The sequence below is a fragment of the Streptomyces sp. NPDC001068 genome (genome assembly GCF_042897315.1).
Taxonomy (GTDB): domain Bacteria; phylum Actinomycetota; class Actinomycetes; order Streptomycetales; family Streptomycetaceae; genus Streptomyces.
In genome coordinates this window covers 826,466-882,702 of sequence record NZ_JBIAYD010000001.1, presented here as the reverse complement: position 1 = coordinate 882,702, position 56,237 = coordinate 826,466, and the positions used below count along the sequence as shown (strand labels likewise).

Sequence of the window (56,237 nt, the reverse complement as noted above, 5' to 3'; positions counted from 1 at the left end):
GTGGTCAGCCCGCCCGCGCACGGCCAGGAGGCGCCCACCAACAAGACCACCCGCACCGACGTCAAGAAGGAACTCGCGGGCGACTCCAAGAACATGCGCTGGTGGCGCGTGGTCAGCACGGCGGGCAAGAACAAGGACGGGCACGCCCGTTCGTACGAGATCGTCCAGGGCGCCACCAACAAGTACCCGGGTCACGGTTTCACCAAGCACGACGTCTACTTCACCCAGTACGACAAGTGCGAGCTGTTCGCGAGCAACAACCCGGGCTGCGCCAACGGGCACCCCAGGACCGTCGACCAGTGGGTCAACGGGCAGACCCTCACCAACCCCGTGGTCTGGGTGAACGTCGGTTTCCACCACATCGCGCGCGACGAGGACCAGCAGCCGATGCCGGTCCACTGGCAGGGCTTCGCCATCGCCCCGCGGGATGTCACCGCTATGAATCCGCTCACTCCGGCCGCTCTCGCCGATCAGAACGGACAGCCCGGAAACGGTAGTTGAGAAACGACCTGTCCATCCTGCTGCACCGCCCACCGCTCCCGGAGTACCCTTCCTTGATCGTTGGCACGGGGTTGGTTCGGGGGAGCGGAAGGCGGTGCACGGGTGGGCTCGGGAGGCCTGGAGCTGCCCCCTGGTGACGAGGGTCACGAGGGGAACTCCACAGACGTCCCGCCCGGCGCGGTGTCCCTGGCCCGCCCGATGGACGCCTCGGGCTCCATCGGGCCGGAGCTGGACTGGGACGCCGACGCCTGGCTGGAGGTGCGTACGCGCGCCCAGCGGGCCGGCCGTGCCTACATCTGGCTGAACCTCGTCGAGCAGCGGTTGCGGACGGTCGTGGCCGCCGTGCTGCGGCCCATCTACGAACCCGTCCACGGTGACGAGTGGGTGGTCGCCGCGGCCGGGCCGGCCGGTCAGGAGTGGGTCCAGCGGGCGGTCGCGGTCCGCGAGGTCAGCCGCCGCAAGGGCTACCTGCTGGACCCGGCCGACGACAACGTGATCAGCTTCCTGACGCTGCCTCAGCTGCGCGAGCTGATGGTGCAGCACTGGCCGTGCTTCGAGCCGTACTTCGACGAACGCCGGGACGTCGAACTCGCCCTCGACGAGCTGGAGGTGACCCGCAACGTCGTCTCCCGCAACCGGGCGCTCTCCGAGGCCGTCCTGGGCCAGGCCGAACGGGCCTCCGCCCGGCTCCTGGAGATGCTCGGCGCGGGCGGTGACGTGCCCTCCGCGCGCCGGCTGCCGGTGGACGCGGTGGAGGACCTGGTCGGCGACCGGTACGCGGACGTCGTCGCCGTCCACCCCGACCGGGTCCGTCTCATGCGCCAGTTCCCGGCCGAGGACCTCTTCGGCGGCGCCCGCCGGCTCGACGCCGTCGGCATCGGCCTCAACCTGCTCGTGCAGAACTTCTCCGGCCGCCGCCTGGTGCGGCTCGCCGAGACCGGCTGCCGGGTCCGGCTGCTCTTCCTCAACCCCGCCTCCAGCGCCATCAAGCGCCGTGAGCGCGAGCTCGGGATGAAGCGCGGCGAACTCTCCCGGTCGGTCGAGATGAACATCCTCCACATGCGCCGGGTCCGCTCCCGGCTGCGCGACCCGGGCGCCTTCGAGATCCAGGTCTACGAGGACACCCCCCGCTTCTCCGCCTACCTGGTGGACGGCGACGGAGCCGACGGCGTCGCGATCGTCCAGTCCTACCTGCGCGGGGCGCGAGGCATGGAGTCGCCGGTGCTGGTGCTGCGCAACGGCGACAAGGTGCTCAAGTCGGACGACGTCCTGGAAGCGGGACTCTTCCCGACATACCGTGAGGAGTTCGAAATGGCCTGGGCCGATTCGCGCCCGGTGTCCTGAGGCGGACGCGGCGGTAAGCGGAACGCGGTCCCCTGATTGTCAGTGGCGCATGCGAGGGTGGACACCACTGGGGGAAAGCACCACCAAGAAGGGGGACCGCCCATGGGCTGGCACCAGGAACTCCTGATCGGCTTCGATCTGGAGACGACGGGTACGGATCCGCGCGAGGCGCGCATCGTCACGGGCGCCGTGATCGAGGTCAGGGCCGGGCAGGAGCTGGGCCGCCGCGAGTGGCTGGCGGATCCGGGCGTGGAGATCCCGGCCGACGCGGTGGCCGTGCACGGCATCAGCAACGAGCGGGCGACGGCCGAGGGCCGCCCCGCCGACCAGGTCGCCGACGCCCTCGCCGACGTCCTCACCGGGTACTGGAAGACCGGCGTCCCGGTCGTCGCGTACAACGCGACCTTCGACCTCACCCTGCTCTCCGCGGAGCTGCGCCGGCACGGACTCCCGTCCCTCGCCGACCGTCTCGGCGGCCTCGACCCGGCACCGGTCATCGACCCCTACACCATCGACCGCTGGGTTGACCGGTACCGCCGCGGCAAGCGCAATCTCGAAGCGGTCTGCGCCGAGTACGGCGTCACCCTCGCCGCCGCCCACGACGCGTCCGCCGACGCCCTGGCCGCGGCCCGGCTGGCCGGCGCGATAGCCGACCGCCACCCGAAGATCGCGGCGCTCGGCCCGGCGGAGCTGCACCGGCGGCAGGTCGACTGGTACGCGCAGTGGGCGGCGGACTTCCAGCAGTTCCTGCGCCGCAAGGGGGAGACGGACGCGGTGGTGGACGGGGCGTGGCCGCTGCGGGAGCTGGTCGAGGCCGTCTAGCCGGTGCGGTCAGAAGGGATACCAGCGCACGGACCCGTCGCCCTCCCGGAGCGACGCCACCCGGCGTTCGAACTCCGCCAGCGCCTTCGGGTTGCTCGGCGCGTGCTGGGCGACCCAGGCGCAGCTCGCCGTCTCGCGGGCCCCGCGCAGCACGCCGCACCCCTCCCACTCCCGCACGTCCCACCCGTAGGCCGCCACGAACGAGTCGTAGTCCGCGGCCGGCAGTCCGTACCGGTCCCGGGAGAGCGCCATGACCACCAGGTCGTGCTCACGCAGGTCGGACGAGAAGGTCTCCAGGTCCACCAGCACCGGCCCGTCCGGACCGACGTGCACGTTGCGGGGCAGCGCGTCCCCGTGGATCGGCCCCGGCGCCAGCCGCGGCGTCAACGCGGCCGCGGCCTCGGCGAAGCCGTCCCGGCGCTCCCGCAGATAGGCCGCGTCGGCGGGGTCGACCGCCGCGCCCGCCAGCCGCAGCCAGCGCTCCACACCGCCCAGCAGCTCGCGGGGCGGCAGCGCGAACGGCGGTGCGGGCAGCGCGTGCACGATCCGCAGGAGGGCGGCCAGATCGCGCGGCTCGGCCGGCCGCACCGGATCGGCCAACCGGTGCCACACGGTCACCGGATGGCCCTCCACGAGCCGGGCCGCCGGCTCGGCGGCACGTACGGCCGGGACTCCCGCCTGGGCCAGCCATCCGGCGATCTCCAGCTCGCGCCGGGCCCGGTCCAGCAGTTCGGCGTCCCGGCCGACCTTCACCACCAGGTCCCCGGCGCCGAACACCGCGTTCTCGCCCAGGGCGAGGAGCGAGGCGTCCGCCGCCGCACCGGGCAGCACGCCCGCCGCGGCCAGTACGTCCCGCGCCCTTGCCTCGTCCATCGTCCGCCTCCGTGTCCGTTCCCGGTGCCCGGCGCCCCGCCGCTGTGCGGGTGCACACGGCACGGGCCGCCCGTCGTCCGCCGGCCAGTCTCGCATCCACGGAGGTGGCGACCTGTGCGCGGTGCCTTGACGGGACCAGCCGCCTTCACGACCATGACCAGGCCCGACCGGGCCGCGCAAAGGGGGGACGACGTGGCAGTGGCGACGAACGCGCCAGACGTACGGCGACCGGCCGCCGCCCGCCTGACCGGCCACGGCGCCTGGTTCCTGGTGCTGCCCGCGCTGATCCCGATCCTCGTCCTGAGCGTCGGCCCGCTGCTCTACGGCATCCTGCTGGCCTTCACCGACGCCCAGTCCGGCCGGACCGCGGCCACCCGCTGGATCGGCGCCCTCAACTTCCACGACCTGCTGCACGACACCCTCTTCTGGGAGTCGTTCCGGATCGGCCTGGTGTGGGCCCTCGGGGTGACCGTGCCCCAGTTCCTGCTCGCCCTCGGCCTCGCCCTCCTCCTCGACCAGGACCTGCGACTGCGCTGGCTGGCCCGCGCCCTGGCCATCGTGCCCTGGGCGATGCCCGAGGTCGTCGTCGGCATCATGTGGCGGCTGGTCTACAACCCGGACGCGGGGATCCTCAACGAGACCCTGCGCGACCTCGGTCTCGGCGACGGCCGGGACTGGCTGAGCGGCCTGGGCACCGCCCTGCCCGCCGTCATCGTCGTCGGCGTCTGGGCCGGCCTGCCGCAGACCACGGTCGCCCTGCTCGCCGGAGTGCAGAACACCCCGCGCGAACTGCACGAGGCGGCGGCCGTGGACGGCGCGGGCGCCTGGCGCCGCTTCCGCACGGTCACCTGGCCGGCCCTCAGACCCGTCGCCCTGGCCGTCACCGCGCTCAACCTGATCTGGAACTTCAACTCCTTCGCCCTGGTCTACGTCCTGACCAGCGGCGGACCCGGCGGCCGGACCCGGCTGCCGATGCTGTTCGCCTACGAAGAGGCCTTCCGCTACGGCCAGTTCGGCTACGCGGCCGCCATGGGCTGCGTGATGGTCGCGGTGATCGCGGTGCTGCTGGCCGTCTTCCTCGCGGGCCGGCTGCGGGGAGGCGAGGACGCGTGAGGACCCGCACCGGCGCCCGGGCCGCCCAGTACGCGGCCCTCCTGTGCTACCTGGCCTTCCTGGCCTTCCCGTTGCTGTGGCTGCTCTCCACGGCCTTCAAGTCCCCGGCCGAACTGGGCAGTCTGCACCCGACGTGGATCCCGCGGCATCCGACCCTCGCCAACTTCCGGCAGGCCTTCGACGAACAGCCGCTGCTGCGGGCCGGCCTCAACTCGCTGCTCGCCGCGATCGGCGCCGCGGTGATCGCCGTACTGCTGGCGACCCCGATGGCGTACGTGATGGCCCGCCGGCGCGGGGTGCTGTCCCGGGCGGCCACCGCGTGGGTGGTGGTCAGCCAGGCGTTCCCGTTCGTGCTGGTGATCATCCCGCTGTTCCTGGTGCTGAAGAACCTGCGCCTGATCGACTCCCTGCCCGGGCTGGTGATGGTGTACGTGGTGTGGGCGCTGCCGTTCGCGCTGTGGATGCTCGGCGGCTACGTCCGGGCGGTGCCCGTCGAACTGGAGGAGGCCGCCGCCGTGGACGGGGCCGGGCGGCTGCGGACGCTGGTGTCGGTGACGGCGCCGCTGCTGGCGCCCGGGATCGTGGCCACCGGGCTGTTCGCCTTCGTCACCGCGTGGAACGAGTTCTTCTTCGCGCTGGTGCTGCTGAAGACCCCGGAGAAGCAGACCCTGCCGGTCGTCCTCACCCACTTCATCGGCGCGGAGGGCGTGGCCGACCTCGGACCGCTCGCCGCGGCCGCGTTCCTGGCCACGCTGCCCTCGCTCCTCGTCTTCGCACTCGTCCAGCGGCGGATCACGGGCGGGATGCTCGCCGGGGCGGTGAAGAGCTGATGCGCACCAGGACCGTCACGGCACTCGTCGGCACCCTCCTCCTGCTGCTCGGGGGCTGCTCGGGAACCGCCCGGAAGGGCGGTCCGGTCACCCTCCGCTTCCAGTCCCTGGCCTGGCAGGAGGACTCGGTGGCCGCCAACAGGGAACTGGTCGGGGAGTGGAACGCCACCCACCCCGACGTCAAGGTCGAGTACGTGCAGGGAAGCTGGGACAGTGTCCACGACCAGCTGCTGACCTCGTGCGAGGGCGGTGAGGCCCCGGACATCATCCACGACGCCTCCGACGACCTTGCCGACTTCGCGTACGGCGGCTACCTCGCCGACCTGACCGGCCTGCTGCCCGCCCGGCTCAAGGACGCGATACCCCGGCGGAGCTGGCGGACCGCGACCTTCGGCGACGGCGTGTACGGGGTGCCGTTCCTTCAGGAGCCGCGGGTGCTGATCGCCAACACCGCCTGGCTCGCGAAGGCGGGCGTTCGTATACCGACGCCCGAACATCCCTGGAGCTGGGCCGAGTTCAGACAGATCACCAAGGAGCTCAGCGGTGACGGCCGGTACGGCGTCGCCTGGCCGCTCAAGGAGCCCGTCTCCGCCACGCTGAACCTCTCCCTGTCGGCGGGCGGACGGCTCTTCGAGCGCGGCGCGGACGGCAGGGTGACCGTGCGGTTCGGGGCCGCCGACCAGGTCGTGCCGCGCACCGTCCACGACCAGGTGAACATCGACCACAGCGCACCCGGCTCCACCCTGGGCAGCGGCGGCTCGGACACCCTGCCGGGCTTCTTCGGCGGCAGGTACGCGATGGTCCCGCTCGGCTTCTCCTACCGTCAGCAGATCGTCCAGCAGGCACCGAAGGACTTCCGGTGGGAGGTGCTGCCCGCCCCGGCCGGCGCCGACGGCCTCGACCAGGGTGTCAGCCCGCAGACGCTGTCCGTCGCCGAGGACAGTCACCACAAGAAGGAGGCGGCCGAGTTCATCGACTTCCTGCTCCGGCCGCGGAACATGGTCCGCCTCGCCCTCGGCGACTGGATGCTGCCCACCGGCACCGAGGCCCTCAAGGATCCGGCCCTGCACACCGCCAGGTACGGCTGGGCCACCGGCACCGCCCTGGCCGACCGCCTCGCACCGGCCCCCGCCCAGACGGTCCGCGGCTACCCGGAGTGGAAGGACAAGTTAGCGACCCCCGCCCTCCAGTCGTACTACAGCGGCGCCATCGGCCTCGGGGAACTCCGCCACCGCCTGGAGAAGGACGGCAACCTGGTCCTGGCCCGCTACCAGCGCTGAACGTCCGCCGACACGGCGCAGGGCCCGCCGGTCCCGTGGGAGCCGACAGGCCCTGCGCCGGGGGGTGTTCCCCCCCGTCCGCGAGTCAGACCGGAAGCCGGTCCTGCTCGTCGCGGGGCGCCGGCGCCGCCGCCTCCGGGGACTCGTCGTGGGTCAGGTCCGGCAGCCGGTGCAGCCAGCGGGGCAGGTACCAGTTGCGCTCACCGAGCAGGGCCATCACCGCCGGGAGCAGGACACCCCGGATGACCGTCGCGTCGATGAGGACCGCGGCCGCCAGGCCCACGCCCATCTGCTTCATGGACTGCATGGACAGCGTGCCGAAGATCGCGAACACGGCCACCATGATGACGGCGGCGCTGGTGACGACCCCGGCCGTGGTGACCACGCCGTGCTGGATCGCGTCCCTGGTGGACCGGCCGCGCAGCCGGGCCTCGCGGATCCGGGAGACCACGAACACGTGGTAGTCCATCGACAGGCCGAACAGGATCACGAAGAGGAACAGCGGCAGCCAGCTGACGATCGCGCCGACGCCCTCCGCGCCCACCAGGGAGGCACCCCAGCCGTGCTGGAAGACGGCGACGAGGATGCCGTAGGCGGCACCGACCGACAGCAGGTTGAGCAGGATCGAGGTGATCGCGACCGTCAGCGAGCGGAACGACAGCAGCATGAGGAGGAAGGCGAAGACGACCACGAAGGCGAAGACCGCCACGACCGAGCCCATCAGCTGGTCGTTGAAGTCCTCGTTGCCGGCGACGTTGCCGGTCACCGGGGCCTGTACCCCGTCGACCCTGCCGAGGGTGGCGGGCCGTACCTGGTCGCGCAGCTTCTCCAGGCTCTGGCCCGCCTTGTCCATGTCGGAGCCGCCGACCAGCGGTACGGAGATCAGGGCGACGTTCTGCGCGTCGTGCACCTTGATGTCGACCGGGCCGCGCGAGGCGCCCGAACTGATCGCCCGCTCACGGAAGTCGGTCAGCGCCCGCCGGACCTCGGGGGCGTTGATGTCCTTCGCCCTGACGACCACCTCGGCCGGCTCGGAGCCGCCGGGGAAGGCCTGGTTGACCCGGTCGTAGGTCTGCACGATCGGCAGCGAGCCGCCGAACTCCTGGTCCAGGGTGAGCTGGGAGGTCTTCATGCCGAGGGCGGGCGCGGCGACCGCGAGCAGCGCCCCGAGGGCGACGAGCACGGAGACCAGCGGCCTGGCGAGCACGACCCGCAGCACGGCGGTCCAGAACCGGCTCTCGGACGGCCCGTTCGTGCGCGCCCGGCGGCGCAGGAACGGGAGCCGGCCCTTCTCGACCCGCTCGCCCAGCAGCGACAGCAGCGCGGGCAGCACGGTCACCGAGCCGACCATGGCGACCGCGACGACCATCAGGGAGGCCAGGCCCATCGCCTCGAACTCGGCGAGCCCGGTGAACAGCATGCCCGCCATCGCCACGCAGACCGTGACCCCGGAGACGATGATCGCCCGGCCGCTGCTGGCGGCGGCGATCCGCAGGGCCGCGCCCGCGTCCCGGCCGGCCTGCCGTTCCTCGCGTTCCCGGCGCAGGTAGAACAGGCAGTAGTCGACGCCGACGGCCATGCCGACCAGCAGCATCACGGAGTTGGCGGTGTCGCTCATCGGCTGCAGGTGGCTGACCAGGCCCATCAGGCCCATCGTGGCCACGATCGCGGTGACCGCCAGGCCGACCGGCAGCAGCGCGGCCACCAGGGCGCCGAAGGCGATCAGCAGGATGCCGAAGGCCACCGGCACGGCGGAGTACTCGGCGCGCTGGAAGTCCTTGCCGAAGGCGTCGTCGTACTGCTTGTTCATGCTGGCGCCGCCGATCTCCGCGATCCGCAGCGTGCCGTGCGCCTTCTGTACCGCGGCCACCGCGTCCAGCACCGGCCCGACCCGGTCCGCGGCGGTCTCCGCGTCGCCCCGCATGTCGAACTGGACCAGCGCGCTGCGGCCGTCCTTCGAGATGGTTCCGGTGGTGTACGGGGAGGTGACGTCGGTGACCCTGCCGGTGGCGTCGACCGCCTTGACGACCTCGGCGACCGCCGACCTGAAACCGGCGTCCGTGGCCTTCCCCGACGGGCTGGTGGACTGGATCAGGACCGTCTCGCTCGCCGGCTCCTTGATCCCCGCGTCGTCGATGATCTTCGCCGCGGTGTGGGTCTCGCCCTTGAGCTGGTCGCTCTCGTCGACGTCGACCCGGCCGGCCGCCGACCCCAGTCCCATGGCCAGGACGACGAACAGTATCCATATGCCGACGGCGGCCCAGCGGTGCCGGGCGCTCCAGCCGCCGGCCCGGGCCGCCAGGCCCCGCACCCGCGTCTCTCCGTTTCCCCTGACGGGATCCATGACGGGACTCCCCCTCGTGTGCGGTGACGGCCCCGGCCGCCACGATCTCTTCACGACTTCCTGCGTTCGATTCGAAGGTATGGGCCGGACAAGACCGACTCCTCGTACTGTCCGGTGAAGTGCGGCGGCCGGCTCTCATCGCCTGGGAGGATGTCGGGCCCCTACATCTATCGACCCATCTCGGGGGTGATGATCAGGGCTGTCCCTTCCGACGACGGGGATCCGCTTTGTGATTACGAAACCTTGTTGAACAAGTCACAGCTGCGTGTAGGAGTTGATCCGGAGCGGTCCCATCGGCCAGAGTTTCGGGCAGTCCGGCATGCCCGGCACGGCCGTCGTGCCCGCCCCCACGGGGCACGACGGCCGTTCTAAGGTGTTCGAATGACGATGTATGCGGCACTGCTGCGCGGGATCAATGTGGGCGGCAGGAAGAAGCTCCCGATGGCCGAGCTGCGGGCGCTCATGACCGGCCTGGGGTACGAGTCCGTGCAGACCCATCTCCAGAGCGGACAGGCCGCCTTCGCCGCCGCCGGCGGGGGCACCGAGTCGCTCGCCGCGGAACTGGCCGGGGCGATCGAGGAGCGGTTCGGCTTCTCCGTGGACGTGCTCGTCCGTGACCACGCCTACCTGAAGGCGGTCGCCGAGGCCTGCCCGTTCCCGGCCGCCGAACTGGAGGCCAGGCAGCTCCACGTCACCTACTTCTCCGCGCCCGTCGCGCCGGAGCGGTTCGCCGACATGGACCCCGCGGCCCATCTGCCCGAGGAGTTCCGCCTCGGTGACCGCGCGCTGTACCTGTACGCCCCCGACGGCCTCGGCCGCTCCAAGCTGGCGGAGGCGCTGTCCCGGCCGCGGATCAACAAGGGGCTGATCGCCACCACTCGCAACTGGAACACGGTCGTCAGGCTGGTGGAGCTCACCGCGCCCCGGACGTGATCGTCATCAGCCGGGCCAACTGCCCCAAAGGCAGACGCTGTTGGCGGCCGGGGCGCGAAGTCCCAGGTGTGACACGTTCGCCGGCCGCGACGCAGAGGTAAGAGCCGCCCGCGGCCGTGGCGCTCGTCGGAGCCCCGCCACCGGACGGCCGTTCGCGGTCCGACGTCACAGGGGAGCGCCGGACCGCGAACCCGGACAGGCGCCCGCGCTCAGGCGCCCACGGCCGCCAGGGCGGGGGCGCGGGCCGCGTCGTACCGCTGCAGCAGCACCCGGGCCACCTCCGGTGCCGGGCCGAGGACCTCGGCCAGCACGTCCGCCTCCCCTGCGCCCCGCGCGATCCGGTCGGGCAGGAAGCCGGGGGCGAGGACATAGGGTGCCACCGCCACCCGGGCGCAGCCGAGATCCCGCAGTTCCCGCACCGCGTCCTCGGTGCGGGGCAGAGCCGCGGAGGCGAACGCGGGCCGCACGGCGCACCAACCGGTACGCCGCCACTCCCGCGCGATTTCTGCGATCACCGCGATCGCCTCCGGGTCGCTGGACCCCGCCGAGGCCAGTACGACCCCGGTCGAGGACTTGTCGGCGGGGGTCAGCCCCGCCTCGTACAGCCGCCGCTCCAGCGCCGTCAGGAGCAGCGGGGACGGACCGAGCACCGCCGCCTGCCGGATCCGCAGCCGGGCGGGCGCCTCCCGCAGTACGGCCGGTATGTCGGCCTTCGCGTGGAAGGCGCGGGTCAGCAGCAGCGGCAGGGCCACCACGTCACGCACGCCCTCCGCCGCCAGGGACTCCAGCACCCCCCGCACCGAGGGGACGTTGAAGTCCAGGAAACCCGTCTCCACGCGCAGCCCGGGCCGCAGCGACCGTACCCGCCGCACCAGGGCGTGCACGGTCGCCGCGTGCCGCGGATCGCGGCTGCCGTGGGCGATGACGAGGAGAACGGGTTTCGTACGCATGGACCTCAGCTCTTCACCAGCAGGCCTCGGCTGCGCAGCACCCACCGCTCCAGCGGACTGAAGATCAGCAGGTCGATCGCGATGCCGACGAACAGGATCAGGATGATGGCCTCGAAGACCATGGCCATGTCGCTGGCGGTGCGGGCGTTCTCCAGCAGTTGGCCGAGCCCCACGCCGAGGTCCGGGAAGCTCGCGATGATCTCCGCGGCCATCAGCGACCGCCAGGAGAACGCCCAGCCCTGCTTCAGGCCCGCCACGTAACCGGGCAGCGCCGCCGGCAGCACCACGTGCCAGATGCCCTTCACACCGGTCGCGCCCATGGTGCGTCCGGCGCGCAGGAACAGCGGGGGCACCTGGTCGACACCGGATACCAGCCCGTTGGCGATGGAGGGGACCGCGCCGAGCAGGATCACCGCGTACATCATCGAGTTGTTCAGGCCCAGCCAGATCACGGCCGGCGGCACCCACGCCACCGACGGCAGCGACTGCAGGCCGGACAGGATCGGGCCGATCGCGGCGCGCACGAACCTCACCCGGGCCACCAGCAGGCCCAGCGGGGTGCCGATGACCAGCGCGAAGAGGAAGCCGAGCAAGCCGCGGCTGACACTGGTCCAGATGTAGCCGAGCAGGTCGCCCTTGAGCCAGGCGTCCTTGAACGCGCCGCCCACCGCGGACGGCGAGGGCAGCTTGGACGGGTCGTCGACGACCGGGACGAGGAGCGTCCAGACCACGAGGACCACGGCGAGCGCGATGATCGGCGGCAGGATCTTCGCGGTGAAGACCTGCCGGAAGGTCGGGCGGCCGGCCGCCGACGTCTCCAGCGCGTCGAGGCCCGCCTCGACGCTTCCGGCGTCCTTGGCCGCGGTCGTCTCAGTGCTGGCCATGACGGCGGATCTCCCCACGCAGTACATCGGTGATCTCGAGGGACAGTTCGGCCACCGGCGCGTCCTCGATGCGGCGCGGCTGCGGTATGCCGACCGTCCACTCGCGCGCTATCCGGCCGGGGCGCGACGACAGCAGGACCACCCGCTGGGCGAGCCGCACCGCCTCGCGCACGTTGTGCGTGACGAACAGGACGGAGACGCCGGTCTCCTGCCAGATCCGGGTCAGCTCGTCGTGCAGCACGTCCCGGGTGATGGCGTCCAGGGCCGAGAACGGCTCGTCCATCAGCAGCAGGTTGCTCTCCTGGGCGAGCGCGCGGGCCAGTGCCGCACGCTGGCGCATGCCGCCCGACAGCTCGTGGACGCGCTTGCCGTACGCGCCCTTCAGGCGGACCAGTTCGAGCAGTTGCTCGGCGCGGTCGCGGCGGTCGTTCTTGGGAACCCCGCCGAGCTTCAGCGCGAGTTCGATGTTCTTGCCCGCGGTCAGCCACGGGAAGAGTGCGTGCTCCTGGAACATCAGGGCGGGCCGCCCGTCCGTCGTGATGGCACCCGCGGTGGGCCGGTCGAGCCCCGCCACCAGGTTCAGCAGCGTGGACTTGCCGCACCCCGACGCGCCCAGGAGGGTGACGAACTCGCCCGGCGCGACATCGAGCGTGATGTCGTCCAGGACGAGCTGCTGCCCGCCGGGAGTCGCGAAGGACTTCGAGACGTGCTCAAGGCGTGCCGCGTGCTCCACCGACTCGCCGGCCTTGGCGAGTGTCGTGGTCGTGGCCATGGTCGTCACCTCCTGGGAACGCGTCGGGACCGGGTCAGCTGCTGCCGAGACCGGCGGCGTCGACCGTGCTCGCGCCCTCGGCCTTGAGGACCTTGTTGAGGATCGACAGGTCGTAGATGTTCTTCAGGAGCGGGTCGGAGAGCAGGCCGGCCTTGACGGCGTGCTCGGCCTCGGTGTTGAGGGTGGCGGCCAGCGGGTCGTCGGTGAACTGGATCGACTTCCAGGCCGGGTCCAGGACGTCGTCCGGCAGCGCCTTGCCGGAGTCGGCCTCCAGCTGCTTGTTTGCGGCGGCCTTCGCCTGGTCCGGGTTGGCGTTGATCCACTTGTTTGTGTCGACCGAGCCCTTCAGCACGGCCTCGACGACCTTCGGGTGCGCCTTGAGGAACTTCTGCGACACGATGATGTTCGTGATCACGAACTTCTTGTCGGGCCACAGCGTGGACTCGTCGAGGAGCACCTTGCCGCCCTCGGCGACCAGCTTGGACGCGGTCGGTTCCGGCACCCAGGCGCCGTCGACGGAACCGGCCTTGAAGGCGTCCGGGGTGATCTTGTTGTCCGTGCGGACGACCGTGACGTCGCCCTTGCCGCTCTGCGCGTCGACCTTCCAGCCCTGGTCGGCGGCCCAGTTGAGGAACGCCACGTCCTGCGTGTTGCCGAGCTGCGGCGTCGCGATCTTCTTGCCCTTGACGTCCTTCAGGGACGTGATCTTCTTCGGGTTCACGACCAGCTTCACACCGCCCGACGCGGAACCGCCGATAATCCTCAGGTCGGTGCCGTCGGACTTGGTGTAGCCGTTGATGGCCGGCGAGGGGCCGATCCAGCCGATGTCGATCGAGCCGGAGTTGAGCGCCTCGATCTCCGAGGGACCCGCGTTGAAGATCGCGTACTTGGCCTGGGTGGCGCCGAGCTCCTTCTGGAAGAAGCCCTTCTGGTTGCCCACCAGCGCCGTCGCGTGGGTCAGGTTGCCGAAGTAGCCGATCTTGACGGTGTCGAGGCCGTCGATCTTCTTGGCACCCGCCGCGACCTTGGCCGTGTCGGTCTTGTCGGAGTCCGACCCGTAACCGCAGGCGGCCAGGGTGAGGAGGGGAAGCGCGGCTATCAGAGCGAGACTGCGGCGAAAGGCTTTTGTTGCAGGCACGGGAGGTGTTCCTCTCGGAGGCCCGGCGGTCACGGTCTCTCAGGTCGTGGCCGGGAGGTCGGCAGGTCTTCGTTCACGGCGGTGGGGGGTGAGGGCGCGCGGGCAGTGCGCGTACGTCAGCGCACACATCGCGCAACTCCGCCCTGCCCGCTGCCGAGGGTGCCGCTGCCGACGCGGCCGCCCTCCTTGGCGAACGTGGAGTAGTAGTCGGTGGACGTCATGTCAGAAGTCCCACCCGTCGTCCTCGGCCGCGTCCTTGACGGGCTCGGGAGAGGCGAACGACTCGCCGACCATGCCGGCGGTGAGCGTGGTGCCGTCGGCGGGGTCGATCAGGATGAAGGAGCCGGTGCGGCGCGAGTCGGCGTAGGAGTCGACCGGCAGCGGCTCGGCGGTACGGATCTTCACCCGGCCGATGTCGTTGGCGACGAGCTGACCCGGGTGCGGGTGCAGGGACAGGTCGTCGAGGGTGAGCCGGGACGGGATGTCCTTGACGATCGCCTTGACCGTGCGGGTGCCGTGCTTGAGCAGCACCCGGTGCCCGACGGTCAGCGGCTGGTCCGCGACGTGGCAGACGGTCGCCTCGACCTCCTGGGTGGTCTCCGGGGCGTCCTTGGTCGGCACGATCAGGTCGCCGCGCGAGACGTCGATGTCGTCGGCGAGCAGCAGGGTCACCGACTGGGTCGTCCAGGCCGCCTCGACCGGCTTGCCGAGCAGGTCGATGCCCGAGATCGTCGTCGTACGGCCGGACGGCAGGACCGTGACCTGCTCTCCGACGTGGAAGGTCCCGGCGGCGATCTGACCCGCGTAGCCGCGGTAGTCGGGGTGCTCGGCGGTCTGCGGGCGGATCACGTACTGCACGGGCAGCCGGGCGTGGCAGTGCGCCAGGTCGTGGCTGACCGGGACGGTCTCCAGGTGCTCCAGGACGGTCGGGCCGCCGTACCAGTCCATCGTGGCGGACGGCTCCACCACGTTGTCGCCGACCAGCGCGGAGATCGGGATCGCGGTGACCTCCGGGACGCCCAGCTCGGTCGCGTACGCCGTGAACTCCTCGGCGATCGCGGCGAAGACCCGCTCCTCGTAGCCGACGAGGTCCATCTTGTTGACGGCGAGGACGACGTGGGGGACGCGGAGGAGGGCGGCGATGGCGGCGTGTCGGCGGGTCTGTTCGACGACTCCGTTGCGGGCGTCGACGAGGACGACGGTGAGTTCGGCGGTGGAGGCGCCGGTGACCATGTTGCGGGTGTACTGCACGTGGCCGGGGGTGTCGGCGAGGATGAAGCGTCGTTTCGGGGTGGCGAAGTAGCGGTAGGCGACGTCGATGGTGATGCCCTGTTCGCGTTCGGCGCGCAGTCCGTCGGTGAGGAGGGCGAGGTCGGGGGTGTCCTGGCCGCGGGAGGCGGAGGCGCGTTCGACGGCTTCGAGTTGGTCGGTGAGGACGGACTTGGAGTCGTGCAGGAGGCGTCCGACGAGGGTGGACTTGCCGTCGTCGACCGACCCGGCGGTCGCGAACCGCAGCAGCGTGGTCTCGGTCAGGCCGAGTTCCGTGGTGGTCGTGCTCATCTCTAGAAGTACCCCTCGCGCTTGCGGTCTTCCATCGCGGCCTCGGAGAGCTTGTCGTCGGCGCGGGTGGCGCCGCGCTCGGTGAGCCGGGACGCGGCGATCTCGGCGATGACGGCGTCCAGCGTGCCGGCGTGGGAGTCGACGGCACCGGTGCAGGACATGTCACCGACGGTCCGGTAGCGCACCTGCCGCTTCTCCACCGTCTCGCCGTCCTTCGGGCCGCCCCATTCGCCGGCCGTCAGCCACATCCCGCCCCGCATGAACACCTCACGCTCGTGCGCGAAGTAGATCTGCGGCAGGTCGATGGCTTCGCGGGCGATGTACTGCCAGACGTCGAGTTCGGTCCAGTTGGAGAGGGGGAAGACGCGGACGTGTTCGCCGGGGGCGTGGCGTCCGTTGTAGAGGTTCCACAGTTCGGGGCGTTGGCGGCGGGGGTCCCACTGGGAGAACTCGTCGCGCAGGGAGAAGACGCGTTCCTTGGCGCGTGCTTTCTCCTCGTCGCGGCGGCCGCCGCCGAAGACGGCGTCGAACCTCTCGTGCTGGATCTTCTCGGTGAGAGGGAGGGTCTGCAGGGGGTTGCGGGTGCCGTCGGGGCGTTCCTTGAGCACGCCGCGGTCGATGTAGTCCTGGACGGAGGCGACGTGGAGGCGCAGTCCGTGTGCGGTGACGACGCGGTCGCGGTAGTCGAGGACTTCGGGGAAGTTGTGGCCGGTGTCCACGTGGAGGAGGGAGAAGGGGATCACCGCGGGGGCGAAGGCCTTGAGGGCGAGGTGGAGCATGACGATGGAGTCCTTGCCGCCGGAGAAGAGGATCACCGGCCGTTCGAACTCGCCCGCCACCTCGCGGAAGATGTGCACGGCCTCCGACTCCAGCGCGTCCAGATGCGACAGCGCGTACGGAGTGCCGGTGCCTTCCTCGTGGGTCGTCACGGTCGTCATGCCAGTCCCTTCTCGGCGAGCAGGGCGTGCACGGACGCCGCGGACTCCTGCACGGTCTGGTGCTGCGACTCGATCCGCAGATCGGGCGTCTCGGGTTCCTCGTACGGGTCGTCGACCCCCGTCAGCCCGGTCAGCTCGCCCGCGGCCTGCTTGGCGTACAGACCCTTCACATCGCGTACCGAGCACACCTCGACCGGGGTCGCCACGTGCACCTCGACATAGGCGGTGCCGTTCTCCTCGTGGCGCTTGCGCACCGCGTCCCGGCTGTCCGCGTAGGGCGCGATCACCGGGACCAGCGCGGTGACACCGTTGCGCGCCAGCAGTTCGGCCACGAATCCGATGCGCTGCACGTTCGTGTGCCGGTCCTCCCGGGAGAAACCGAGACCCGCCGAGATGAACTCGCGGATCTCGTCGCCGTCGAGCACCTCGACGAGGCGGCCCTCCCCGCGCAGCCGGGCGGCGAGCTCGTAGGCGATGGTGGTCTTGCCGGCGCTCGGCAGACCCGTGAGCCAGACGGTGGCTCCGGTCGTCACGGTGTTCTCCTGGTTCGTCGGAAGCGGGAAGGCCGTCCTCGTCGACGGTGTGGTGGCCGTCATCAGTGCAGACCGCACTCGGTCTTGGCGCGCCCCGCCCAGCGGCCGGCCCGCGCGTCCTCGCCCTCCAGCACCCGGCGGGTGCAGGGCGCGCAGCCGACGGAGGGGTAGCCGTCCATCAGCAGCGGGTTGGTCAGTACGCCGTGTTCGGCGACGTAGTCGTCCACGTCGTCCTGGGTCCAGCGGGCGATCGGGGAGATCTTGACCTTCTGCCGCTTCTCGTCCCAGCCGACGACCGGGGTGTTCGCCCGGGTCGGGGACTCGTCGCGGCGCAGCCCGGTCGCCCAGGCCGTGTAGTTCGCGAGGCCCCGCTCCAGCGGCTCGACCTTGCGCAGCCGGCAGCACAGGTCCGGGTCCCGGTCGTGCAGCCTGGGCCCGTACTCCGCGTCCTGTTCGGCCACCGTCCGGCGCGGGGTGAGGGTGATGACGTTGACGTCCATGACGGCCTCGACGGCGTCCCGGGTGCCGATGGTCTCCGGGAAGTGGTAGCCGGTGTCGAGGAAGACGACGTCCACGCCCTTCTGGGCGCGGGACGCCAGGTGGGCCACCACCGCGTCCTCCATCGAGGAGGTCACGCAGAAGCCCTTGCCGAAGGTGTCCACCGCCCACTGGAGGATCTCCAGGGCGGAGGCGTCTTCGAGGTCGTGGCCGGCCTGTTCGGCCAGCTCCTTCAACTCGTCGGTGGTGCGGTCTTCCTGAGCTGTGGTCATATCGGTTCCCCTCCGGCTTCGGAGTGCTTCAGCCCCCGGGCGAGCAGCCCGAGGAACTTCAGCTGGAATGCGCGGTTGCAGGCCGCGCATTCCCAGGCGCCGTGGCCCTGTTCGCTCGGACGCAGGTCCTCGTCGCCGCAGTAGGGGCAGTAGAACGGGGCGGCCCGCTCGCTCATGAGAGAGCCTCCTCGTCGGCGCGGGCCGCCCAGGCGGCGAACCGCTCGCCGTCCTCGCGTTCCGCCTGGAACCGCCTGAGCACCCGCTCGACGTAGTCCGGCAGTTCCTCGGAGGTCACCTTGAGACCGCGGACCTTGCGGCCGAACCCGGCCTCCAGGCCCAGCGCGCCGCCCAGGTGCACCTGGAAGCCCTCGACCTGCTCGCCCCGGTCGTCGAGGACCAGCTGGCCCTTGAGACCGATGTCCGCGACCTGGATGCGGGCGCAGGCGTTGGGGCAGCCGTTGAGGTTGATGGTGAGCGGCTCGTCGAAGTCGGGCAGCCGGCGCTCCAGTTCGTCGATCAGCGTGGAGCCGCGCTGCTTGGTCTCGACGATGGCGAGCTTGCAGTACTCGATGCCGGTGCAGGCCATGGTGCCGCGCCGGAAGGAGGACGGGCGGGCGGTCAGGTCCAGCGCCTCCAGCGCCGTCACCAGCGAGTCGACCTGGTCCGCGGTGACGTCCAGGACGATCATCTTCTGCTCGACGGTGGTCCGCACCCGGCCCGAGCCGTGTGCCTCGGCGAGGTCGGCGATCTTCGCCAGGGTGGCGCCGTCGACGCGGCCGACGCGCGGGGCGAACCCGACGTAGAAGTTGCCGTCCTGCTGCCGGTGCACGCCGACGTGGTCGCGCCAGCGGGACACCGGCTGGGCGGGCGCGGGGCCGTCGACGAGCGCGCGCTTGAGATACTCATCCTCCAGGACCTGCCGGAACTTCTCGGCACCCCAGTCGGCGACGAGGAACTTCAGGCGGGCGCGGGTGCGCAGCCGGCGGTAGCCGTAGTCCCGGAAGATGCCGATGACCCCGGCCCAGACGTCCGGGACCTCGTCCAGCGGCACCCAGGCACCGAGCCGGACGCCGATCTTCGGGTTGGTGGACAGGCCGCCGCCCACCCACAGGTCGAAGCCGGGGCCGTGCTCGGGGTGCTCGACCCCGACGAACGCCACGTCGTTGATCTCGTGCACCACGTCGAGCAGCGGGGAGCCGGAGATCGCCGTCTTGAACTTGCGCGGCAGGTTGGAGAACTCCTTGGAGCCGATGTACCGCTCGTGGATCTCGTCGATGGCCCAGGTGCCGTCGATGATCTCGTCCTCGGCGATGCCGGCGACCGGTGAGCCGATGACCACCCGGGGGGTGTCGCCGCACGCCTCGGTGGTCGACAGGCCGACGGCCTCCAGCCGGTTCCAGATCTCCGGAACGTCCTCGATGCGGATCCAGTGCAGCTGGATGTTCTGCCGGTCGGTGACGTCCGCGCTGCCCCGTGCGAACTCCTGCGAGATCTCGCCGATCACCCGCAGCTGCCCGGTGGTGAGGCGCCCGCCGTCGATCCGCACCCGCAGCATGAAGTACTTGTCGTCCAGCTCCTCCGGCTCCAGCACGGCCGTCTTGCCGCCGTCGATGCCGGGCTTGCGCTGCGTGTACAGGCCCCACCAGCGCATCCGTCCGCGCAGGTCGTTGGGGTCGATCGAGTCGAAGCCGCGCTTGGAGTAGATCGTCTCAATGCGTGTCCGCACATTGAGACCGTCGTCGTCCTTCTTGAACTGCTCGTTGCCGTTGAGCGGGGTGAAGTGCCCCATGGCCCACTGTCCCTCGCCACGGTGACGGCTCACCTTGCGGCGGGGCGCGGAGGCGGGGTTCTGAGGGGTGGCGGCCATGGCGATATACGTCCTTCGGACAGGTGGGAAACGGCTCTTACCTGCGCTGGGGGCGCGCGGGGGCACATCTGCGCGACACTGCGCAAGGGAGAGGTCTGGACAGCGGGGCGCGGCGGTGCTGTGCTCTCAGCCCGCCGGACAGATGGCGCTGGACATGCGGCCGAGGTCGACGTGCCGCCGACTCACCAAGGCTGTTCCAGTTCCAGACATGACGAAAGCGTGTCACGCGGATCTCGGGCCAGTCCACCATTGTCCGTGATTCGGACGGATCTATTCTGAATAATGAGACGGGTGATGCGGGGCGCGTCCGCGGACGCGCCGGACGCGCCTCGGGTCAGGGCTCGGGTCAGGCCTCGGGACGGGGCTCCGGACGCGCTCCCGGCCAGGGTCCCGGGGCCGACAGGTCCGGTTCCTCCTCGACCTTCGTGTCGAAGAGCCGGAAGCCCCGCCGCCGGTAGTTGGCCATCGCGTGCTCGCCGTCCAGGCTGCAGGTGTGCAGCCACACCCGCTTGGTCGGTGACAGTCCGGGCCACCGCTCGGCCAGGTCCCAGGCGCGTGCCGCCCCGTGGGAGAGCAGGTGACCGCCGATCCGGCGGCCCCGGAACGCCGGTATCAGGCCGAAGTAGACGATCTCCACGACGCCGTCGTCCTGGGCTTCCAGTTCGACGTAGCCCGCCGGGGTGCCGCGCTCGTAGCCGACCCAGGTCTCCACGCCCGGCCGCTCCAGGTGGTCCCGCCACCGGGCGTACGTCCAGCCCAGCCGGTCGGTCCAGCGGATGTCGCCGCCGACCGAGGCGTACAGGAAACGGCTGAACTCGGGGGAGGGGACCTCCGCGCGGACGACCTCGACCGTGCCGCCCTCCGGTGCGGCGGCCGGGAGGAGGTCGGCCGGGGAGGTCTGCTCCAGGGACCAGGTGGTCACGACGATGCTGCTCATGGGGGCCAGGCAATCATCCCGGCCCCGGTCGTGTCGACGTCCGCCGTCCCGGGCGGGGTGCCCGGGCCCGTCGTCGGGGCTGCGCGCCGGTCCCCGGGATCGGGGCCGGGCGCGTGGCGGTCATCGGAGCCGGACACCCGTGGCGGTCATCGGGACCGGGCGCCCGTGGCGGTCATCGCGGGCGGGCACCCCTGGCCGTCACCCCAGCGACGCGTCTATCGAGCGCAGCGGTACCGAGAACAGCATCCGGTCGCTGACCGACCACACCTCACCGGTGTCCGGCGAGTAGGAGAGCGAGCCGGTGCTCTCGGCCCAGCAGCGGTGCGAGGCGTCCGAGCCGCAGCGGGCGGCCTGCGCGCCCCTGGCGTTCTGCCGCCACAGGCTGCCGTGACCGTCCATGGCGCCGGGGAGGTGACCGATGTACCACTCGGAGGCGGTCGCGCCCGGCGGCCGGTACGACAGGACGCCCCGGATCTCCGAGGCCCCGGTCCGGTACGCCTCGATCGGCTCGGCGAGGCCGGCGGCGTCGGTGGCGAGCGATCCGGCGCGCTTCGGGCTCTCGTCGAACGCGTACCGCCACAGCCGGGCCCGCCGGTCGCCGCCTGCGGGCGTCCACTCGCCGAGGACCAGGCTGTCCGGTGCCGTCCCGCGGTCCACGGCGAGCGCGCTCGGACAGGGCGCGCCGGTCTCGGAGCAGGCTCCCGCGGTGAACCGGTACGAGCCCACGGCGGGCATCACGTACCGGAAGCCGTCGGCCGCCCAGCCGCCCGGCACCCGGCCGACCCTGTCGGTCAGCACCGAGGCGCGCTGGATGCGGTTCAGGTCGTACACGTAGAGCGCGTCGGCGCTGCCCGGGGTGGTGGTGACCAGCAGCTTGCTCCCGTACCAGACCATGCCGGAGATCTCCGAGGCCAGCCCCCGGTAGGTGCGGCCGTCGGCGCTGGGCACGGCCAGCAGGACCCAGGAGTAGGAGGGGTGCGCCGGGTCGTTGTCGTTGACGACCGCGACCCTGGCCAGGCCGCGGGAGGCGGCCGGCCCGCTGGAGGTGCTGTGCGTCCAGCCGGCCAGGACGACCCGGTTGGCACCCCACAGGCCGTCGTCGTCCGCGTCGGAGGACGTGGTCACCGAGGCCGGCTGCCAGGCGTCGGTGAGCGTGTCGGCGGGGTCCCAGCAGTACGCCCGGGTGACTTCCGGGTTGACCGGCAGCGAGTCCCGGTCGTCCGAGGAGCAGTCGGCCGCCCCGCGCAGGGTGTGGTCGGCGTCCGCCAGGACGTCGGCGACCCCGAGCGTGCCGCCCATCGCCGTGGCGAGCCGGTCCAGCGACCGGCGCGGCACGAGGTTCTCCCGCAGTTGGAGGCGCGCGGTGTCGGCGGTGGAGGTCAGCGGCTTCAGCGCACCCGGGTCCTCGGCGACCGTGGCCTGCGAGGCGCTGACGATCGTGGCGGTCGCGGTGAGCGCGAGCGCGGCCCCGGCCAGGGCGGCACGCAGTGCCGTGCCCCGCCTGCGCCGCCGGTGTCTGCCGCGATGCTTCATGTCTCCTCCCGAGGCGGGCCAACTGCGCCTCACGGTCCGTACGTTGACCGAGGAGCAATCGGGGGGTGCCCGTAACGGGATGCTACGGCAGTCCGGGCCGCCGTACCGCGAAGACCCGGCAAATATCCGAAAGAGCCTTCAGGAGCGCGCGCCTTCACCCGGACCGGGGAACCGGCCCCCTGTCCGCCGTCACCGCCGGGGCGTTCGAGCAGGGCAGCAGGTCGAGCGGGTCGGCGGGGAGCAGCACCTCGATCTCCGCGCCCTCCCGGAAGCGGTAGGGCCGGTGTTCGAGCAGCGCTCCGAGGTACCGCCGGATCCTGGACATCTCGGCGCGCACGGTCACCGTCCGTGAGGCGTCCCCGAAGACGTCCTCGGCCAGCCCGGCGGCGCTGCGCCCGGTGCGCCGCACCGCCAGCAGGTAGAGCAACTCGGCGTGGCGCGGGCTCAGTTCCCGCGACCACGAGCAGGCGCCGCCGCCCACCGTCACCGAGGGGCGGCGTGGCCGGGCGAGGTCGAGCACCAGCCGGTCACCGCCCGCGGGCGAGGGCTCGTCCACGCCCCGCAGCAGCCAGCCCCCGGCCAGCGGCTCCACCGAGCACAGCCCGAGCGCCGGCAGCCGGCGGCGGCCGGGCGAAAGGGACTTGGGCAGCGCGAGCCGCTGTGGGTACGGCATGCCGACGACCGCCGCCGTCCAGCCGCAGGCGTCCACCACCAGCGCCCGCCCGCCCAGCCGGGCCAGCACCGGCGCCGCGACCGCGCGCAGCCGCTCCAGCGCGTCCAGGTGCAGCTCCCGCAGCCGGGCCTCGGCGAGTTTGGCCACCGAGTCCACCCAGGCCAGGGTGGCCGGATGCACGGTCTCCAGCGGGCCGCTGACGTCGACCACGCCGAGCAGGCTGCCGTCGCGGGGGTCGGTGATGGGGGCCCCGGAGCACGTCCAGGAGGTGAGCGAGCGGGCGAAGTGCTCGGCGGCGAAGACCTGGACGGGGTGCCGTACCACCGCCGGGGTGCCCACCCCGTTGGTGCCGACGACGTCTTCGCGCCAGTCGGCGCCCGGCGCGAAGCCGAAGCGGTCCGCCTTGCGCAGCACGGGTGAGGAACCCTCGCGCCACAGCACCCGGCCGTCGGCGTCCGCCACCACCATGATGTGCTGGGCGACGTCCGCGACCGAAAGCAACCCCTCGCGCAGCACCGGCAGTACGTTCCGCAGCGGTGACTCCTCGCGTCGGCGCCGGACCTCGTCGGCGGACAGCACTCCCGTCCCGAAGTCGTGGTCGGGGTCCACGCCGCTGCGCAGCGTCCGCCCCCAGGACTGCTCGATCACCGGCCGGGGCGCGATCCGCCCACGCTGTCCGGCGAGTCGCGCCTCGCGCAGCTCGCTCAGTAAGCGAGCCGCCTGCGCCGCGTCCACCGCGGCGAGTCGCGCCACGTCCATCGGCGGGTTCCCCACTGAGGTCCTCCCGGACAGTCCTCGGATAAGGCATCGAAGTGCGTTGTCAAGCCGTCCGGGCGGCGGTTTCCGGTCCGACTGCGGGTCTCATACTGCCGTTTTCCAGCGCCGGAGGCACTCGGTCCGCCCACGAACACCGAGATGTTGCAACCCCTTGCAACCCTGGTGAACGGGCCTGGAGTGGCCGAAAATTGAGCCGACGCTTCGGCGTCGGTGGCCTGACATGGGCCGAAGAAGCGGGGGTGGTGCCGTGTCGGCGCAGCACCACCCCCGCGTCGGCCCGCGGCGCGCGGGCGTGGACGGGGTGCGGCCCGCGGTGCGCCGGCGGCTGCCGGTCGTGGGTGCCTGTCGTGGAGTTCCCCGCGGCCCCGGGACGTCGAGGCGGGGCGCTCTCAACGAGCTCGGGCCCGGCCCACCACCGCCGCCAGGTCCAGGCCCCTCGGCAGGGTGCCGAAGGTCGCCCCCCAGTCGCCGCCCAGTCGTGACGCGCAGAAGGCGTCGGCCACCTCCGGGGGCGCGAAGCGCACCAGCAGTGAGCCCTGGAGCACCGTCGCCAGGCGTTCCACCAGGCGTCTCGCCCGGGACTCCATGCCCTCCAGGTCGGCCAGTTCGGCGAAGAGGTCCTTGACCGCGCGGTCCAGCCGGTGGTCGGCACCGTGCGCGCGGCCGATCTCGTGGAGGTAGGCGTCCAGCGCCCCCGGTTCGCGTTGCAGTGCCCGCAGGACGTCCAGCGCCTGGATGTTCCCGGCGCCCTCCCAGAGAGAGTTCAGCGGTGACTCGCGCACCAGCCGGGGCAGCCCCGAGTCCTCCGCGTAGCCGTTGCCGCCCAGGCACTCGGCGGCCTCCACGACGACCGGCGCACAGCGCTTGGTGACCCAGTACTTGGCGGCCGGCAACGCGAGGCGCAGCAGCGCCCGTTCGGCCTCGCCGCCGTCGTCGTGGGCGGCGGCCAGCCGGAGCGCGAGCGCCGTCGCGGCCTCCGACTCGATCGCCAGGTCGGCCAGTACGTTGCGCATCAGCGGCTTGTCGGCGAGCTTCCCGCCGAACGCCTCGCGGTGCGTGCAGTGGTGCACGGCCTGGGCCACGGCCTGCCGCATCAGACCGGCCGAGCCCAGTACGCAGTCGAGCCGGGTGGCGGCGACCATCTCGATGATGGTCCGCACCCCGCGCCCCTCCTCGCCGACCCGGCGCGCCCAGGTGCCGTCGAACTCCACCTCGCCCGACGCGTTGGACCGGTTGCCGAGCTTGTCCTTGAGCCGCTGGAGGAGGAAGACGTTGCGGGTGCCGTCCGGCAGGACGCGCGGCACCAGGAAGCAGGTCAGTCCGGCCGGTGCCTGGGCCAGCACCAGGAAGCCGTCCGACATCGGGGCCGAGCAGAACCACTTGTGTCCGGTGAGCGTGTACGTCCCGGACTCGGCGAGCGGATGGGCGGTGGTCGTGTTCGCGCGTACGTCGCTGCCGCCCTGCTTCTCGGTCATGCCCATGCCGAAGAGGGCGCCGGCCTTCCGGTCGGCGGGCCGCAGCTCGCGGTCGTAGACCACGGACGTCAGCAGCGGCTCCCACACGGCGGCCAGCTCCGGGTCGTTGCGCAGGGCGGGCACCGCCGCGTTGGTCATCGACAGCGGGCAGCAGTTCCCGGCCTCGACCTGTGTCCAGACCAGGAAGGCCGCCGCCCGCCGGACGTGCCCGGCCGGCCGGACCCAGCCGGTGGTCAGCCCCGCCCCGACGCCCTTGCCGAGCAGCCGGTGCCAGGCCGGATGGAACTCGACCTCGTCGACGCGGTGGCCGTAGCGGTCATGGGTGCGCAGCCGCGGCGGGTGCTCGTTGGCCTGCGCCCCCCACTCCTGCACCTGCGCGGAACCCGCCGAGACGCCGATCGACGACAGCTCGGCACGCACCTCCTCCAGCAGCTCCGGAGCGGTGTGCCGGCTCACGGCCTCGACGAGGGCGTGGTCGGCGGCGAAGAGGTCGTAGCCGACCAGCGGGGGCGGCTGGTTGGTCACGGTATGGGTGGTGGTGCCTGCCATGTCTGCGAACCTAACCAGGAGCGACGGCGGTGGTCTCCAGCCTGACACAGGGGTGCCCCCGATCGCCGCGCAAGATCCCGCGGGGGCCGGAAGATCGCTCGGGGACCCCGGAAGATGAGTGATGTGCCGGACGGCGGATACCGTTAGGGCGTGCAGCCAGCAAGCGATACCCCCGAGCGGCCCTCCGGCCGGCTCCACCGGGCCAGGGCCCTCTACCGGAACGTCTCCAAGCGCAGGACGGCCTGGCTGCTGCTCAAGGACACCGTCAATTCCTGCATGGAGTACCGCATCCTCGGCCTGGCCGCCGAGGCCGCCTTCTTCACGCTGCTGTCCGTGCCGCCGCTGCTGCTCAGCCTCATCGGCCTGCTCGGCTACGTCGACGACTGGACCGGCGCCGACACCATCGCCAGCCTGGAGGCCAACCTCCTGGACGCCTCCCGGACCGTGCTGTCCGACAAGGGCGTCAGGGAGATCGCCGAGCCGATCCTGCACGACGTGATGCGGGGCGGCCGCCCCGACGTGATCTCCATCGGCTTCCTGTTCGCCCTGTGGTCGGGCTCCCGCGCGGTGAACGTCTTCATCGACACGATCACCGTGATGTACGGCCTCGACGGCGTCCGGGGCATCGTGAAGACCCGGGTGGTCTCCTTCCTGCTCTTCATCGCGGCGCTGCTGATCGGCTCGGTGGCGCTGCCGCTGATGGTGGCGGGACCGGACGCGGTGGTCCGGGTCGTGCCGTGGTCCGAGACGGTCGTACAGGTCCTGTACTGGCCGGTCGTGATCGTCCTGTCCGTCGTCTTCCTGACCACGCTGTACCACGTCTCCGTGCCGGTCCGTTCGCCGTGGATCGAGGACGTGCCGGGCGCCCTGGTGGCCCTCGCCATGTGGGTCCTCGGCAGCTTCCTGCTGCGCATCTACCTGACCAGCACCATCGAGGGCGCGACGATCTACGGCTCGCTGGCCGCTTCCGTCGCCGTGCTCCTGTGGATCGGTGTGTCCGCATTCGCCGTGCTGGTCGGCGCCGCGGTGAACGCCGCCATCGACCGGGTCTGGCCGGCCGCCGCGACGGCTGCCGCGCGCGCCGCCAACGAGCGGTTGCGGGAGGTCCAGGTCGCCGAGTACGTGGCCCGGGCCGCCGCGGCGCGGGAGGCGGACCCGGGGGACCCCGACGACCCCGACATGCCGTCGGAGTTCCCCGAGCGGTGGTCCCGGTTCCTGCCGCCCGAGGACGTCACGGCCCGGTTGCGTACGCACGTGAAGAGCAGCCACCCGCCGCGCAAGCCGCAGGCGTGAGCACCGGGCCGGAGACGCCCACGCCCCACGGCCGGGACAGCCCTTAGGCTGGCGTACGTGTACGAGGAACGGGCGTCCCGGGTCTCCGGTGCCGTCGTCTGGGTGAAGACCCCCGGCGCGGACGGGGCGGGGCGGGTGCTGCCCGACGGGTGCATGGACCTGCTGTGGCACGAGGGGCGGCTGCTGGTCGCCGGGCCCGACACCCGCGCGTACGTCACGGCGGGAGCCCGCGGGACGTGGGTGGGCCTTCGCTTCTACCCGGGTGCCGCGCCCGCCGTCCTCGGCGTCCCGGCGCACGAACTGCTCGACCGGCGCGTGGACCTGGCCGACCTCTGGCCTTCCGCGGTGGTACGACGGCTGCGCGCCCGGACCGCGGCCGCCGCCGATCCCGCCGCCGCGCTGGAGCGGATCGCCCTGGAACGGGAGGCACCGGCCGACCCGTCCCTCAGGCGGCTCGTCGAAGCCCTGGAGGCCGGGCGGCCCGTGGCCGGTGTGGCGGACGAAATCGGCCTGGGGGCACGCCAGTTGCTGCGGCGCAGCCGTGCGGCGTTCGGCTACGGGCCCAAGACGCTGGCCCGGGTGCTCCGGATGCAGCGCGCCCTCGCGCTCGCCCGGAACGGGGTACCGCTCGCCGAGACCGCCGTCCGGGCCGGCTACGCGGACCAGCCGCACCTCTCCCGTGAGGTGCGGGAGCTGGCCGGGCTGCCGCTGACCGGACTACTCGGCGGGTAGCGGCGCGAACAGGTCGACGCCGTTGCCGTCGGGGTCGTGCACGGTGGCGTACCGCTGGCCCCAGAAGGCGTCCCACGGCTTGAGTTCGCCGTGGTGGCCGGCGCCGACCAGGTCCTCGTAGACCGAGTCCACCTCGGCGGGCGAGTCGCAGCGGAAGGCGAGTCCCGTCCGGCCGCCGCCGGCCGGCGGACGCCAGGCCGGGTGGAAGGAGCGGACCGTCGCCTCGGTGTCCAGGGCGAGGACCAGCCCGCCCGGCAACTCGGCCTCGACGTGCGGCTGTTCCTCGGCACCGGGCGGGAATTCCAGGCCCAGGCGGCGGTAGAAGGCGAGGGACGCGGTCAGGTCGGAGACGACCAGGCCGATCACGGCGAATCGTGGAGTCATGGCATCACCGTAGACAGCGGGCAGGGCGCCGGTCTTGAACGAATCGGACACTCCGTGCCGCCGGAGGCGGACGAGGGCGGGACGACCGGAAAACCCCATGTCCGGGGAACACCCCTGCGGCACGATGGGCGCATGATCCGTGCCGCGCGCGTCCTGCCGCCCCTGCTCCTCGCCGCCGCCCTGCTCACCGGCTGCGGTACCGAGAAGGCGGCCCCCGGCGCCGCCGCCCGGCCCGCCGACCCGGCCGAACTCGCCTCGAAGGCCAAGGCGTTGGGCATGAACCCGGATCTGGTCTACGTGACCGAGGCGCCCGGCTTCACGCTCGCCCAGCAGTCCGTCGGCGTCCAGGGCGACGACGGTTTCTCCGCCTCGTACGCGGACGACACCGGCGCGGTCATCCACCTCTACACCGACCACCTGCGCTACGCCGGACAGCACCCGTACGAGGCGAAGGAGAAGGACTGCGTGGTGTGGCTCGAAGGTGAGGGCGGGGTCTCCGGTGCCGTGCTGGCCGAGGCCGTCCGCGCGATCCACCGGCCCACCGCCGGCGAGCTGGACACCCTGCTGCCCACGCCCGACCCGGCCTTCACCGACGATCAGCCGGTGCAGCGCGGCGACCTGTCGCCCGCCGGCGACGGCGTCCCCGACAACAGCGTGCCGACGCCCGGCCTTTGAACCGACGGCGGGCATCGGCGACCATGCGGCCATGGCCCCTCGACTGCTCCTGCACACCCGTACCACCGGCTACCGCCACGACTCCATCCCCGACGCCGTCGCCGCCGTACGGGAGTTCACCGACTTCGACGTCGACGCCACCGAGGATCCGGCCGCCCTGGAGCAGCCGCTGGACGGGTACGCGGCCGTCGTCTTCCTCTCCACCAGCGGCGCGATCCTGACCCCTCGGGGCCGCGCCCGGCTGGCCGCCCACGTCGAGGCCGGCGGCGGCTTCGCGGGCGTGCACGCGGCGGCCTGCACCGAGGAGGACTGGCCGTACTACGGCGAACTCCTAGGCGCCCGCTTCGCCCGCCACCCGGCGTACCAGCCCGGCCGGGCGGTCGTCGAGGACCACGGTCATCCGGCGACCCGGCGGCTCCCGGCCGTCTGGGACTTCACCGACGAGTGGTACGACTTCACGGACAACCCGCGAGGCCGGGTCCGGGTGCTGCTGCGCGCGGACGAGTCGTCGTACGACGGCGGCACCATGGGGGAGGACCATCCGCTGGCCTGGTGCCGCGAGCAGGGGGCCGGACGGGTGTTCTTCACGGCACTCGGTCACGCCCCCGAGGCGTACCGCGATCCCGGCTTCCTGGCGCATCTGCACGGGGGTCTCGCCTGGGCCGCTCGGCTCGCTCAGTGACGTTTCTGCGGTGAAACCGATCCGCCGTTGGGGTGAGTAAAGCTCGCGCACACAGTTGGTCACGTGCGTATCTAGAGATGCTCTTGTCTTGGCAAAGGGCTGTCGAGACGCGGAGGCCACCGAGCCGCCGCGCCACCCACCCACAGGAGGAGCCGGACCTTGACTTACGGGAAGAAGCTGCGCGAGCAGATCGCCGGGCCGGGGACCACCCCGTTGATCGGCGTGTACGACATGTACTCGGCGTCGATCGCGGCCAAGCACTACGACGGGATGTTCGTGTCGGGCTTCGGTTTCGCCGCGTCGTACTACGGGCTGCCGGACATCGGATTCATCGCCTGGCCCGACATGGTGGCCTTCGTCCAGCGGCTGCGGGGCGCGTTCCCGCACCACCACCTCCTCGTCGACATCGACGACGGGTACGTCGACCCCGAGGTCGCCTGCCACGTCGTGGAGGGGCTGGAGCGGATCGGCGCCTCGGGGGTGATCCTGGAGGACCAGAAGCGGCCGCGCCGCTGCGGGCACGCCGACGGCAAGCAGGTGCTGCCCCTGGAGGAGTACCTGGACAAGCTGGAGAAGGTGCTGGAGACCCGCCAGGACCTCCTCGTCGTGGCCCGGACGGACGCCACCGACGAGCACGACATCCTGCACCGGGCGGAGCGGCTGGCCGCCACCGACGCCGACGTGATCCTCGTCGACGGGGTCCGCAGCGAGGAGTGGATCCGCCGCATCCGCAAGGTCGTCGGCGACAAGCCGCTGCTCTTCAACCAGATCGGCGGCGGCAAGTCGCCCCGGCTCTCGCTCACCGAGCTGGACGAGCTCGGCGTCGACGTGGCCATCTACTCCACCCCCTGTCTGTTCGCCGCGCACGAGGCCATGGAGAGCGCGCTCGGCGAACTCCGGGCGGCGGACGGCCGGCTGCCCGAGGTGGACGCGGCAGGCGGCGTCGGGGTCAAGGCCTCCACCACCCTGCTGGAACGCAACATCGCCCGGGAGCGGCTCGACGTGCCGGTGCCCGAGGGCGTGGGCGTGTGACGAGGTTGCCGAAGGCACGGACCATCGCGGTCGCGGCGGCGCTGGTCGGCGCGGCCGCGGTGCCCGCGTACGCGTCCGACAGTCTGATCACGGTGATCGACAACTCCCACGCCGACTCCATCCTGGAGGTGGACCGCACGGCGAACCTCCAGGCCGGCAAGGGCACGGCGGGCAGCGACCACGACGGCAGCGCCGTGGACGCGATCCAGGCGATGCGCGGTGAGCCGGTGCGAGCCGACGACTGACGCGTCCACCGGCGGGGAACCGCGCGTCCGCCGTGGCGGCTCGCGCGGTTCCCCGACTCCGGTCCGGGCGCGTCCGGCGCCTCCGGCGAGGCGCCGCGCTCAGCCTCAGTCCTCGGACAGGTCCGGGCGGCCGTTCTCGTCCAGTTCCACGTCCTCCTTCGGGTCGTGCTCGTCGTCCGGGACGGCCACCGTGGCGTGGTGGACGGCCGGGGCGACGGTGCGGGTCGTGGCGTGGGCGGTGCCCAGCGCCGTGGTCAGGGCGGCCGCGGAGGCGGCACAGGCGGCCGCGGTGCGCAGGGTGGGTTTCACGCACTGGAAACGATCTTGATCGCCCTCCGGTCACCCGCCTGCGCCCGAACGGGCGGCCGCGGCACCCGGACGTCACCCGGACGTCATCCGGGCGGCCGCCGATATCCGGCCGGCCGTCGTGCGCGGCGGAATACTGGAAGCGGATGCGGTGCTTTTTTCCAACCGGCGTACTGGCGCGGGGCGGGAGGAGCTGGTGGGCGGATGACGGCGGACCGGACGGAGCCGAAGGAACAGGACCACCTCGAGGGCCCCGTGGCCCGCACCCCGTACGGGGCGGTCCGGGGCAGGTGGGAACACGGGATCGCGGTCTTCCGCGGGATCCCCTACGCCGCCCCGCCCGTCGGGGCACACCGGTTCCGCCCACCCGTGCCGCCCGAGCCCTGGGACGGCGTCCGGGACGCGGCCGCCTTCGGGCCGACGGCCCCCAAACCGCCCTACTCGGAGGCTTTCGCGGAGTACCTGTCCGACCCGGTGATCCCCGGCGACGACTGCCTCAACCTCAACGTGTGGACCCCGGCGCCGGGACCGGGCGCCCGGCTCCCGGTCCTGGTCTGGCTGCACGGCGGCGCCCTGACCAGGGGCTCGTCCGCCGTCCCGGTCTACGACGGCCACGCGTTCGCCCGTGACGGGGTGGTCTTCGTCTCGGTCAACTACCGGCTCGGGGTGGAGGGCTACGGCCTGTTCCCCGACGCCCCGCCCAACCCGGGTCTGCGTGACCAGTTCGCGGCCCTGCGCTGGGTCCACGACACCGTCGCCGGGTTCGGCGGCGACCCGGACCGGGTCGTCCTGTGCGGCCAGTCCGCGGGAGCCATCAGCGCGGGCGTCCTGCTCGCAGCGCCCCAGACCCGGGGTCTGATCCGCCGGGCCGTGCTGCAGAGCGGACCGCCCGAGGCCGCGGAGCGCGACAAGGTCCGGCGCGTGGTCCGCCGGATGGCCAACCGTCTGAGGATTCCCGCCACCGCGCAGGCCTTCGCCGAGGTCGACCGCGAGGTGCTGCTGCGCACCCAGGCGGAGGTGGGCCGGCTGAGCAGCCCGGTCCTGGGCGGCCCGGCCTTCGGGATCGTCGTCGACGGCGACCTCGTGCCGCGCGACCCCCTGCGGGCCCTCCTCGACGGCGAGGCCGCGCACGGTGTCGACCTCCTCATGGGCTGGACCCGCGACGAGTACCGGCTCTGGCTGGTCCCCGGCGGCCTGCTCGACCACGTCGACCGGCTCGGTCCGGTCGCCTTCGCCGGGGCCATGGCCCGCTGCCACGCCGGCCACGAGGTGCCGCGGGGCTACCGTGCCCTGCACCCCGAGGCCGGCCCCGCCGAGACCGTCGGCCAGATGGTCACCGACCACCTGCTCCGCCGTCCGCTGCACCGGCTGGCCGAGGCCCGTCCCGGCTCGTCGTACCTCTACGAGTTCGCCTGGCCCTCGGGCCGCCCCCGGCTCGGCGCCTGCCACGCCCTCGAGCTGGGCTTCGTCTTCGACACCGGGGACGGGCCCGACGCGGCCCGGCTGGCCGGCGAGGACGCCCCGCAGCGGCTGGCCGACGAGATGCACGGCGCCTGGGTCCGCTTCGCCACCACCGGCGACCCCGGCTGGCAGCCCTGGGACGACAGCCATCCGGTCCGCGTCTTCGGCGACGGCGCCCCCCACACGGTGTCCGGCCCCCGGGACCGCGAGTTCGCCCTGTGGGCACCCCCGGCCGGACCGGCACCCGAACGGACCGCCGAACGGGCCACCGCCGTACGCCGGTTGCGCCGTTCGGTGGCCGCCGTGCGCCGCCGCTGAGCCCCTGCCCGGTCGCCCGCCGCCCGGACCGTCCGCGGCGGCCGGGCGGTCCTCACACCACCGCGGCGATCCCGGCGATCGCCTCCGGTCCCACCCGGCAGCAGCCCCCGATCAACCGGGCCCCCGCGTCCCGCCAACCCGTCACCAGCCCGGCGGTGAACGTCGACTCCCCGGTCCACGCCCGTGCCCTCGCGTCCCACACCTCCCCGCTGTTGGGATAGACCACCACCGGCTTCCCGGTCACCCGCGCCGCCACCTCGACCGCCCCGGCCACGTCCTCGGGCGCGCAGCAGTTCACCCCCACCGCGATCACCTCGTCCACGTCGGCGGCCGGCGCGAACGCGTCCGCCAGCGGCTGCCCCGCCCGGGTCCGCCCGCCCACCACGCTGTACGACAGCCAGGCGGGCACCCCCAGGCCCCGCACACCCCGGAGCAGCGCCGCCGCCTCCTGGGCGTCCGGCACGGTCTCCAGCGCGAGCACGTCCGGCCCCGCCGCGGCCAGCACCTCCAGACGGGGCTGGTGGAACCGCTCCAGCTCCCCGACGCTCAGCCCGTACCGCCCCCGGTACTCCGAGCCGTCCGCGAGCATCGCCCCGTACGGCCCGACCGAGGCGGCCACCCACAACGGCCGTACGATCCCCTCCGCCCGGGCCCGCGCCACCGCGTCGCGCCCCAGCCGCACGCTCAGCGCGAGCAGCCGGGCGGCTTCCCCGTGCGTGACCCCGCGCCGGGCGAAGCCCTCGAACGTGGCCTGGTAGCTGGCGGTGATCGCGACGTCCGCGCCCGCCCGGAAGTAGGCGAGGTGGGCGTCGCGCACCGCGTCGGGCCGGTCGGCGAGCAGCCGCGCCGACCACAGCGCGTCGCTCAGATCGTGGCCGGCCGAGGCCAGCTGGTTGGACATGCCGCCGTCCAGCACGACCGTCCCGGCGGCGAGGGCCTCGGCGAGACGGGGAGAGCTGTCGCTGGTCATGCACCCGACGCTAGTCCATGGGCCACGGACCGGGTCCGTACGGGCGCCGGACGACCGTCCCGGTGACGCGCCCCGGTCCCGCTCACCACGCCCGGGCCGGACACGCCCCGGCCGGTTCGGGCGGCCGCTCCGGCCGGTCCGTGAGATGCCCGCGCGCGGGGGACGGGACGAGGTCCTGTTCGGACCAGACGACCTTGCCGCCGGGCTCCGGCCGGGAGTCCCATCTCCGCGACAGCCGGGCGACCAGGAACAGGCCGCGGCCGTTCTCGTCGGTCGTGCGCGCGTGGCGCACCCGCGGGAGGCAGCCGTTGGAGTCGAACACCTCGCAGGTCAGGGCCTGGTGCCGGATCAGCCGCAGCCGGATCGGACCGGTGCTGTGGCGGACGGCGTTGGTGACCAGCTCGCTGACGATCAGTCCGGTGGAGTCCTCCAGGCCGTCCAGGCCCCATTCGGAGAGCTGACCGGCTGTCAGGCGGCGGGCGCTGCGGACCGCCGTCAGGTCACCGGGCAGCGTCCAGGAGGCGACCCGGGAGGGGCCGAGGGAGCGGGTGCGGACGAGCAGCAGGGTGACGTCGTCGGACGGTGCCGGGCCGGGGACGGTCGCCATCGTCCGGGCGCAGAGGTCCTCCAGGGAGAGCCCCGGTTCCGACAGTGCGGCGCCCAGGCGGTGCATCCCGGCCTCGATGTCGCGGTCGCGGGTCTCGACCAGACCGTCGGTGTACAGGGCGAGGAGGCTCCCCTCGGGCAGTTCGAGCTCCAGGCTCTCGAAAGGGGTCCCGAGCCCGACGCCGAGCGGGGTTCCGGTGGGCAGGTCGGGGAAGGTGACCCGGCCCTGCGGGTCGACGACGGCGGGCGGCGGGTGTCCGGCCCCGGCCATGGTGCACTTGCGGGTGACCGGGTCGTAGACGACGTACAGGCAGGTGGCACCGGTCACCGCGGTCAACTGGTCCCGGGTGTCGAGGACTCCGTCGCCCAGCCGCACCAGCGTGTCGTCGAGGCGGGTCAGCAGCTCGTCGGGGGGCAGCTCCATCTCGGCGAGCATGTGGACGGCGGTGCGGAGCCGGCCCATGGCCGCGGTCGCGTTGATCCCGTGGCCGACCACGTCGCCGACGACGAGCGCGACCCGGGCGCCGGACAGCGGGATCACGTCGAACCAGTCGCCCCCGACGCCGATGTCCAGGTCGGCGGGCAGATAGCGGGAGGCCGCCTCGACCGCCATGCCGCCCCGCAGCCGCTGGGGGAGCAGGTTGCACTGGAGCGCGAGGGCCGTGGCCTGTTCGCGGGCGTACAGGCGGGCGTTGTCCAGGGACAGCGCGGCGCGGCTGACGAGTTCCTCGGCGAGGAGCAGATCGTCCTCCTGGAACGGCACCGGGTCCTCGGTGCGGATGAACTGGACCACTCCCAGCAGGACCCCCCTCGCGCGGATGGGGACGATCATCAGCGAGTGCATGCCGTACTCGTGGATCTTCCGCGCCCGGACCGGGTCCTGTTCGGTCCAGCTGCCCGGCGCCAACCGCAGGACCGGTTCCAGATGGGGCCGGCCGGTACGCAGGATGTCGGTGAAGGGCGCCAGCGGCACGGTGACCGGCTCACCGCACGCCCACGGCGACTCCGGGACCCCGTTCCGGACGGAGGCCATACCGGCCCGGCGGAAGACGGGGAGGCGCTCGCCCGTCGGGCCGATGTGGACCGCGGCCCCCTCCCCGGTGGTGACCGAGTGCTCCAGGTCGACGACGGCGTAGTCGGCGAACAGGGGCACCGCGAGGTCGGCCAGTTCCTGGCTGGTCCGCATCACGTCCAGGGTGCCGCCGAGCCGGGTACCGGCCTCGCTGAGGATCGCCAGGCGCTCCTGGGCCCGCCGGCTCTCGGTGACGTCGACGCTGATGGCGCACACCCCGAGGGCCTGGCCCTCGCCGTCCTGGAGGCAGAAGAAGGAGGCCGTGAGGATGTGCTCCCGGCGCGGACTCGCCGACAGCCTCCTGCGGAACTCGTGGACGCTGGGCGTGCCGGTGCGGAGGGTCTGCCGCATCGCCGACTCGAACGCCTCGGTCCTGACGGCGGGCAGCGCGTCGGCCGACCGGCGTCCGAGCCGTCGGCCACGGGAGACGCCGTCGTGGCTCTCCATCGTGTCGTTCACCCAGGTGCACCGCAGTTGCGGGTCGCGGACGACGATCCCGATCGGCGCGCGCGTCAGGAGCGACTCCCGTACAGATCCGTTCGTCGCCTCCCGGGAGAGCCTGCGGATGTCGGTCACGGACACCAGCCACCGGATGGACCCGTCCTGCCCCCACAGCATCGAGATCCGCAGGCTGACGGTGAGCAGCCGGCCGTCCCGGTGCCTTACCGCGGTGGTGCCCGACCAGCCCCGGTGCGCGCGGCAGCGCTCGACGAACGCCGATGTCGCCGCCGCGTCCTCGAAGGACGGCAGGACGAGTGCGGCCGACCGGCCCACCACCTCGCCGGCGGGGAATCCGACGAGCCGTTCGGCGGCCTGGGTCCATCCGAGGACCGTCCCCTGTTCGTCGACCATCGCGATCGCCGAGTCGGATATCTCGTCCGTGGTCGGCTGCCTGTCGAGCGTCGCCGTGTCAGTCCTGCGCATCGAACACTTGTCCTTAGGTAAAGCCGGTTTGGCGCTTTTTGTGACGTTTGGGCTTAAGGACCGGACAGAGCTCGGATCTGTGACAGCGCTCCGGGAGGCGATCGGCGGCGCGCGGGCCCTCTGCGGGGGCGGGCCGGTTCGCGGGGCTGTGTAATGGACGTAACCGTCAAGGATTCGTGCCATGACCTCGAACCACAATCCGCCGGACCGCGCCGAGGACCTCCGGGACGCGGAGGCGGTCTTCCAGGAGGCCCGCGGCTGTCTGTTCGGGATCGCCTACCGCATGCTCGGCAGCGTCGGAGAGGCGGAGGACGTCGTACAGGACGCCTGGATCCGCTGGCAGACCTGTGACCGGTCCGTGGTGGAGAGTCCGCGGGCGTTTCTCGCGACGACCGTGACCAGGCTCGCGATCAACGTGCTCCAGTCCGCGAGGGTCCGCCGGCAGGCGTACGTCGGACCGTGGCTCCCGGAGCCGGTCGACACCAGCGCTGACCCGGCGCTGGGTGCCGAGAACGCGGAGGCGCTGGAGGTCGCGGTGCTGATGCTGCTGGAGAAGCTCACGCCCACGGAACGGGCGGCGTACGTGCTCAGGGAGGCGTTCGAGTACCCGTACGAGCAGATCGCCGAGATCATCGGCCAGAGCAACGCCAACGCCCGTCAGCTGGTGAGCCGTGCGCGCCGGCACCTGGCCGCCGGGAAGCGGGGCGGTGTCGCCCCGGCGGAGCACCAGAAGTTCCTGACGGCCTTCGTGGCGGCTGCCCAGGAGGGGGAGGTGGCCGTGCTGGAGAAGCTGTTCACGCAGGACGTCGTCTCGTACTCGGACGGCGGAGGTGTCGTGCGCGCGTCCAAGTTCCCGGTCGTGGGCCGGCAGCGGGTGGCGAAGTACTACCACGCGTTCGCCGACCGCTTCTGGGTCGGCGTGACCGTGGAACCGGTCCAGATGAACGGCAGACCGGCCGTGCGCCTGTCGTACGACGGCTCGGTGTTCGGGGTCATCGCGGTGAGCGTGACCCCGGACGGCATCGACCGGGTGCTCGTCGTCATGAATCCGTCGAAACTGACCGCCGTGTCGGCGTGAGCCCCGTCCCCGTGGCGTCCGCTCGGCGCCCGTGGGGACGGGGCTGCCCGCCCCCGTCGCTCCGTCGGGCGGGCCGCAGGCGGCCGTCCCTTGACGCCTGCCCCATGAAAGTAAAACGAACAGTCATTTTTTACAACCCCAGGCCGTGGTCCCTTCGCGTCGGGTGAGAATAGAAAAACGAATGTTCATCTTGACTCGGTCTCGCGAGGGCCCGCAGGATGGGGGAGTAAAGAGAACGTTCATTCCGGTAGTGGGGCGTGGTGGCATGGGCCCGGCATGGCTCAGCAGTTCGGCGCGGTCGCGCTCCGGGTCGCGGGCCGGGTCCCGCTCCGGGTCCGGCTCCGGGTTTCGCTCCGGGTTTCACGCCGGGTCCGGCTCCGGGTCTCGCGTCGTGCTCACCGTGGGCGCCGTCGTGCTGCTGCTCGGCACCGAGCTGGCGTTGGCCGCGCCCTACGCGCGGCGCGCGGCGGGCAGGCTGTCCCATGCCCACCCCGGCTGGTTCCTGCTCGCCGTCGCCGCCGAGGGTGCGTCCATGGCGGCCTTCGCGCGGCTGCAGCGCCTGGCTCTGGGTGCGGGCGGGCTGCGGGTGGGGCTGCGCGCCGCGGCCTCCGCCGTGTTCGCGGGGAACGCGCTCAGCGCGACCCTGCCCGGCGGCAGCCTGGTGTCGGTCACCTACCGGACGCGGCGCATGCGTAGCTGGGGCGCCGGTGTGCCCCTGATCGGATTCACGCACGCCGTGACCGGCGTGCTGGGCGCGGTCACGCTCGTCGTGCTCGGCGGCACCGGCGCGCTGCTGGCCGGGGACGGCGCCGGGTTCACCGGGGCCGCCGTCCAGGTGGCGGTGGCGGGCGCCGGTACCGTCGCCGTGCTGGCGCTCGCCCGGCACGCGAGGGTGCTGCACCGGCCGGTGGGCGCCCTGCTCCGCGGGTGGCGAAGGCTGCGGCACGGCGGAGAGGGCTCCGCCTCGGCCGACGGGCTGCTGGGGGAACTGGCCGCGCTGCGGCCGCCGGCCCGCTTCTGGGCGCTGGGGTTCGCCGCCGCCCTGGCGAACTGGGTCGGCGACCTCGTCTGCGTGTACGCCGTGTGCCACGCGGTGGGCTCCGCCCCGGCGGTGGACAAGGTGCTGCTCGCCTACGTCGCCGCGATGACGGCCGTGTCGGTGCTGCCGCTGCTGCCCGCCGGGCTCGGGCCGCTGGACGCCGCCCTGGTGCTGACCCTGCACCGGGGCGGGATGCCGGCGGCGGCCGCCACGGCCGCCGACCTCCTCTACCGGACCCTCAATCCGGGACTGATCGCGGTCGTCGGCTGGTCGGTCCTCCTCGTCCGTGGGCGGCGCGCGTCAGGGGGTGACCGGATCCGGCCACAGGGCGCGTACGGCTTCGCCGACCCCCGCCACGTGGGCGGGGTCGAGCATGGCCACCTGCACGATGTAGCCGGGCAGGATGCAGACCAGCGCGCCGGCGATCTCGTCGGCGGTCACCCCGGCCGGCAGGGCTCCGGTCTCCTGGTGCTGCCGCACGATCGCCGCGAGGTCGGAGCGCATCTGGGTCAGCAGGGTGCCGATCTGGCCGGCCAGCGCGGGGTTGCGCAGCGCCTCCGACCAGGCCAGTACGGCCAGCCGTGAGGTGTCGTGCTCGGCGGACCGGGCCGAGACGAGGTCGAGGACCTCGGCGAGGACCGCCCCCACGGAACCGCCGGGCCGGGTCGTCGCGACGGTGTGGACCAGGGTCAGGACCTCGCGCATGTTCTCCTCGGCGATGGCCAGGATCATGTCGTCCTTGCTCGCGAAGTGCCGGTAGACCGCGCCCGCGGACAGCCCGGACTCCGCGAACAGGTCCTGCATCGACGTCGAGTGGAACCCGTCGCGCAGGAAGCACCGTCGGGCCGCGTCCAGAATCTGGGCACGGCGAGCGTCCATGTACTCCTGGGACACCTTGGGCATGAGGGGGCATCCTCCAAAGAAAAACGAATGTTCGTCTTGACTGGACGTTGCCGAGCCTAGCAGACTGGGCCTCCAGAGAATGATCATTCGTTTTTGGAGGCGGGATCGTGAAGTCCCCGTTCGCGGGAAACCAGTCATGGCGTCGTGCGGCCATCATGGCAGTGGCGCTGCCGCTGGTGATCTCAGTGGCAGTACTGGCTTACGCGTGGCCCGCCGCGCGCATCGCCCCACGTGACCTGCCGGTGGGGATCGTCGGTACGAGCACGGCGAGCCAGGCCGCGGTCGAGGGGCTGGCGCACGGCAAGCCGGGCGCCTTCGACTTCCGCCTCTACTCCGACGAGGCGTCGGCGCGGACCGCCATCAGGAACCGGGACGTCTACGGCGCCTTCGCCGTCAGGCCCGGCAGCATCACCGTGCTGGAGTCGACCGCCGCGAGCCCCACCGTCGCCCAGCTGCTGGACAACACGGGCCGGCAACTGGCCGCCCGGGCCTCCGCGGCGGCCGCGAAGCGTGCCGCCGCCAAGGCCGCGGCGGAAAGGGCGGCCCAGCCCGCCCACGACAAGTCCACGGGCGCCGGGCACGGCAAGTCCGCAGGCGCCGACAAGGGCGGGTCCGGGAAGGCCGGCAAGGGCGGGTCCGCCGTCGGCAAGGACGGGTCCGGGAAGGCCGGCTCCGGCGCCGTCAAGGCGGCACACATCCACGTGAAGACCGTGGATGTCGTCCGGATCTCGGCGGACGACCCCCGGGGCGCGGTCTTCAGCTCGTCGCTCCTGCCGATGACGATCTGCAGCATCATCATCGCCCTGGTCGTCGCGTTGACACTGCGACTGCGACCCGTGGCACGCGTCGTGGTCCTGATCGTGGTGAGCGGGACGGCCGCCCTCGCGGTCTACGTGGTCGCCCAGGGCTTCCTCGGCGCCCTGCCGCACGACCATCTGGCCACCTGGGCCTCCCTGGCGCTCACCGTCCTCGCCATGAGCTCCTTCACCGCGGGGATGATCACGCTGGTGGGATCCAGGGGACTCGGGCCGAGCGCGGCGCTGATGGTGTTCGTCGGCAACCCGTTCGCCGGCAGCACGTCCGCACCCGAACTGCTGCCCACGGCGGTCCATGACATCGGCCAGTGGCTGCCGCCGGGCGCCGGCGCGAGCCTCGTGCGCGGTACGGCCTACTTCGACGGCAACGGCAGCGCGGCCCACGTGGCAGTCCTGGTCCTGTGGAGCGTGCTCGGGCTGACAGCCGTCCTGTTCGGTCACCATGTGTACCCCCTCACGAGGGTGCCCGTCGGCGACGGCGCGAGGGCGGGGTCCGGGGATCCGGCTCCCGAGGCCGCGACGCCGGGCGTGCGGCCGTCCGCCGAGGTGGACTCGGTCACGCCGGTACGCGTCGGGACGCACGAGCACTCGCACGCCCGGCACGCCGCCGGCGCGTGATCCGGCCTTCGGGTCGGGCGGGCGCGGGTGTCCGCCCGACCGGCCCGGGTCCCGGGGCGCGGCCGGATCGCTGCTTTCGAGGCGCCGGTGCCACGGGAACCCCGACTCCCGGCATCCCGCTTCTGGTCAACGGGCCCGGCGTCAATCATCCTGGGGTGATCCGTTCGGTACCCCGTGACACGGGGCGCCGTCCGGGTGCGATGAGCCCCTGGGGCGTCCCGACCGGAACCGGGGCGCCCCAGGTCCGAACGCCGTAGCGGTGTAACGGCACAACGGCGTACGGTCCGGCTCGGGTGGCTCGGGTGGCTCGGGTGGCTCGGGTGGCTCGGGCGCAGGTGCGAAGGCCGGTTCGAGGGTCGGTTCGAGCGAGGAAAGGCGACGATGGAGCTGCCCGCCGGGGACCACGGTCCGAGCCCGCTCACCGGCTACACCCGCGCCCACTGGGAGGCCGCGGCCGACGCCCTGCTCGCCGCCGTAGAGCCGTACGCCACCCCGGACCGCGCCCTCTACCACCTCCCCGGCGACCGCCGGAGCTGGTCGGGCCGCCTCTCGGACGGCCTGGAGGGCTACGCCCGCACCCTGCTCCTCGCGGCCTTCCGCCGGGACGAGACCGTCCTCCAGCGCTACGCGGACGGGCTCGCGGCCGGCGTGTCGGGTGTCTGGCCGCGCGTCGAGGACCGGAGCCAGCCGCTGGTCGAGGCGGCCTCCGTGGCCCTCGCCCTGCGGCTGACCCGCCCGCTGCTGTGGGACCGGCTCGACGACGGGGTGCGACAGCGGGCCGCGGCCTGGCTCACCGACGCGCTCACCGCCGAACCCTGGCCCTGCAACTGGGAGTTGTTCCCGGTCACGGTCGGCGGGTTCCTCGCCGAGGTCGGCCACGAGCCCGCGGCCGCGCACCGGGCGGTCGACCGCGGGCTGGCCCGTATCGAGGAGTGGTACACCGGCGACGGCTGGTACACCGACGGCGACGGCCGTAAGTACGACTACTACAACGGCTGGGCGATGCACCTGTACCCGGTGCTGCACGCGTGGCTGGCGGACGACGAGAAGCTGCTCGACCTGTACGGCGGCCGCCTCGAACGCCATCTCGCCGACTACGCCCGGCTGTTCGGGGGCGACGGCGCGCCCATGCACCAGGGGCGCTCGTTGACCTACCGCTTCGCGACCACGGCCCCGCTCTGGCTGGGCGCGCTCACCGGACGCACACCGCTGTCCCCCGGGGAGACCCGGCGGCTGGCTTCCGGGGCGCTGAAGTACTTCCTGGACCGGGGCGCGCTGGACGAGCGCGGCCTGCTGACCCTCGGCTGGCACGGACCCGACCCCGCCGTCCTCCAGGGATATTCCGGCCCGGCCTCCCCGTACTGGGCGAGCAAGGGCTTCCTCGGCCTGCTGCTCCCCGCGGAGCACGAGGTGTGGACGGCCGCCGAGGAGCCGGGCCCGGCCGAGCGCGCCGACGCGGTCACCCCGGTCGTTCCGGCCAACTGGCTTCTGCAGTCCACCAGTTCGGACGGGGTGGTGCGGCTCCACAACCACGGCAGCGAGGACGTTCGCTGGGACCCGTACTACACCCGGCTCGGCTATTCGACCGTGACGTGGCCGGTCCCCTCGTACGACAACAGTGTGTTTCTCGGCGGTGATCCGAGCCGTACGGACATCGAACCGCTGGGCGTCGGAGAGGGCTGGGCGGCCTCCCGGCACACGGCCGCCGCGGGGGCTCGCGTGACGAGTGCGGTACTGGTGCGCGGGGCCGTCGAGGTGCGGGCCTTCCTGGTGACCGGGGCGCGGCCGCGGACGCCGGTACGGGTGACCGGGTGGGCCGCGCGGGACGGGCTCCGTGCCGAGCTGCTGCCCGCGGTGGGCCTCGACTCCACGCTGACCGGGGCCACGGGGGAGGGGGCGACCCTGTTCGTCGCGCTGAGCCGGCTCACCGGGGAGCCGCAGCCGGTGGCCCTGGGGGAGACGGTGACCGTGCGTGCCGAAGGGGACCGGGAACTGACCGTCGCGTGGGCCGGCGGGCCGGGTCTGCGGGTCCGGTGGCCGGGCGGCACGGTGGCCGTGGAGCACATCGCGCCGGCCTGACCGGTCAACGGGAGGCGGCCGCCCCGCGGCCGGGGCGAACCCCGTTGCGCTGCCCCACGGACCGCAGCGCGCCCTCCAGGGCGAAGGTGGCCGCGCCCAGGCAGACCGGGTCGGTCGGGATGGGGGAGAGGACGATCTCGGTGGCGGCGAACGGCCGTCCGAGCGCATGCCGGCGGACGGCCTCGCGGACCTCCTCGAGCAGCGGTTCGCCGAGCCTGCGGGCCACCCAGCTGCTGAGCACCACCAGTTCGGGGTTGAGCAGGTTGACCAGGTTGGCGATCCCGGCGCCGATGTACCGGGCGGTGTCGCGCACCACCCGGACCGCGTCCGGGTCGCCGTCCGCCACCCCTCGGGCCAGCGCCTCGACGGTGGCGGTCTGGTCGTCGGGGTGCAGCAGCGGGCTGTTCGGGCTCGACTCGCTCAGGTTCAGCATGATGCCGGGCGCGCCGACGTAGGTCTCCACACAGCCGTGGTTGCCGCAGTGGCAGGGGCGCCCGTCCAGGACGAGGGTGGTGTGCCCCCATTCACCGGCGCTGTTGCTGACGCCCCGGTGCAGTCCGCCGCCGAGGGCGAGCCCGGCGCCGACCCCGGTGCCCAGGTTCACCACCACGGTGTCGCCGCGTCCGCGCGCCGCCCCGAACCACTGCTCGGCCACCGCGCAGGCGCGCAGCGGGTTGTCCAGATGTACGGGAGGGGCCACGTGTTCGCGGAGCAGGTCCAGCAACGGCACGTCGTGCCAGTCCCAGTTGGGCGCGTACTCGGCGACCCCGGAGTCCCGGTCCACCTGCCCCGGCACGCTCACCCCGACACCCAGTACCCGGGCGCCCTCCACCCCGGCCCGGGCGACCACCGAGCCGACGGCGGCGGCGACATGGCTCACCACCCGCCGGGGCCGGTGCTCGCCGGGGCGCATGTCCTCGTCGGCGCGGGCCAGTACGTTCAGGGCGAGGTCGAACAGCTCGACGTGGACGTACGTCTCCGCGATGTCGACGCCGATGAGCGCGCCCCCCGAGGCGTTGACCGCGACGAGTCCCCGGGGCCGTCCCCCGGCCGAGTCCTCGAAGCCGACCTCCGTGATCATCCGCAGGTCGAGCAGCTCGCCGACCAGCGTCGCGACGGTGGCCAGACTCAGCCCGGTGACGGACGCGAGCTCCTGCCGTGAGGTGGGAGACTCGGCGATGATGTGCCGCAGCACCTCGTAGCGGTTCGCGGTGCGTATGTCACGTGATGTGTGCTTCACGCGGGGCAAGGCTATGGGCTGCGGCAGGATTTCGACAAGGTATTAGGAAAAGGGCTTTATTAAGTCCGCGGGACCGGCTCGCTCACAGCGCCAGCGCGTCGCGGACGAAGGAGTTGGCGAACTTCCCCTCCGGGTCCAGGTCCTGGGCCAGCGCACGGAAGTCGGCCAGCCGCGGATAGCGGTCGCGGAGCACCTCGCCGGGAACGCCGTGCACCTTGCCCCAGTGCGGACGCGGCTCGAACGGCGTCAGCACCTCCTCCAGGAGTGCCACCGCGGGCTGTACGGCCGCCAGGTCGTCGACCCAGGTGAAGTGCAGGGCGACGGAGTCCCGGCCGTGGGCGGGGCTGAGCCACTGCGGGTCCGCGGCGATCGTGCGCACCTCGCAGGTCAGCAGGGCGGGGGAGACCGACCGCCGGACGGCGTCCACCGCGTGCAGCGCCTCGACGGCCGCGGACCGCGGCAGCAGGTACTCCGACTGGAGCTCGTCCCCGCTGCTCGGCGTGAACTCGGCCCGGAAGTGCGGCAGTCGTTCGTGCCACGGTCCCGGCACCCCGAACTGCTCGGTGCAGTTGCCCGCCGGCATCCCCGGTACCGGGTGCATCGCCTCCGTCGCGGGGGCGGCCCAGCCGAAGTCCACGGCGGCCCGGTCGGTGCGCCGCTTCACCCACACCTGCCGGAAGCCCGGCTCACGCCAGTCGGTGAACAGGCTCACGCTGTAACCGGCCCCGGACACGGCGGCGAAGTCCAGCCCCGTCAACGGAAGTTCCACGTACACCGTCTGCGCGACCTCGTACGCCGGTTCCAGGTCGAGGGTGAGCGCGGTGACCACGCCGAGGGCCCCGAGCGAGGTCACGGCGCCCTCGAAACGGGCGTCGCCACGGGTGATCGTCAGCGTCGAACCGTCGGCGAGGAGCAGCTCGACCTCCCGCACGGGCGCCGCGAGCGAGCCGTTGCCCACGCCGGAGCCGTGGGTGCCGGTGGCCACCGAGCCGGCCACCGAGATGTGCGGCAGCGAGGCCATGTTGGGCAGGGCCAGGCCGTACGCGTGGACCGTGCGGGCCAGTTCGGCGTAGCGCACCCCGCCCGCCACCCGGACGGTGCGGGCCGCGGTGTCCACCTCGATCACCGGCGGCAGCCCGGCGATCGAGACCAGCAGGCCCTGCGGGCCCGGGTCGGCGACGTGGTTGAAGGAGTGCCCGCTGCCCAGCACCCGCACCCGGGTGCCGCCCGCGACCAGCGAGCGGAGCGCGTCGAGCGAGTCCGGGCGGTGGAACTCCTTGGCCGTGTACGTGATGTTGCGTGCCCAGTTGGTGACCGTCTGCGCCGGATCCGTCATCGCCGTCGTCCTATCCCTGTCGTGCCGTGCTGTGCCGTGGTGCGCCGAGCTGTGTCCGTGCCGTGTGCGCGCCGGTCGTGCCCGGTGTGCGTGCGTTGACCCTCTCATCCGCCGGGATCTACCGTAGAGACCGGTTGCTGTCCGCGCGCCACCGAGCCGGAAGGTCACCTCCTTGCCCGAGCGTCTTCAGGCGGTGTTCGCCATGACGGCCCGGAACGTGCCGCACGTCTTCCCGCCGGAGGTGCTCGCCAGGCTGCGCGCGTGCGTGGCGATCGACCCCGCCGTGGTGGTGGAGGACCTCGCCGGTCCCGGGGCCCGGGAGGCCCTCGCCCGTGCCGAGGTGCTCGTCACCGGCTGGGGCTGCCCCACCCTCGACGCGGCGGCCCTGGACGCGGCGCCCGCGCTGCGCGCGGTGCTGCACGCGGCCGGCTCGGTCAAGGGCTTCACCACGCCCGAGGTGTGGAAGCGTGGCATCCTCGTCTCCTCGGCCGCCGCGGCCAACGCGCTGCCCGTCGCCGAGTACACCCTCGCGATGATCCTCCTCGCCGGGAAGGACGTCTTCGCCTTCCGCGAGCTGATGCGCGCCCGGCGGGGCCACCCCTACGGAGGCGTCGTCCCCGGCATCGGCAACTTCCAGCGCCGGGTCGGCGTCGTCGGCGCCTCCCACGTCGGCCGCCGTGTCATCGAACTGCTGCGCCCCCACGACCTGGCGGTCGGCCTCACCGACCCGTACGTCGACTCGGCGGCGGCCGCCCGGCTCGGCGTGCCGCTGCTGCCGCTGGACGAACTGCTGCGCACCTCGGACATCGTCACGGTGCACGCCCCCGAGACGCCGCGGACCCACCGGATGGTCGGTGCCCGCGAGCTCGCCCTGATGCCGGACGGCGCGGTACTGATCAACACCGCGCGCGGTTCGCTGGTCGACCACGACGCGCTCGCCGCGGAGCTGCGCACCGGCCGGCTGGCCGCGGTCCTCGACGTCACGGACCCCGAGCCGCTGCCCGCCGACTCCCCGCTCTTCGACCTCCCCAACGCCTTCCTCACCCCGCACCTGGCCGGCTCGCAGGGCAACGAGCTGGCGCGGCTCGGCCTGACCGTCGTGGCGGAGGCCGAGCGGCTGGCGGCCGGCGAGGGCCTGCGGTACGGGGTCGACCACACGGTCCTCGAACGGACCGCCTGAGGACCCGTCCCGGCCTCCGTCAGGCCCGCGCCGCGTGACCCACGTCCCAGCAGAAGGGGCGAACTATGGCCAAACCGGACGAAACACTCGGTGTGAGGGGACCCGGCACGTCCGGCGAACGAGCGGGGGCATACCGTGAGGAGTCGAACGCCTGAGTCGGAAGGAGACACGGGATGGGCAGCCGTACCGCGCTGGTCGAGGATCTGATGGAGAGGTTCCCGAATGTACCGAGGGAAGCCGTCTTCAAGGAGGACCTGCTCCGGGGCGGTGTCGCCTTCGACCCGTCGGCCCTGAGCGACAACGAGAGCGGCGAGGTCAAGCCGAAGTCGTACTTCATCTTCTCCTTCGACCACGGCACCCTGCCCGAACTGGGCGAGGCCGCGCTGCGCCGGCCGCCGGAGGAGATCATCCTCACGGGCGGCCCGTACGACCTGCGCCGGACCGTCGTGTCGGTGCGGGTGAACCCCGCCTCGCCGTACCGGGTGGCCGCCGACGAGGACGGGCTGCTGGGGCTCTACCTCGACGGCAAGCGGATCGCCGACGTCGGCGTGCCGCCGATGCCGGAGTACTACCGGCACAAGCTGGCCAACGGGAAGTCCGTGATGGAGGTCGCCCCGACCATCCAGTGGGGCTACCTGATCTACCTCACCGTCTTCCGGGTCTGCCAGTACTTCGGCGCCAAGGAGGAGTGCCAGTACTGCGACATCAACCACAACTGGCGCCAGCACAAGGCCGCCGGCCGGCCGTACACCGGCGTCAAGGACGTCGACGAGGTCCTGGAGGCCCTGGAGATCATCGACCGGTACGACACGGCGAAGACCTCCACCGCCTACACCCTCACCGGCGGTGCCATCACCTCCCGCCTGCAGGGCCGTGACGAGGCCGACTTCTACGGCATGTACGCCAAGGCCATCGAGGAGCACTTCCCGAACCGCTGGATCGGCAAGGTCGTCGCCCAGGCGCTGCCGAAGGACGACGTCCAGCGCTTCAAGGACTACGGCGTGCAGATCTACCACCCCAACTACGAGGTGTGGGACGAGTACCTGTTCAAGATGTACTGCCCGGGCAAGGAGCGGTACGTCGGCCGGGACGAGTGGCACAAGCGGATCCTGGACTCGGCAGACGTCTTCGGCGCCCGCAACGTGATCCCCAACTTCGTGGCGGGCGTGGAGATGGCCGAGCCGTTCGGGTTCAAGACCGTCGACGAGGCGATCGCGTCCACCACCGAGGGCCTGCGCTTCTTCATGTCGCACGGCATCACGCCCCGCTTCACGACCTGGTGCCCGGAGCCGACGACCCCGCTCGGCAAGGCCAACCCGCAGGGCGCTCCGCTGGAGTACCACATCCGCCTGCTCCAGGCGTACCGCCAGACGATGGAGGACTTCGGCCTGTCCTCGCCCCCCGGGTACGGTCCGCCCGGCCCCGGCAACGCCGTCTTCTCCGTCAGCTCCTTCATGGACAGCCTGCCCGCGGAGGAACCGACGAAGGTGTGACGCCTCCGGGCGGTGGAGACGGGAGGGCGCCGGCATGCCGCCGGCGCCCTTTCGCGCGTTCCGGGAAGCGCCGAGAGGCTCCTCTCCCCCTCCCGCGGCGACCGCGCTTGCCTCCCGGGCCTTGATATGCGGGGGATCGAGGAGGACGGTGAGTCGGAACGCGGTTGCGGTGCGTATGACAGGGCGGAGTGGTGGGGCACGGCGGACACGAAAGCGTCCACCCGCCGGTCCGCGATCCACGGTGACGCATCCGGCGGCTGCGGGTGGGGGGCCGGGGCGTGGCCCGGCGGCTGAGCACGGCAGATGTGGCGCCGGGGACCGGTGGTGCGGGTGACACGGAGGATCCGTGGCACGACCAACGGTAACCGGATTTGAATATGCCGCTTGTCAGTTGTGCGGAAGACGTGAAAAGCTCGGGTCCTGCCGCGAGGTTCCCCCCAACTCCATTGCCGATGTGGTGAGTTGACCTCGCTTTTGATGCAGGAGACCCATGCCCGACCTGCCGATCCCCCAGGACGCCGCCGAGGCAGCGCTGTTCTCCGAATGCTGGGACGCGGTGCTCTCCTACGCCGACCTGTGCACGTCCGGATCTCTGACGGCCAATCAACTGGCCACCGAGGCCTTCGCCCTCGGCATGCGCGAGGCCCGTGACACGGACCCCACCGCCGCCCGCAGCGGCGGCCGGCGCTCCGCCCGGCTCCCGATGATCCCGCTGCTGCTCACGGCCGTCCGCAACACGGCCGCCGGCTGGGAGTCCGACGGGCACGGCCACAGGCTCGATCCGGACCTCAGACTGTGGCTCAACTCCGAGAAGGCCACCCGGTACGCCGGTCCGCCCCTGCAGCGGCCCGTCGCACTGCGCGGCCTGCGCGACATGCAGGAGGCGGACGCCGCACTGCTGTGGCTGGCCGAGGTGGAGGCGCTGCCGCTGACCTCGGTGGCCCGCCGGCTCGGCCTCGACGCGGCCGTCGCCGCCCAGGAACTGGAACAGGTGCGCGGCCTGTTCCGGGACCGCTGCCACCGTGCGCACCTCGACACGCCCATGGCAGCCGAGTGCCGGAGCTACGCGCGTCTCCTGGACGCCGTCACCCGGTCCGCCGCCGCCGACACGCCCGACGACCTCTCCCGGCACCTCGCCACCTGTGTGCAGTGCGCCGAGGCCGCCGCCTGTCTGCGGCTGCACGGCGGCGGCCTGCCCGCGGCGCTGGCCGGCGGGGTCGTGGGCTGGGGCGGCCTCGCCTACCTGGAGCGCCGCCGCCGCGCGGCCGAGGTACGGCTCGGCGCCGGCCGCCCGGGCGCCGGTGACACCGACGGCGCGGACCCCGCGGAGGGGGCCGGCCGGAGCCGGGTGCTGCGCCACGGACTGCTCGGCGCGGCGGTCCTGATCTCACTGGTGGCGCTCGGCGTGTCGATGATGCCGATGGGCGGCGGCGGTGCCGACGACGCGGCCACCGCCTCCCAGGACGACCGCCAGCCGGTCGCCGACCCCACCTCCGTCCCGCCGCCGTCCACCCGGGCGACCGCGACCCACAGTGCCTCCGCGGCCCCGTCCGCGTCCGCCACCCCGACCGGGCCGGCCGGCGGCAACCCCGACCCGGAGCCCCAGGGCACCTCCACCGCCCCGGCGAGCACCGGCGGCCGGACCACCGGCCCCGCCTCGCCGTCCCCCACGCCGACGCCCACGCACTCCGCGGCGGGCACCTGCCGGGTCGCCTACGACCTGGTCAACCAGTGGACCAACGGCTTCCAGGCCACCGTCACCGTCACCACCACCCAGGCCCTGTCCGGCTGGCGGGTCCAGTGGGACTTCCGGGACGGCCAGAAGGTCACCCAGATGTGGGACGCCAACGTCAGTCAGAGCGGCGGCCGGGTCAGCGCGGCCTCAGCCTCCTACAACCAGTCGGTCGCCCCGAACGGCACCCTCTCCTTCGGGTTCCTCGGCACCTGGAGCGGCAGGAACTCCGCGCCGTCCGGCTTCACGCTGAACGGCGACTCCTGCTCGACCGGTTGACCGGTACGGGCACTGCGTACGGCGGCCGGCCGGACCCCGGAGTGCGGGCCCGGCCGGCCGTCGGAAACCCGTCAGACCGGGTCGCCGGAACCCGGTGTCAGCACTGCGACTTGTAGAAGTACTTGCTGACCGACGCGTCGTCCATGTTGTCCTTGGTGATCGCCACCATGTCGGTGCCGATCGTCTTGCTCACCGACTTGCCCTCGAACGAGTCGGCGAGCTGGTCCACCGCCTGCCTGCCGATCGACGCGGGGTCCTGGGCGACCAGCACCTGGAGGGTGCCCGCCTTCAGCGCGGCGACCTCGTCGGGCTCGGCGTCGAACGCGGCCACCTTCACCTTGCCCTGCTTGCCGGCCTGCTTCAGACCGGTGGCGATGCCCGTGCCGGTGTTGGTGTTGCCCGCGAACGCCCCGCCCAGGTCCGGGTGGGCGGCGAGGGTCGACTGGATCTGGGAGGCCGCGGTGGCGGGCAGGTCGTTGTCGTAGAGCGTCGGCAGCACCTTGATGCCCGGGTACTTGCCCATCTCCTCGGTGAAGCCCTTGATCCGGGCGTCCGTCGTCGACACACCGGGCTTGACGCTGATGACGACGACCGAACCCTTCTCGTTCATCAGCTTGGCCAGCGCGTCCGCGGCCACCCGGCCGCCCTTCTCGTTGTCCGAGGAGATCCGGGTGATCCCGACCGAGTCGTCGCTCACCGTCGTGTCCACCAGCGCCACCTTGGTGCCCGCGGACTGGATCTGCTTGAGCGAGGGGGTCAGCGCGCTGGTGTCCACCGGCGAGATCAGCAGCCCGTCGGGCCGGGCCGCCGCCACCGAGTCCAGGAGCGGACGCTGCACCGACACGTCCCACTGCGCGGAACCGTCGGCGGTGAAGTCCATCCCCTTGGCCTTGGCCTCCTGCTGGGCGGCACAGGTCATGGTGATGTAGAAGGGGTCGCTCTTCACCCCGGTGATCAGCCGCACCTTCTTGCCCTTGGCGCCGCCCGAACTCCCCGAGCCGCCACCGTCGTCCGACGAGCCGCATGCCGAGGCCGCGCCGAGGGCCAGCACCGTGCCCACCGCGACCAGCAACCCGCGCCTGCTGCGAATGCTCCTCATCACAGAGTTCTCCTTGTCCTACGCGAACGAGTCGTCCCGCGCGATCGAGTTGTGCCGTGCGATCGAGTTGTCCTGTGCGATCGGGTTGTGCCGTGCCAGGCGGTCGTGCCCGACGGCGTCACGCGCGTTCCCGGGTCTTCCTGCGCATCTGGTCGACGTAGACCGCCACGACCAGCACCACGCCCACCGCCACGTCCTGCCAGTACTGCTGGACGCCGATCACGATCAGCCCGGTGGTCAGCACCGCCGGGATGAACACGCCGATCACCGTGCCCAGCACCGAACCCCGGCCGCCGAACAGGCTGGTGCCGCCCAGCACCACCGCGGTGATCACCTTGAGGTTGTCCGTAGAGTGCCCGGCGATCGACGTCGTGCCGTACGAGGCCAGCCACATCACCGCGCCCAGCCCGGCGAGCAGCCCCATCAGGCCGTACACCTTCACCAGTTGGCGGCCCACCGGAATGCCCGCCCGCCGGACGGCCGTCGGGTTCGACCCGATCGCCAGGGTGTGCTCGCCGAACCGGGTCGTGGCCAGCACCGCGCCGAAGATCGCGGTCACCACGGCGGCCAGGATCACCATCCAGGGGATCCCCAGCAGCTTGCCGAAGCCGAGGCTGTTCTGCAGATGCGTGGAGGCCGCGCCCGCCGGGTCCTGGCCACCGGTGGCGAGTTCGGCGATGCCCAGCGCGGCACCGAGCCCGCCCAGGGTCACGATCAGCGGCGGCACCTTGCCGCTGGCGACCACCAGGCCCTGCAGCGCGCCCCAGGCCGTGCCCACGGCCAGCGCGATCACGACACAGAGCGCGACCGTGCCCCAGCCCGACGCCGGCCCGCCGTGGTGGATGTTGAACTCGCCCGCCGCCACCGCTGCCAGTACCAGCACCGACCCGATCGACAGGTCGATGCCCGCCGTGATGATCACGAACGTCATGCCGACGCCGAGCACCAGGTAGATGGCCGCGTTCACGGCGATCTGGGTGATGTCGTACGTGGTGAAGAACTTGCCAGGCGCCGCGATGGTGAAGAACACCACCAGCGCCAGGAGGATCACGAAGGTCCACAGTTCGTTGAGCGTCGCCGCGCGCCGCAGCCAGTCCGGCATCCCCGCACGGCCGCCCGCGGCCACGGGCACCTTCTCGCTCTCGGCCGTCATCGTGCGCCCTCCGCTTCCTTGCCGCCGAGCGGTCCGTCCAGGGACCCGGTCATCGCCCCGACGAGTTCCTCGATCGTGGTGTCCGCCGCGGTGTACGACGCGACGCGCCGGCCCAGCCGCAGCACCTCCACCCGGTCCGCCACCGACAGCACCTCGGGCATGTTGTGGCTGATGAGCACCACGCAGATGCCCCGGTCGGCGACCCGGCGGACGGTCTCCAGGACCCGGGCCCGCTGAACCACCCCCAGGGCGGCGGTCGGCTCGTCCATGAAGATCACCTTGTTGGCGAAGGCGACCGCCCGGGCCACCGCGACGGACTGCCGCTGACCTCCAGACAACGTTGTCACAGCAGCGGTGACATCCTTGAGCTCCACGCCGAGTTCGGCGAAGGCCCGGACCGCCTCCCGGCGCATCGCGGGCCGGTCGAGCATGCCGATCCGCCCGAGCAGGCCTCCGCGCACGATCTCCCGGCCGAGGTAGAGATTGGCGGCCGCGTCGAGATCCGGCGCGAGCGACAGGTCCTGGTAGACCGTCTCCACGCCGTGCCGCTGTGCGTCCATCGGTCCGGAGAAACGCACCGGTTCGCCGTCCAGGCGGACTTCGCCGCCGTCGGGGGCGAGGACGCCCGACAGGACGTTCACCAGAGTGGACTTGCCGGCGCCGTTGTCGCCGATGAGGGCGACGACCTCGCCGGGGTATGCCGTGAAATCGGCGCCCTGGAGCGCCTGGACGTGGCCGAAACGCTTGACCACGCCATGTGCGGTGAGCAGTGGTTCCCTTGCAGAGGCCATGTTGTGCCTTCTGGTTGGTATCGTTAACAGCTTGGCTGATTCTTGGGGCGCTCGCAGCGGGGTGTCAAGGGTGGTGCAGCCGATCCGGGACCGCGCCGTCCGGCCCTCCAACTCCTTGTATTTGCACGTCTGTTGATATGCCGTCGAGTTGGTAACGTTAACGAGTCGACGCTCAACCGTGACGCAGGTGGAGGACGTGGCGTGGCAGCCACCCGGCCGACCATGAAGGACGTTGCCGCGGAAGCGGGCGTCAGCGCGATGACGGTGTCCCGGGTCGTCAACGGCGATGCGGCCGTCGCCCCGCGCACCGCCGCGCGGGTGGAGGCCGCGGTCCGCAAGCTGGGCTACCAACGCGACGACGTGGCACGCCAGTTACGTCGTACCCACGAACTGAGCCAGACCATAGGGCTGTTGGTCGACGACGTGGCCGACCCCTTCATGGCCGCGGTGGCCTCCGCGGCCGAGGACGTCGCCCGGCAGCGCGGCAGCGTCATGCTGGTCGGCTCCAGCCGCGCCGACCTGCGCCGCGAGCGCGAGGTGATCGCCGCGTTCACCGCCCGCCGGGTGGACGGGCTGATCCTCACCCCGGCCGCGGGCAGCCACCGCTTCCTGCGCCCGGCCCAGGCGCAGGGCACGAAGATCGTGTGCGTGGACCGGGCGGCACCCGGACTGAACGTGGACACCGTGGTGGTCGACAACTTCGGCGCGGTGCGCGAGGCGGTGGGACGGCTGGCGGCGAACGGCCACCGCAGGATCGGGTACCTCGGCGACACCCCGCGGATCTGGACGTTCGGCGAACGCCGGCGGGGCTACCTGGCCGCGCTCGCGGCGGCCGGCGTCACCGCCGACCCGGCACTGGTCAGGGACGGTCTGCGGTCCGGTCCGGCGGCGGCCCGCGCCGTCACCGAGATGCTGGCCCTGCCCGACCCGCCGACGGCCCTGCTGGCCGGCAACGAGATCCTCGCCTTCAGCGCCCTCACCGTCCTCCCGGCCGGCCTGGCGTTCGTCGCCTTCGACGACTTCGCGCTCGCCGCCCGGCTGACCCCGCCCGTCACCGTGATCGCCCAGGACCCGGTCGCCCTCGCCACCAGCGCGGCGCACCTGCTGTTCGCGCGCATCCACGGCGACGCCTCACCACCGCGCACCGTCGTCATGCCCACCCGGCTGATCGAGCGCGGCTCGGGGGAACTGCCGGGCCCGTTCGCCGCGTAGCCGGACCGTCCGGCCGCCGCTCACACCGCGTCCGGGCAACCGCCGCTCACACCGCGTCCGGGCAACCGCCGCTCGCCCCGGTCGGTATGGCACCCGTACCGGCCACCAGGTGCCGAACGCCCGGACCCGCTCTCACGCCCGGCCCGTCGCCCCCGCCGTGGTGGGCCGTTCCGGGCGCTGGGCCGTCGTCCGCCGGGTCAGCATCACCAGCGCCGTGCCCAGTACCAGGCCCACGGCAGGCAGGACGGGGAGCCGGCCGTCGGGTGCGAACCCCCGTACGGCGAAGCGGGCCAGAGCGGCGACGTCCATCGCCAGGCCGAGCCACAGCGGCCAGGCGTGCCGCAGGTCCGCGTCCGGCCCCGTCCGTTCGTACAGCGCCGTCAGCCCGCGTTCCAGGGGCCGGAGCGCGGACACGACGCCGGCCAGGACCACGCCGAGCACCAGCAGCCACGGGATCCGCAGCCCCCACCACGCGGCGGACCCGAGGGCCGGCTCGGGCGCCAGACCGGTGAGGTAGAAGGCGGCCGCGACCACCAGGACCGGCAGCATGTGCCACAGGTAGAGGGTCATGCTGGTGGCCCCCACGGGGCGCACCACGCGCCACACCCGCTCGCGGTCCAGCAGCCGCCGCACCGCCGGCGCGGCGAGCAGACACAGCCCGACCTGGGTCACCACCCACGCCAGCATCGCGGCCGACGGCGGATCGGTGTTGCCGGGGTGCTGCCCGGTCACCAGGATCAGGCTGACCGGGAACGGCCCGAGGACCACGAGCGCGGCGAAGGCCACCGCACCGCCCGCCGCCATCAGGACCGGCACGGGGCGCCGCCGGGTCAGCAGACCGTCCCGCCAGCAGAAGCCCAACTGGTAGGCGACACCCCAGACGAGCACGTAGTTCAGCAGCCCCACGTACGGCGTGTGCACCGCCACCACGAGCACGTCGACGGCCAGCGCGACCACCCCCATCACCACCGGGACGCGCCCGCCCCAGCGCCGGTGCGCCGCGTGCATCGGCGGTGTCAGGGCGCTGAGCAGCAGGTACACCGGCAGGAACCAGAACTGCATGGCCATCGCCCAGCCCACCAGCGAGAGCGTGCCCGCGTCCACGTCCGCCGCCGAACAGACAGCCACGGCGAGCAGCACCAGGCCGCTGTACAGGCCCGTCGGCAGCAGCAGCCGCAGCGCCCGCCGCCCCAGCCACCCGGCGGCCGTCCCCCCGGCCGCCCGGTGCCGCGGCCAGGAACCGCCCGCGGCATGGCCCCCGGCGAGGAAGAACAGCGGCATGATCTGGAAGACCAGGGTCAGCCACTGGGTCCAGTCCACGGTCGCCAGCAGCTCCGGGGCGGTGATCCGTCCACCGGGCTCCCGGACCAGGGCCGTGATCAGCCAGTGGCCGAGGACCACCAGCACGATGGCCCACGCGCGCAGGAAGTCGACGTAACGGTCTCTGCTCATGGCCCGTCATGCTGCCCGCGGCCACGGCGCCGGCATGCCCGGAAGTCCATGCCGCAACCAATCCGTGCCCGGTACGACATCCCCCGCGGCCCGGCACGGCTCCCCGGAGGGCACCGCCACGGCTCCTCGGACGGCACCGCCACGGCTCCTCGACGGCACCGCCCGGAACACAGCCGGAAAAACGGTTGGCGTCCCGGTGGGCGTGCCCTCTAGGGTGAGGTCGCTCGGTGCGGCGGATACGGATTCGCCGCCGCTGTTGGCCGATTGACGCACAGGAGGTGTGACCGATGGCTGTCGTTGCGATGGGCGCTGCCCGTGACCAGAAGTTCATCCATTCCACCTCCGCGGCCACCGGCTGACCTACCCGAATTCCCGGGGCCGCCCTGTGAAGGGTCACCCTTGTCCTCCAGCTCCGCTGCTGTTTTCTCCGCGCTCGCTCCCTACGGCTGGGACGAGACCTGGGCGAAGGAGTTCGCCCCCTACGCCGCCGAAGGCCTGCTGGCCGGGCGGGTCGTCCGCGTCGACCGCGGGCAGTGCGACATCGTCACCGCTGGCGGGCCGCTGCGCGCCGACACGGCGTTCGTCACCCCGCACGATCCGCTGCGGGTCGTGTGCACCGGCGACTGGGTCGCCGTGGAACCC

50 protein-coding genes and 1 pseudogene (2 of these 51 running past the window's edge) are annotated in these 56,237 nt (G+C 72.5%); 23 read left to right on the top strand and 28 right to left on the bottom strand.

The window, feature by feature from the left end:
* The 3 genes from ACFY3I_RS03860 to ACFY3I_RS03850 all read left to right on the top strand — a co-directional run.
* Nucleotides 1-501, top strand: partial view of a copper amine oxidase gene (locus ACFY3I_RS03860; RefSeq protein ID WP_365292664.1) — the 3' end only. It extends 816 nt beyond the left edge of the window; 501 of the gene's 1,317 nt are visible here — the last part of the coding sequence; its start codon lies off the left edge, out of view; it ends in the stop codon at nt 499-501.
* 102 nt (nt 502-603) lie between these two features.
* Nucleotides 604-1,845 (top strand): SAV2148 family HEPN domain-containing protein, encoded by a 1,242-nt coding sequence (locus tag ACFY3I_RS03855; protein WP_365292662.1) that lies wholly within the window; start codon nt 604-606, stop codon nt 1,843-1,845.
* Nucleotides 1,846-1,947: 102 nt separating this feature from the next.
* Nucleotides 1,948-2,667, top strand: coding sequence for a 3'-5' exonuclease (locus ACFY3I_RS03850; protein WP_390859189.1), 720 nt, complete (start codon nt 1,948-1,950; stop codon nt 2,665-2,667).
* Nucleotides 2,668-2,676: 9 nt separating this feature from the next.
* Here the strand turns inward: ACFY3I_RS03850 and ACFY3I_RS03845 are convergent, their stop codons facing one another.
* Entirely contained in the window at nt 2,677-3,540 is an 864-nt protein-coding gene (locus tag ACFY3I_RS03845) for a phosphotransferase enzyme family protein (protein ID WP_390859188.1), read from the bottom strand.
* A gap of 153 nt (nt 3,541-3,693) precedes the next feature.
* On the opposite strand from ACFY3I_RS03845, the gene ACFY3I_RS03840 reads away from it, so the two are divergent.
* From ACFY3I_RS03840 to ACFY3I_RS03830, 3 genes are read left to right on the top strand one after another with little or no spacing between them, the layout of a single operon-like run.
* On the top strand, nt 3,694-4,653 hold the full coding sequence (locus ACFY3I_RS03840) for a carbohydrate ABC transporter permease (RefSeq protein WP_390859187.1): 960 nt from the start codon (nt 3,694-3,696) through the stop codon (nt 4,651-4,653).
* Entirely contained in the window at nt 4,650-5,483 is an 834-nt protein-coding gene (locus ACFY3I_RS03835) for a carbohydrate ABC transporter permease (RefSeq protein WP_390859186.1), read from the top strand. Before ACFY3I_RS03840 ends, ACFY3I_RS03835 begins: the two co-directional genes overlap by 4 nt.
* A complete protein-coding gene (locus ACFY3I_RS03830; RefSeq protein ID WP_390859185.1) occupies nt 5,483-6,763 on the top strand; it encodes an ABC transporter substrate-binding protein in 1,281 nt (426 codons plus the stop codon). Before ACFY3I_RS03835 ends, ACFY3I_RS03830 begins: the two co-directional genes overlap by 1 nt.
* A gap of 85 nt (nt 6,764-6,848) precedes the next feature.
* Here ACFY3I_RS03830 and ACFY3I_RS03825 read toward each other — a convergent pair whose 3' ends face one another.
* Nucleotides 6,849-9,107 carry an MMPL family transporter gene (locus ACFY3I_RS03825; RefSeq protein ID WP_390859184.1) on the bottom strand — a complete coding sequence of 753 codons (2,259 nt, stop codon included), beginning with the start codon at nt 9,105-9,107 and terminating at the stop codon, nt 6,849-6,851.
* 381 nt (nt 9,108-9,488) lie between these two features.
* Here ACFY3I_RS03825 and ACFY3I_RS03820 point away from each other — a divergent pair, with 381 nt between their 5' ends.
* Nucleotides 9,489-10,040 carry a DUF1697 domain-containing protein gene (locus ACFY3I_RS03820; protein WP_390859183.1) on the top strand — a complete coding sequence of 184 codons (552 nt, stop codon included), beginning with the start codon at nt 9,489-9,491 and terminating at the stop codon, nt 10,038-10,040.
* 209 nt (nt 10,041-10,249) lie between these two features.
* Here ACFY3I_RS03820 and ACFY3I_RS03815 read toward each other — a convergent pair whose 3' ends face one another.
* The 15 genes from ACFY3I_RS03815 to ACFY3I_RS03745 all read right to left on the bottom strand — a co-directional run bounded on the left by ACFY3I_RS03815 (nt 10,250) and on the right by ACFY3I_RS03745 (nt 25,396).
* Entirely contained in the window at nt 10,250-10,990 is a 741-nt protein-coding gene (locus ACFY3I_RS03815) for a sirohydrochlorin chelatase (protein ID WP_390859182.1), read from the bottom strand.
* A gap of 5 nt (nt 10,991-10,995) precedes the next feature.
* Nucleotides 10,996-11,874: an ABC transporter permease gene (locus ACFY3I_RS03810; protein ID WP_365292645.1), complete on the bottom strand. Its 879-nt coding sequence runs from the start codon at nt 11,872-11,874 to the stop codon at nt 10,996-10,998.
* Complete coding sequence (locus ACFY3I_RS03805; RefSeq protein WP_365292643.1) at nt 11,861-12,646, bottom strand: ABC transporter ATP-binding protein; 786 nt, start codon at nt 12,644-12,646, stop codon at nt 11,861-11,863. Before ACFY3I_RS03805 ends, ACFY3I_RS03810 begins: the two co-directional genes overlap by 14 nt.
* 34 nt (nt 12,647-12,680) lie before the next feature.
* Complete coding sequence (locus ACFY3I_RS03800; RefSeq protein WP_390859181.1) at nt 12,681-13,784, bottom strand: aliphatic sulfonate ABC transporter substrate-binding protein; 1,104 nt, start codon at nt 13,782-13,784, stop codon at nt 12,681-12,683.
* Between the two features lie 222 nt (nt 13,785-14,006).
* Nucleotides 14,007-15,344, bottom strand: coding sequence for a sulfate adenylyltransferase subunit 1 (locus ACFY3I_RS03795; protein ID WP_390859180.1), 1,338 nt, complete (start codon nt 15,342-15,344; stop codon nt 14,007-14,009).
* Between the two features lie 2 nt (nt 15,345-15,346).
* Nucleotides 15,347-16,282, bottom strand: coding sequence for a sulfate adenylyltransferase subunit CysD (cysD, locus tag ACFY3I_RS03790; protein ID WP_390859179.1), 936 nt, complete (start codon nt 16,280-16,282; stop codon nt 15,347-15,349).
* Entirely contained in the window at nt 16,279-16,815 is a 537-nt protein-coding gene (gene cysC / locus ACFY3I_RS03785) for an adenylyl-sulfate kinase (RefSeq protein ID WP_390859178.1), read from the bottom strand. The genes cysD and cysC overlap by 4 nt, the downstream gene beginning before the upstream one ends.
* Nucleotides 16,816-16,877: 62 nt before the next feature.
* Nucleotides 16,878-17,585, bottom strand: a complete 708-nt coding sequence (locus ACFY3I_RS03780) for a phosphoadenylyl-sulfate reductase (RefSeq protein ID WP_390859177.1) — start codon at nt 17,583-17,585, stop codon at nt 16,878-16,880.
* Complete coding sequence (locus ACFY3I_RS03775; protein ID WP_089104627.1) at nt 17,582-17,761, bottom strand: hypothetical protein; 180 nt, start codon at nt 17,759-17,761, stop codon at nt 17,582-17,584. The genes ACFY3I_RS03780 and ACFY3I_RS03775 overlap by 4 nt, the downstream gene beginning before the upstream one ends.
* Complete coding sequence (locus ACFY3I_RS03770) at nt 17,758-19,452, bottom strand: nitrite/sulfite reductase (protein WP_365291958.1); 1,695 nt, start codon at nt 19,450-19,452, stop codon at nt 17,758-17,760. Before ACFY3I_RS03770 ends, ACFY3I_RS03775 begins: the two co-directional genes overlap by 4 nt.
* Before the next feature lie 126 nt (nt 19,453-19,578).
* The gene (locus tag ACFY3I_RS03765) at nt 19,579-19,662 is read right to left on the bottom strand and encodes a putative leader peptide (protein ID WP_360476077.1); all 84 of its coding nucleotides are present in this window, start codon (nt 19,660-19,662) and stop codon (nt 19,579-19,581) included.
* A gap of 136 nt (nt 19,663-19,798) precedes the next feature.
* Nucleotides 19,799-20,389, bottom strand: a complete 591-nt coding sequence (locus ACFY3I_RS03760; RefSeq protein WP_390859176.1) for a GNAT family N-acetyltransferase — start codon at nt 20,387-20,389, stop codon at nt 19,799-19,801.
* A 198-nt stretch (nt 20,390-20,587) separates the two neighbouring features.
* The gene (locus ACFY3I_RS03755) at nt 20,588-21,922 is read right to left on the bottom strand and encodes a hypothetical protein (RefSeq protein ID WP_365291955.1); all 1,335 of its coding nucleotides are present in this window, start codon (nt 21,920-21,922) and stop codon (nt 20,588-20,590) included.
* 154 nt (nt 21,923-22,076) lie between these two features.
* Nucleotides 22,077-23,354 (bottom strand): GAF domain-containing protein, encoded by a 1,278-nt coding sequence (locus ACFY3I_RS03750; RefSeq protein WP_390859175.1) that lies wholly within the window; start codon nt 23,352-23,354, stop codon nt 22,077-22,079.
* Between the two features lie 407 nt (nt 23,355-23,761).
* Nucleotides 23,762-25,396 (bottom strand): acyl-CoA dehydrogenase family protein, encoded by a 1,635-nt coding sequence (locus ACFY3I_RS03745; protein ID WP_390859174.1) that lies wholly within the window; start codon nt 25,394-25,396, stop codon nt 23,762-23,764.
* Nucleotides 25,397-25,546: 150 nt separating this feature from the next.
* Between ACFY3I_RS03745 and ACFY3I_RS03740 the strand changes: the two genes are divergently transcribed.
* Both ACFY3I_RS03740 and ACFY3I_RS03735 read left to right on the top strand, forming a co-directional pair.
* Complete coding sequence (locus tag ACFY3I_RS03740; protein WP_390859173.1) at nt 25,547-26,689, top strand: YihY/virulence factor BrkB family protein; 1,143 nt, start codon at nt 25,547-25,549, stop codon at nt 26,687-26,689.
* Between the two features lie 57 nt (nt 26,690-26,746).
* Nucleotides 26,747-27,421: a helix-turn-helix domain-containing protein gene (locus tag ACFY3I_RS03735; protein WP_390859172.1), complete on the top strand. Its 675-nt coding sequence runs from the start codon at nt 26,747-26,749 to the stop codon at nt 27,419-27,421.
* On the opposite strand, the gene ACFY3I_RS03730 is transcribed toward ACFY3I_RS03735, so the two are convergent.
* A complete protein-coding gene (locus ACFY3I_RS03730) occupies nt 27,407-27,805 on the bottom strand; it encodes a VOC family protein (protein ID WP_365291946.1) in 399 nt (132 codons plus the stop codon). The genes ACFY3I_RS03735 and ACFY3I_RS03730 overlap by 15 nt on opposite strands.
* 132 nt (nt 27,806-27,937) lie before the next feature.
* On the opposite strand from ACFY3I_RS03730, the gene ACFY3I_RS03725 reads away from it, so the two are divergent.
* From ACFY3I_RS03725 to ACFY3I_RS03710, 4 genes are all read left to right on the top strand, one after another.
* A complete protein-coding gene (locus ACFY3I_RS03725) occupies nt 27,938-28,480 on the top strand; it encodes a membrane lipoprotein (protein WP_390859171.1) in 543 nt (180 codons plus the stop codon).
* Between the two features lie 31 nt (nt 28,481-28,511).
* Nucleotides 28,512-29,162, top strand: coding sequence for a ThuA domain-containing protein (locus tag ACFY3I_RS03720; protein WP_390859170.1), 651 nt, complete (start codon nt 28,512-28,514; stop codon nt 29,160-29,162).
* 159 nt (nt 29,163-29,321) lie between these two features.
* Entirely contained in the window at nt 29,322-30,194 is an 873-nt protein-coding gene (locus tag ACFY3I_RS03715; protein ID WP_390859169.1) for an oxaloacetate decarboxylase, read from the top strand.
* Entirely contained in the window at nt 30,191-30,439 is a 249-nt protein-coding gene (locus tag ACFY3I_RS03710) for a hypothetical protein (RefSeq protein ID WP_365291939.1), read from the top strand. The genes ACFY3I_RS03715 and ACFY3I_RS03710 overlap by 4 nt, the downstream gene beginning before the upstream one ends.
* Before the next feature lie 105 nt (nt 30,440-30,544).
* On the opposite strand, the gene ACFY3I_RS03705 is transcribed toward ACFY3I_RS03710, so the two are convergent.
* Entirely contained in the window at nt 30,545-30,748 is a 204-nt protein-coding gene (locus ACFY3I_RS03705; protein ID WP_390859168.1) for a hypothetical protein, read from the bottom strand.
* A gap of 201 nt (nt 30,749-30,949) precedes the next feature.
* Between ACFY3I_RS03705 and ACFY3I_RS03700 the strand changes: the two genes are divergently transcribed.
* Nucleotides 30,950-32,524: a carboxylesterase/lipase family protein gene (locus tag ACFY3I_RS03700; protein ID WP_390859167.1), complete on the top strand. Its 1,575-nt coding sequence runs from the start codon at nt 30,950-30,952 to the stop codon at nt 32,522-32,524.
* Between the two features lie 52 nt (nt 32,525-32,576).
* On the opposite strand, the gene mmuM is transcribed toward ACFY3I_RS03700, so the two are convergent.
* A complete protein-coding gene (gene mmuM / locus ACFY3I_RS03695; RefSeq protein WP_390859166.1) occupies nt 32,577-33,494 on the bottom strand; it encodes a homocysteine S-methyltransferase in 918 nt (305 codons plus the stop codon).
* An 82-nt stretch (nt 33,495-33,576) separates the two neighbouring features.
* A complete protein-coding gene (locus ACFY3I_RS03690; protein ID WP_390859165.1) occupies nt 33,577-36,096 on the bottom strand; it encodes a SpoIIE family protein phosphatase in 2,520 nt (839 codons plus the stop codon).
* A 181-nt stretch (nt 36,097-36,277) separates the two neighbouring features.
* Here ACFY3I_RS03690 and ACFY3I_RS03685 point away from each other — a divergent pair, with 181 nt between their 5' ends.
* Nucleotides 36,278-37,174: an RNA polymerase sigma-70 factor gene (locus ACFY3I_RS03685; protein ID WP_390859164.1), complete on the top strand. Its 897-nt coding sequence runs from the start codon at nt 36,278-36,280 to the stop codon at nt 37,172-37,174.
* 181 nt (nt 37,175-37,355) lie between these two features.
* A pseudogene (locus ACFY3I_RS03680) lies at nt 37,356-38,468 on the top strand (YbhN family protein); the annotation flags it as partial.
* Between the two features lie 45 nt (nt 38,469-38,513).
* Here ACFY3I_RS03680 and ACFY3I_RS03675 read toward each other — a convergent pair.
* Nucleotides 38,514-39,116, bottom strand: a complete 603-nt coding sequence (locus ACFY3I_RS03675) for a TetR/AcrR family transcriptional regulator (protein ID WP_365291929.1) — start codon at nt 39,114-39,116, stop codon at nt 38,514-38,516.
* 185 nt (nt 39,117-39,301) lie between these two features.
* On the opposite strand from ACFY3I_RS03675, the gene ACFY3I_RS03670 reads away from it, so the two are divergent.
* The gene (locus tag ACFY3I_RS03670) at nt 39,302-40,549 is read left to right on the top strand and encodes a hypothetical protein (protein WP_390859163.1); all 1,248 of its coding nucleotides are present in this window, start codon (nt 39,302-39,304) and stop codon (nt 40,547-40,549) included.
* Between the two features lie 381 nt (nt 40,550-40,930).
* Nucleotides 40,931-42,628, top strand: coding sequence for a DUF2264 domain-containing protein (locus ACFY3I_RS03665; protein WP_390859162.1), 1,698 nt, complete (start codon nt 40,931-40,933; stop codon nt 42,626-42,628).
* A 4-nt stretch (nt 42,629-42,632) separates the two neighbouring features.
* On the opposite strand, the gene ACFY3I_RS03660 is transcribed toward ACFY3I_RS03665, so the two are convergent.
* Nucleotides 42,633-43,868, bottom strand: a complete 1,236-nt coding sequence (locus ACFY3I_RS03660) for an ROK family transcriptional regulator (protein WP_390859161.1) — start codon at nt 43,866-43,868, stop codon at nt 42,633-42,635.
* Nucleotides 43,869-43,950: 82 nt separating this feature from the next.
* Nucleotides 43,951-45,204 carry an FAD-binding protein gene (locus ACFY3I_RS03655; RefSeq protein ID WP_365291922.1) on the bottom strand — a complete coding sequence of 418 codons (1,254 nt, stop codon included), beginning with the start codon at nt 45,202-45,204 and terminating at the stop codon, nt 43,951-43,953.
* Between the two features lie 172 nt (nt 45,205-45,376).
* On the opposite strand from ACFY3I_RS03655, the gene ACFY3I_RS03650 reads away from it, so the two are divergent.
* The 3 genes from ACFY3I_RS03650 to ACFY3I_RS03640 all read left to right on the top strand — a co-directional run bounded on the left by ACFY3I_RS03650 (nt 45,377) and on the right by ACFY3I_RS03640 (nt 49,888).
* Complete coding sequence (locus tag ACFY3I_RS03650; RefSeq protein ID WP_390859160.1) at nt 45,377-46,384, top strand: hydroxyacid dehydrogenase; 1,008 nt, start codon at nt 45,377-45,379, stop codon at nt 46,382-46,384.
* A gap of 173 nt (nt 46,385-46,557) precedes the next feature.
* Nucleotides 46,558-47,877, top strand: a complete 1,320-nt coding sequence (locus ACFY3I_RS03645) for a radical SAM protein (protein WP_365291918.1) — start codon at nt 46,558-46,560, stop codon at nt 47,875-47,877.
* Between the two features lie 490 nt (nt 47,878-48,367).
* Complete coding sequence (locus tag ACFY3I_RS03640) at nt 48,368-49,888, top strand: cellulose binding domain-containing protein (RefSeq protein ID WP_390859159.1); 1,521 nt, start codon at nt 48,368-48,370, stop codon at nt 49,886-49,888.
* A gap of 97 nt (nt 49,889-49,985) precedes the next feature.
* On the opposite strand, the gene ACFY3I_RS03635 is transcribed toward ACFY3I_RS03640, so the two are convergent.
* The 3 genes from ACFY3I_RS03635 to ACFY3I_RS03625 all read right to left on the bottom strand — a co-directional run bounded on the left by ACFY3I_RS03635 (nt 49,986) and on the right by ACFY3I_RS03625 (nt 52,931).
* Nucleotides 49,986-50,987, bottom strand: a complete 1,002-nt coding sequence (locus ACFY3I_RS03635; RefSeq protein WP_390859158.1) for an ABC transporter substrate-binding protein — start codon at nt 50,985-50,987, stop codon at nt 49,986-49,988.
* Nucleotides 50,988-51,105: 118 nt separating this feature from the next.
* On the bottom strand, nt 51,106-52,140 hold the full coding sequence (locus tag ACFY3I_RS03630) for an ABC transporter permease (RefSeq protein WP_390859157.1): 1,035 nt from the start codon (nt 52,138-52,140) through the stop codon (nt 51,106-51,108).
* Nucleotides 52,137-52,931, bottom strand: coding sequence for an ATP-binding cassette domain-containing protein (locus ACFY3I_RS03625; RefSeq protein ID WP_365291911.1), 795 nt, complete (start codon nt 52,929-52,931; stop codon nt 52,137-52,139). The genes ACFY3I_RS03630 and ACFY3I_RS03625 overlap by 4 nt, the downstream gene beginning before the upstream one ends.
* Nucleotides 52,932-53,132: 201 nt before the next feature.
* Between ACFY3I_RS03625 and ACFY3I_RS03620 the strand changes: the two genes are divergently transcribed.
* Nucleotides 53,133-54,143 carry a LacI family DNA-binding transcriptional regulator gene (locus ACFY3I_RS03620; RefSeq protein WP_365291909.1) on the top strand — a complete coding sequence of 337 codons (1,011 nt, stop codon included), beginning with the start codon at nt 53,133-53,135 and terminating at the stop codon, nt 54,141-54,143.
* Nucleotides 54,144-54,275: 132 nt separating this feature from the next.
* Here ACFY3I_RS03620 and ACFY3I_RS03615 read toward each other — a convergent pair whose 3' ends face one another.
* The gene (locus tag ACFY3I_RS03615; RefSeq protein ID WP_390859156.1) at nt 54,276-55,595 is read right to left on the bottom strand and encodes an acyltransferase; all 1,320 of its coding nucleotides are present in this window, start codon (nt 55,593-55,595) and stop codon (nt 54,276-54,278) included.
* A gap of 399 nt (nt 55,596-55,994) precedes the next feature.
* On the opposite strand from ACFY3I_RS03615, the gene rsgA reads away from it, so the two are divergent.
* A protein-coding gene (gene rsgA, locus ACFY3I_RS03610; protein ID WP_365291906.1) for a ribosome small subunit-dependent GTPase A crosses the window boundary here: on the top strand, nt 55,995-56,237 show its 5' portion. 855 nt of this gene lie beyond the right edge of the window; 243 of the gene's 1,098 nt are visible here — the first part of the coding sequence; the start codon lies at nt 55,995-55,997; its stop codon lies off the right edge, out of view.

What these genes read in the sequence shown, in the direction of transcription:
- ACFY3I_RS03810 (WP_365292645.1), bottom strand. Translation starts at nt 11,874, where the DNA reads ATGGCCAGCACTGAGACGACCGCGGCCAAGGACGCCGGAAGCGTCGAG.
- ACFY3I_RS03845 (WP_390859188.1), bottom strand. Translation starts at nt 3,540, where the DNA reads ATGGACGAGGCAAGGGCGCGGGACGTACTGGCCGCGGCGGGCGTGCTG.
- ACFY3I_RS03685 (WP_390859164.1), top strand. Translation starts at nt 36,278, where the DNA reads ATGACCTCGAACCACAATCCGCCGGACCGCGCCGAGGACCTCCGGGAC.
- ACFY3I_RS03700 (WP_390859167.1), top strand. Translation starts at nt 30,950, where the DNA reads ATGACGGCGGACCGGACGGAGCCGAAGGAACAGGACCACCTCGAGGGC.
- ACFY3I_RS03665 (WP_390859162.1), top strand. Translation starts at nt 40,931, where the DNA reads ATGGAGCTGCCCGCCGGGGACCACGGTCCGAGCCCGCTCACCGGCTAC.
- ACFY3I_RS03805 (WP_365292643.1), bottom strand. Translation starts at nt 12,646, where the DNA reads ATGGCCACGACCACGACACTCGCCAAGGCCGGCGAGTCGGTGGAGCAC.
- ACFY3I_RS03770 (WP_365291958.1), bottom strand. Translation starts at nt 19,452, where the DNA reads ATGGCCGCCACCCCTCAGAACCCCGCCTCCGCGCCCCGCCGCAAGGTG.
- ACFY3I_RS03840 (WP_390859187.1), top strand. Translation starts at nt 3,694, where the DNA reads ATGACCAGGCCCGACCGGGCCGCGCAAAGGGGGGACGACGTGGCAGTG.
- ACFY3I_RS03645 (WP_365291918.1), top strand. Translation starts at nt 46,558, where the DNA reads ATGGGCAGCCGTACCGCGCTGGTCGAGGATCTGATGGAGAGGTTCCCG.
- ACFY3I_RS03825 (WP_390859184.1), bottom strand. Translation starts at nt 9,107, where the DNA reads ATGGATCCCGTCAGGGGAAACGGAGAGACGCGGGTGCGGGGCCTGGCG.
- ACFY3I_RS03795 (WP_390859180.1), bottom strand. Translation starts at nt 15,344, where the DNA reads ATGAGCACGACCACCACGGAACTCGGCCTGACCGAGACCACGCTGCTG.
- ACFY3I_RS03630 (WP_390859157.1), bottom strand. Translation starts at nt 52,140, where the DNA reads ATGACGGCCGAGAGCGAGAAGGTGCCCGTGGCCGCGGGCGGCCGTGCG.
- ACFY3I_RS03760 (WP_390859176.1), bottom strand. Translation starts at nt 20,389, where the DNA reads ATGAGCAGCATCGTCGTGACCACCTGGTCCCTGGAGCAGACCTCCCCG.
- ACFY3I_RS03635 (WP_390859158.1), bottom strand. Translation starts at nt 50,987, where the DNA reads ATGAGGAGCATTCGCAGCAGGCGCGGGTTGCTGGTCGCGGTGGGCACG.
- cysD (WP_390859179.1), bottom strand. Translation starts at nt 16,282, where the DNA reads ATGACGACCGTGACGACCCACGAGGAAGGCACCGGCACTCCGTACGCG.
- ACFY3I_RS03615 (WP_390859156.1), bottom strand. Translation starts at nt 55,595, where the DNA reads ATGAGCAGAGACCGTTACGTCGACTTCCTGCGCGCGTGGGCCATCGTG.
- ACFY3I_RS03830 (WP_390859185.1), top strand. Translation starts at nt 5,483, where the DNA reads ATGCGCACCAGGACCGTCACGGCACTCGTCGGCACCCTCCTCCTGCTG.
- ACFY3I_RS03850 (WP_390859189.1), top strand. Translation starts at nt 1,948, where the DNA reads ATGGGCTGGCACCAGGAACTCCTGATCGGCTTCGATCTGGAGACGACG.
- ACFY3I_RS03820 (WP_390859183.1), top strand. Translation starts at nt 9,489, where the DNA reads ATGACGATGTATGCGGCACTGCTGCGCGGGATCAATGTGGGCGGCAGG.
- mmuM (WP_390859166.1), bottom strand. Translation starts at nt 33,494, where the DNA reads ATGACCAGCGACAGCTCTCCCCGTCTCGCCGAGGCCCTCGCCGCCGGG.
- ACFY3I_RS03720 (WP_390859170.1), top strand. Translation starts at nt 28,512, where the DNA reads ATGGCCCCTCGACTGCTCCTGCACACCCGTACCACCGGCTACCGCCAC.
- ACFY3I_RS03690 (WP_390859165.1), bottom strand. Translation starts at nt 36,096, where the DNA reads ATGCGCAGGACTGACACGGCGACGCTCGACAGGCAGCCGACCACGGAC.
- ACFY3I_RS03725 (WP_390859171.1), top strand. Translation starts at nt 27,938, where the DNA reads ATGATCCGTGCCGCGCGCGTCCTGCCGCCCCTGCTCCTCGCCGCCGCC.
- ACFY3I_RS03750 (WP_390859175.1), bottom strand. Translation starts at nt 23,354, where the DNA reads ATGGACGTGGCGCGACTCGCCGCGGTGGACGCGGCGCAGGCGGCTCGC.
- ACFY3I_RS03780 (WP_390859177.1), bottom strand. Translation starts at nt 17,585, where the DNA reads ATGACCACAGCTCAGGAAGACCGCACCACCGACGAGTTGAAGGAGCTG.
- ACFY3I_RS03745 (WP_390859174.1), bottom strand. Translation starts at nt 25,396, where the DNA reads ATGGCAGGCACCACCACCCATACCGTGACCAACCAGCCGCCCCCGCTG.
- ACFY3I_RS03765 (WP_360476077.1), bottom strand. Translation starts at nt 19,662, where the DNA reads ATGTCTGGAACTGGAACAGCCTTGGTGAGTCGGCGGCACGTCGACCTC.
- ACFY3I_RS03775 (WP_089104627.1), bottom strand. Translation starts at nt 17,761, where the DNA reads ATGAGCGAGCGGGCCGCCCCGTTCTACTGCCCCTACTGCGGCGACGAG.
- ACFY3I_RS03640 (WP_390859159.1), top strand. Translation starts at nt 48,368, where the DNA reads ATGCCCGACCTGCCGATCCCCCAGGACGCCGCCGAGGCAGCGCTGTTC.
- ACFY3I_RS03625 (WP_365291911.1), bottom strand. Translation starts at nt 52,931, where the DNA reads ATGGCCTCTGCAAGGGAACCACTGCTCACCGCACATGGCGTGGTCAAG.
- ACFY3I_RS03815 (WP_390859182.1), bottom strand. Translation starts at nt 10,990, where the DNA reads ATGCGTACGAAACCCGTTCTCCTCGTCATCGCCCACGGCAGCCGCGAT.
- ACFY3I_RS03675 (WP_365291929.1), bottom strand. Translation starts at nt 39,116, where the DNA reads ATGCCCAAGGTGTCCCAGGAGTACATGGACGCTCGCCGTGCCCAGATT.
- ACFY3I_RS03755 (WP_365291955.1), bottom strand. Translation starts at nt 21,922, where the DNA reads ATGAAGCATCGCGGCAGACACCGGCGGCGCAGGCGGGGCACGGCACTG.
- ACFY3I_RS03730 (WP_365291946.1), bottom strand. Translation starts at nt 27,805, where the DNA reads ATGACTCCACGATTCGCCGTGATCGGCCTGGTCGTCTCCGACCTGACC.
- ACFY3I_RS03655 (WP_365291922.1), bottom strand. Translation starts at nt 45,204, where the DNA reads ATGACGGATCCGGCGCAGACGGTCACCAACTGGGCACGCAACATCACG.